Origin of the sequence: Flavonifractor sp. An112 (assembly GCF_002161085.1) — a bacterium.
GTDB lineage: Bacteria > Bacillota > Clostridia > Oscillospirales > Oscillospiraceae > Flavonifractor > Flavonifractor avicola.
Genome location: NZ_NFLU01000010.1, coordinates 57,672 through 111,438, shown reverse-complemented (window position 1 = coordinate 111,438; position 53,767 = coordinate 57,672). Strand labels below are relative to the sequence as shown.

General features: G+C 57.5%; 69 protein-coding genes and 1 pseudogene (1 of these 70 running past the window's edge). 63 read left to right on the top strand and 7 right to left on the bottom strand.

Annotated elements, in window-relative coordinates:
- The 6 genes from B5E56_RS14745 to B5E56_RS10375 form a co-directional block, all read left to right on the top strand.
- Positions 1-45, top strand: the final stretch of a protein-coding gene (locus B5E56_RS14745; protein ID WP_087389753.1) for a hypothetical protein. The gene continues 1,455 nt to the left of window position 1, outside the view; only the last 45 of its 1,500 coding nucleotides appear in the window; its start codon lies off the left edge, out of view; its stop codon occupies positions 43-45.
- Positions 45-794 carry a class B sortase gene (srtB, locus tag B5E56_RS10390; protein WP_087389749.1) on the top strand — a complete coding sequence of 250 codons (750 nt, stop codon included), beginning with the start codon at positions 45-47 and terminating at the stop codon, positions 792-794. Before B5E56_RS14745 ends, srtB begins: the two co-directional genes overlap by 1 nt.
- Before the next feature lie 87 nt (positions 795-881).
- Entirely contained in the window at positions 882-2,213 is a 1,332-nt protein-coding gene (locus tag B5E56_RS10385; RefSeq protein ID WP_087389746.1) for a MucBP domain-containing protein, read from the top strand.
- Between the two features lie 130 nt (positions 2,214-2,343).
- Positions 2,344-2,886, top strand: coding sequence for a hypothetical protein (locus B5E56_RS14740; protein WP_206404974.1), 543 nt, complete (start codon positions 2,344-2,346; stop codon positions 2,884-2,886).
- Positions 2,787-3,668, top strand: coding sequence for a Mu transposase domain-containing protein (locus B5E56_RS10380; protein ID WP_206404973.1), 882 nt, complete (start codon positions 2,787-2,789; stop codon positions 3,666-3,668). Before B5E56_RS14740 ends, B5E56_RS10380 begins: the two co-directional genes overlap by 100 nt.
- Positions 3,661-4,470, top strand: coding sequence for an ATP-binding protein (locus tag B5E56_RS10375; RefSeq protein ID WP_204220834.1), 810 nt, complete (start codon positions 3,661-3,663; stop codon positions 4,468-4,470). The genes B5E56_RS10380 and B5E56_RS10375 overlap by 8 nt, the downstream gene beginning before the upstream one ends.
- A 335-nt stretch (positions 4,471-4,805) precedes the next feature.
- Here the strand turns inward: B5E56_RS10375 and B5E56_RS14910 are convergent.
- Positions 4,806-5,002, bottom strand: a pseudogene (locus B5E56_RS14910) (transposase); the annotation flags it as partial.
- Between the two features lie 253 nt (positions 5,003-5,255).
- Between B5E56_RS14910 and B5E56_RS10365 the strand changes: the two are divergent.
- The 9 genes from B5E56_RS10365 to B5E56_RS10325 all read left to right on the top strand — a co-directional run bounded on the left by B5E56_RS10365 (position 5,256) and on the right by B5E56_RS10325 (position 15,177).
- Positions 5,256-7,997: a DEAD/DEAH box helicase family protein gene (locus tag B5E56_RS10365; protein WP_087389741.1), complete on the top strand. Its 2,742-nt coding sequence runs from the start codon at positions 5,256-5,258 to the stop codon at positions 7,995-7,997.
- Positions 7,998-8,008: 11 nt separating this feature from the next.
- The gene (locus B5E56_RS10360) at positions 8,009-8,788 is read left to right on the top strand and encodes a hypothetical protein (RefSeq protein WP_087389738.1); all 780 of its coding nucleotides are present in this window, start codon (positions 8,009-8,011) and stop codon (positions 8,786-8,788) included.
- Between the two features lie 54 nt (positions 8,789-8,842).
- Positions 8,843-10,072, top strand: coding sequence for a restriction endonuclease subunit S (locus B5E56_RS10355; RefSeq protein WP_206404972.1), 1,230 nt, complete (start codon positions 8,843-8,845; stop codon positions 10,070-10,072).
- Positions 10,073-10,894: a hypothetical protein gene (locus tag B5E56_RS10350; RefSeq protein ID WP_143383158.1), complete on the top strand. Its 822-nt coding sequence runs from the start codon at positions 10,073-10,075 to the stop codon at positions 10,892-10,894. It begins immediately after the preceding gene.
- Positions 10,895-12,382: an HsdM family class I SAM-dependent methyltransferase gene (locus B5E56_RS10345; protein ID WP_087389728.1), complete on the top strand. Its 1,488-nt coding sequence runs from the start codon at positions 10,895-10,897 to the stop codon at positions 12,380-12,382. It begins immediately after the preceding gene.
- Positions 12,383-12,488: 106 nt separating this feature from the next.
- Positions 12,489-12,821: a DUF3846 domain-containing protein gene (locus B5E56_RS10340; RefSeq protein ID WP_206404971.1), complete on the top strand. Its 333-nt coding sequence runs from the start codon at positions 12,489-12,491 to the stop codon at positions 12,819-12,821.
- The gene (locus tag B5E56_RS10335) at positions 12,818-13,075 is read left to right on the top strand and encodes a hypothetical protein (protein ID WP_087189371.1); all 258 of its coding nucleotides are present in this window, start codon (positions 12,818-12,820) and stop codon (positions 13,073-13,075) included. Before B5E56_RS10340 ends, B5E56_RS10335 begins: the two co-directional genes overlap by 4 nt.
- A gap of 72 nt (positions 13,076-13,147) precedes the next feature.
- Entirely contained in the window at positions 13,148-14,260 is a 1,113-nt protein-coding gene (locus tag B5E56_RS10330) for an amidoligase family protein (RefSeq protein ID WP_143383157.1), read from the top strand.
- Positions 14,260-15,177, top strand: coding sequence for a class II glutamine amidotransferase (locus B5E56_RS10325; protein WP_087389725.1), 918 nt, complete (start codon positions 14,260-14,262; stop codon positions 15,175-15,177). The genes B5E56_RS10330 and B5E56_RS10325 overlap by 1 nt, the downstream gene beginning before the upstream one ends.
- 102 nt (positions 15,178-15,279) lie before the next feature.
- Here B5E56_RS10325 and B5E56_RS10320 read toward each other — a convergent pair whose 3' ends face one another.
- Positions 15,280-15,936: an HI0074 family nucleotidyltransferase substrate-binding subunit gene (locus tag B5E56_RS10320; protein WP_158098705.1), complete on the bottom strand. Its 657-nt coding sequence runs from the start codon at positions 15,934-15,936 to the stop codon at positions 15,280-15,282.
- Between the two features lie 121 nt (positions 15,937-16,057).
- Between B5E56_RS10320 and B5E56_RS10315 the strand changes: the two genes are divergently transcribed.
- The 3 genes from B5E56_RS10315 to B5E56_RS10305 all read left to right on the top strand — a co-directional run bounded on the left by B5E56_RS10315 (position 16,058) and on the right by B5E56_RS10305 (position 18,602).
- A complete protein-coding gene (locus B5E56_RS10315) occupies positions 16,058-16,618 on the top strand; it encodes a recombinase family protein (protein ID WP_087389719.1) in 561 nt (186 codons plus the stop codon).
- A gap of 92 nt (positions 16,619-16,710) precedes the next feature.
- A complete protein-coding gene (locus B5E56_RS10310; protein WP_206404970.1) occupies positions 16,711-17,553 on the top strand; it encodes a macro domain-containing protein in 843 nt (280 codons plus the stop codon).
- Positions 17,554-17,564: 11 nt separating this feature from the next.
- The gene (locus tag B5E56_RS10305) at positions 17,565-18,602 is read left to right on the top strand and encodes a DarT ssDNA thymidine ADP-ribosyltransferase family protein (protein WP_087389713.1); all 1,038 of its coding nucleotides are present in this window, start codon (positions 17,565-17,567) and stop codon (positions 18,600-18,602) included.
- A gap of 12 nt (positions 18,603-18,614) precedes the next feature.
- On the opposite strand, the gene B5E56_RS10300 is transcribed toward B5E56_RS10305, so the two are convergent.
- A complete protein-coding gene (locus B5E56_RS10300) occupies positions 18,615-19,052 on the bottom strand; it encodes a dipicolinate synthase subunit A N-terminal domain-containing protein (RefSeq protein WP_087389710.1) in 438 nt (145 codons plus the stop codon).
- A gap of 137 nt (positions 19,053-19,189) precedes the next feature.
- Here B5E56_RS10300 and B5E56_RS10295 point away from each other — a divergent pair, with 137 nt between their 5' ends.
- The 9 genes from B5E56_RS10295 to aroE all read left to right on the top strand — a co-directional run bounded on the left by B5E56_RS10295 (position 19,190) and on the right by aroE (position 28,831).
- Positions 19,190-20,554: an MATE family efflux transporter gene (locus tag B5E56_RS10295; RefSeq protein WP_087187770.1), complete on the top strand. Its 1,365-nt coding sequence runs from the start codon at positions 19,190-19,192 to the stop codon at positions 20,552-20,554.
- Between the two features lie 337 nt (positions 20,555-20,891).
- Entirely contained in the window at positions 20,892-21,911 is a 1,020-nt protein-coding gene (aroF, locus tag B5E56_RS10290) for a 3-deoxy-7-phosphoheptulonate synthase (RefSeq protein WP_087389707.1), read from the top strand.
- A 66-nt stretch (positions 21,912-21,977) separates the two neighbouring features.
- A complete protein-coding gene (gene aroB, locus B5E56_RS10285) occupies positions 21,978-23,042 on the top strand; it encodes a 3-dehydroquinate synthase (protein WP_087389703.1) in 1,065 nt (354 codons plus the stop codon).
- On the top strand, positions 23,039-24,268 hold the full coding sequence (locus B5E56_RS10280; RefSeq protein WP_087389698.1) for a 3-phosphoshikimate 1-carboxyvinyltransferase: 1,230 nt from the start codon (positions 23,039-23,041) through the stop codon (positions 24,266-24,268). Before aroB ends, B5E56_RS10280 begins: the two co-directional genes overlap by 4 nt.
- On the top strand, positions 24,265-25,299 hold the full coding sequence (aroC, locus tag B5E56_RS10275) for a chorismate synthase (protein WP_343214246.1): 1,035 nt from the start codon (positions 24,265-24,267) through the stop codon (positions 25,297-25,299). Before B5E56_RS10280 ends, aroC begins: the two co-directional genes overlap by 4 nt.
- A gap of 15 nt (positions 25,300-25,314) precedes the next feature.
- The gene (locus B5E56_RS10270) at positions 25,315-26,478 is read left to right on the top strand and encodes a bifunctional chorismate mutase/prephenate dehydratase (protein ID WP_087389693.1); all 1,164 of its coding nucleotides are present in this window, start codon (positions 25,315-25,317) and stop codon (positions 26,476-26,478) included.
- Positions 26,475-26,969 carry a shikimate kinase gene (locus B5E56_RS10265; RefSeq protein ID WP_087389690.1) on the top strand — a complete coding sequence of 165 codons (495 nt, stop codon included), beginning with the start codon at positions 26,475-26,477 and terminating at the stop codon, positions 26,967-26,969. Before B5E56_RS10270 ends, B5E56_RS10265 begins: the two co-directional genes overlap by 4 nt.
- A complete protein-coding gene (gene aroQ / locus B5E56_RS10260) occupies positions 26,966-27,397 on the top strand; it encodes a type II 3-dehydroquinate dehydratase (protein ID WP_087389687.1) in 432 nt (143 codons plus the stop codon). The genes B5E56_RS10265 and aroQ overlap by 4 nt, the downstream gene beginning before the upstream one ends.
- 36 nt (positions 27,398-27,433) lie before the next feature.
- A complete protein-coding gene (gene aroE, locus B5E56_RS10255) occupies positions 27,434-28,831 on the top strand; it encodes a shikimate dehydrogenase (RefSeq protein ID WP_087389684.1) in 1,398 nt (465 codons plus the stop codon).
- Between the two features lie 52 nt (positions 28,832-28,883).
- On the opposite strand, the gene B5E56_RS10250 is transcribed toward aroE, so the two are convergent.
- On the bottom strand, positions 28,884-29,132 hold the full coding sequence (locus B5E56_RS10250) for a helix-turn-helix domain-containing protein (RefSeq protein ID WP_087389680.1): 249 nt from the start codon (positions 29,130-29,132) through the stop codon (positions 28,884-28,886).
- Between the two features lie 121 nt (positions 29,133-29,253).
- Between B5E56_RS10250 and B5E56_RS10245 the strand changes: the two genes are divergently transcribed.
- From B5E56_RS10245 to B5E56_RS10075, 35 genes are all read left to right on the top strand, one after another.
- Entirely contained in the window at positions 29,254-30,696 is a 1,443-nt protein-coding gene (locus B5E56_RS10245; RefSeq protein WP_087389676.1) for a hypothetical protein, read from the top strand.
- Positions 30,697-31,023: 327 nt separating this feature from the next.
- Complete coding sequence (gene rpsJ, locus B5E56_RS10240) at positions 31,024-31,338, top strand: 30S ribosomal protein S10 (protein ID WP_006573401.1); 315 nt, start codon at positions 31,024-31,026, stop codon at positions 31,336-31,338.
- A gap of 131 nt (positions 31,339-31,469) precedes the next feature.
- Positions 31,470-32,195 carry a 50S ribosomal protein L3 gene (gene rplC, locus B5E56_RS10235; RefSeq protein ID WP_087187781.1) on the top strand — a complete coding sequence of 242 codons (726 nt, stop codon included), beginning with the start codon at positions 31,470-31,472 and terminating at the stop codon, positions 32,193-32,195.
- 17 nt (positions 32,196-32,212) lie between these two features.
- Positions 32,213-32,833 (top strand): 50S ribosomal protein L4, encoded by a 621-nt coding sequence (gene rplD, locus B5E56_RS10230; protein WP_087389673.1) that lies wholly within the window; start codon positions 32,213-32,215, stop codon positions 32,831-32,833.
- A complete protein-coding gene (rplW, locus tag B5E56_RS10225; RefSeq protein ID WP_087187783.1) occupies positions 32,833-33,132 on the top strand; it encodes a 50S ribosomal protein L23 in 300 nt (99 codons plus the stop codon). Before rplD ends, rplW begins: the two co-directional genes overlap by 1 nt.
- Before the next feature lie 15 nt (positions 33,133-33,147).
- A complete protein-coding gene (rplB, locus tag B5E56_RS10220; RefSeq protein ID WP_087187784.1) occupies positions 33,148-33,981 on the top strand; it encodes a 50S ribosomal protein L2 in 834 nt (277 codons plus the stop codon).
- A gap of 15 nt (positions 33,982-33,996) precedes the next feature.
- Positions 33,997-34,269, top strand: coding sequence for a 30S ribosomal protein S19 (rpsS, locus tag B5E56_RS10215; RefSeq protein ID WP_087187785.1), 273 nt, complete (start codon positions 33,997-33,999; stop codon positions 34,267-34,269).
- A 14-nt stretch (positions 34,270-34,283) separates the two neighbouring features.
- A complete protein-coding gene (gene rplV / locus B5E56_RS10210) occupies positions 34,284-34,616 on the top strand; it encodes a 50S ribosomal protein L22 (RefSeq protein ID WP_087269173.1) in 333 nt (110 codons plus the stop codon).
- Between the two features lie 15 nt (positions 34,617-34,631).
- Positions 34,632-35,495: a 30S ribosomal protein S3 gene (gene rpsC, locus B5E56_RS10205; RefSeq protein WP_087187787.1), complete on the top strand. Its 864-nt coding sequence runs from the start codon at positions 34,632-34,634 to the stop codon at positions 35,493-35,495.
- Positions 35,495-35,929, top strand: a complete 435-nt coding sequence (gene rplP, locus B5E56_RS10200; protein ID WP_087187788.1) for a 50S ribosomal protein L16 — start codon at positions 35,495-35,497, stop codon at positions 35,927-35,929. The genes rpsC and rplP overlap by 1 nt, the downstream gene beginning before the upstream one ends.
- A gap of 2 nt (positions 35,930-35,931) precedes the next feature.
- The gene (gene rpmC, locus B5E56_RS10195; protein WP_204220740.1) at positions 35,932-36,129 is read left to right on the top strand and encodes a 50S ribosomal protein L29; all 198 of its coding nucleotides are present in this window, start codon (positions 35,932-35,934) and stop codon (positions 36,127-36,129) included.
- Between the two features lie 17 nt (positions 36,130-36,146).
- Positions 36,147-36,407: a 30S ribosomal protein S17 gene (gene rpsQ, locus B5E56_RS10190; RefSeq protein WP_050617190.1), complete on the top strand. Its 261-nt coding sequence runs from the start codon at positions 36,147-36,149 to the stop codon at positions 36,405-36,407.
- A gap of 12 nt (positions 36,408-36,419) precedes the next feature.
- The gene (gene rplN, locus B5E56_RS10185; RefSeq protein WP_087187790.1) at positions 36,420-36,788 is read left to right on the top strand and encodes a 50S ribosomal protein L14; all 369 of its coding nucleotides are present in this window, start codon (positions 36,420-36,422) and stop codon (positions 36,786-36,788) included.
- Positions 36,789-36,804: 16 nt separating this feature from the next.
- Positions 36,805-37,122 (top strand): 50S ribosomal protein L24, encoded by a 318-nt coding sequence (rplX, locus tag B5E56_RS10180; RefSeq protein WP_087187791.1) that lies wholly within the window; start codon positions 36,805-36,807, stop codon positions 37,120-37,122.
- A gap of 19 nt (positions 37,123-37,141) precedes the next feature.
- Positions 37,142-37,696: a 50S ribosomal protein L5 gene (rplE, locus tag B5E56_RS10175; RefSeq protein WP_087187792.1), complete on the top strand. Its 555-nt coding sequence runs from the start codon at positions 37,142-37,144 to the stop codon at positions 37,694-37,696.
- Positions 37,697-37,710: 14 nt separating this feature from the next.
- Positions 37,711-37,896 (top strand): type Z 30S ribosomal protein S14, encoded by a 186-nt coding sequence (locus B5E56_RS10170; protein WP_006573415.1) that lies wholly within the window; start codon positions 37,711-37,713, stop codon positions 37,894-37,896.
- A 371-nt stretch (positions 37,897-38,267) separates the two neighbouring features.
- On the top strand, positions 38,268-38,666 hold the full coding sequence (gene rpsH / locus B5E56_RS10165; protein ID WP_007494638.1) for a 30S ribosomal protein S8: 399 nt from the start codon (positions 38,268-38,270) through the stop codon (positions 38,664-38,666).
- Positions 38,667-38,682: 16 nt separating this feature from the next.
- Positions 38,683-39,231 carry a 50S ribosomal protein L6 gene (gene rplF, locus B5E56_RS10160; protein ID WP_087389670.1) on the top strand — a complete coding sequence of 183 codons (549 nt, stop codon included), beginning with the start codon at positions 38,683-38,685 and terminating at the stop codon, positions 39,229-39,231.
- 14 nt (positions 39,232-39,245) lie between these two features.
- On the top strand, positions 39,246-39,605 hold the full coding sequence (rplR, locus tag B5E56_RS10155) for a 50S ribosomal protein L18 (protein WP_087187794.1): 360 nt from the start codon (positions 39,246-39,248) through the stop codon (positions 39,603-39,605).
- Positions 39,606-39,622: 17 nt separating this feature from the next.
- Positions 39,623-40,123: a 30S ribosomal protein S5 gene (rpsE, locus tag B5E56_RS10150; RefSeq protein WP_087187795.1), complete on the top strand. Its 501-nt coding sequence runs from the start codon at positions 39,623-39,625 to the stop codon at positions 40,121-40,123.
- A gap of 14 nt (positions 40,124-40,137) precedes the next feature.
- Entirely contained in the window at positions 40,138-40,320 is a 183-nt protein-coding gene (gene rpmD / locus B5E56_RS10145; protein ID WP_087187796.1) for a 50S ribosomal protein L30, read from the top strand.
- Between the two features lie 13 nt (positions 40,321-40,333).
- The gene (rplO, locus tag B5E56_RS10140; RefSeq protein ID WP_087187797.1) at positions 40,334-40,774 is read left to right on the top strand and encodes a 50S ribosomal protein L15; all 441 of its coding nucleotides are present in this window, start codon (positions 40,334-40,336) and stop codon (positions 40,772-40,774) included.
- Positions 40,775-42,106, top strand: a complete 1,332-nt coding sequence (gene secY / locus B5E56_RS10135; protein ID WP_087389667.1) for a preprotein translocase subunit SecY — start codon at positions 40,775-40,777, stop codon at positions 42,104-42,106.
- 12 nt (positions 42,107-42,118) lie between these two features.
- A complete protein-coding gene (locus tag B5E56_RS10130; RefSeq protein WP_087269159.1) occupies positions 42,119-42,751 on the top strand; it encodes an adenylate kinase in 633 nt (210 codons plus the stop codon).
- 12 nt (positions 42,752-42,763) lie between these two features.
- The gene (gene map, locus B5E56_RS10125) at positions 42,764-43,516 is read left to right on the top strand and encodes a type I methionyl aminopeptidase (protein ID WP_087389810.1); all 753 of its coding nucleotides are present in this window, start codon (positions 42,764-42,766) and stop codon (positions 43,514-43,516) included.
- 2 nt (positions 43,517-43,518) lie between these two features.
- Positions 43,519-43,797, top strand: a complete 279-nt coding sequence (locus B5E56_RS10120; RefSeq protein WP_087187800.1) for a KOW domain-containing RNA-binding protein — start codon at positions 43,519-43,521, stop codon at positions 43,795-43,797.
- A gap of 4 nt (positions 43,798-43,801) precedes the next feature.
- A complete protein-coding gene (gene infA / locus B5E56_RS10115; RefSeq protein WP_009258089.1) occupies positions 43,802-44,020 on the top strand; it encodes a translation initiation factor IF-1 in 219 nt (72 codons plus the stop codon).
- A gap of 114 nt (positions 44,021-44,134) precedes the next feature.
- The gene (gene rpmJ, locus B5E56_RS10110) at positions 44,135-44,248 is read left to right on the top strand and encodes a 50S ribosomal protein L36 (protein ID WP_006573428.1); all 114 of its coding nucleotides are present in this window, start codon (positions 44,135-44,137) and stop codon (positions 44,246-44,248) included.
- Positions 44,249-44,267: 19 nt separating this feature from the next.
- Positions 44,268-44,636 (top strand): 30S ribosomal protein S13, encoded by a 369-nt coding sequence (gene rpsM / locus B5E56_RS10105; protein WP_087187801.1) that lies wholly within the window; start codon positions 44,268-44,270, stop codon positions 44,634-44,636.
- 15 nt (positions 44,637-44,651) lie between these two features.
- The gene (gene rpsK / locus B5E56_RS10100) at positions 44,652-45,053 is read left to right on the top strand and encodes a 30S ribosomal protein S11 (protein ID WP_007494608.1); all 402 of its coding nucleotides are present in this window, start codon (positions 44,652-44,654) and stop codon (positions 45,051-45,053) included.
- A 20-nt stretch (positions 45,054-45,073) separates the two neighbouring features.
- Positions 45,074-45,703: a 30S ribosomal protein S4 gene (rpsD, locus tag B5E56_RS10095; RefSeq protein WP_087187802.1), complete on the top strand. Its 630-nt coding sequence runs from the start codon at positions 45,074-45,076 to the stop codon at positions 45,701-45,703.
- Between the two features lie 79 nt (positions 45,704-45,782).
- Positions 45,783-46,730, top strand: a complete 948-nt coding sequence (locus tag B5E56_RS10090) for a DNA-directed RNA polymerase subunit alpha (protein ID WP_087187803.1) — start codon at positions 45,783-45,785, stop codon at positions 46,728-46,730.
- A 148-nt stretch (positions 46,731-46,878) separates the two neighbouring features.
- A complete protein-coding gene (rplQ, locus tag B5E56_RS10085) occupies positions 46,879-47,220 on the top strand; it encodes a 50S ribosomal protein L17 (protein WP_087389665.1) in 342 nt (113 codons plus the stop codon).
- Between the two features lie 280 nt (positions 47,221-47,500).
- Positions 47,501-48,757, top strand: a complete 1,257-nt coding sequence (locus B5E56_RS10080) for an HlyC/CorC family transporter (protein WP_242958903.1) — start codon at positions 47,501-47,503, stop codon at positions 48,755-48,757.
- On the top strand, positions 48,754-49,860 hold the full coding sequence (locus tag B5E56_RS10075) for a M20 metallopeptidase family protein (protein ID WP_087389657.1): 1,107 nt from the start codon (positions 48,754-48,756) through the stop codon (positions 49,858-49,860). The genes B5E56_RS10080 and B5E56_RS10075 overlap by 4 nt, the downstream gene beginning before the upstream one ends.
- A 33-nt stretch (positions 49,861-49,893) precedes the next feature.
- Here the strand turns inward: B5E56_RS10075 and B5E56_RS10070 are convergent, their stop codons facing one another.
- Together B5E56_RS10070 and B5E56_RS10065 are read right to left on the bottom strand one after the other, a co-directional pair.
- On the bottom strand, positions 49,894-50,376 hold the full coding sequence (locus B5E56_RS10070) for a hypothetical protein (protein ID WP_087389655.1): 483 nt from the start codon (positions 50,374-50,376) through the stop codon (positions 49,894-49,896).
- A 12-nt stretch (positions 50,377-50,388) separates the two neighbouring features.
- Positions 50,389-51,363 carry a lysine exporter LysO family protein gene (locus tag B5E56_RS10065; RefSeq protein ID WP_087187808.1) on the bottom strand — a complete coding sequence of 325 codons (975 nt, stop codon included), beginning with the start codon at positions 51,361-51,363 and terminating at the stop codon, positions 50,389-50,391.
- Between the two features lie 340 nt (positions 51,364-51,703).
- Between B5E56_RS10065 and B5E56_RS10060 the strand changes: the two genes are divergently transcribed.
- Positions 51,704-53,032, top strand: a complete 1,329-nt coding sequence (locus B5E56_RS10060) for a uracil-xanthine permease family protein (RefSeq protein WP_087389652.1) — start codon at positions 51,704-51,706, stop codon at positions 53,030-53,032.
- A gap of 53 nt (positions 53,033-53,085) precedes the next feature.
- On the opposite strand, the gene B5E56_RS10055 is transcribed toward B5E56_RS10060, so the two are convergent.
- Positions 53,086-53,724, bottom strand: a complete 639-nt coding sequence (locus tag B5E56_RS10055) for a helix-turn-helix transcriptional regulator (RefSeq protein ID WP_087187810.1) — start codon at positions 53,722-53,724, stop codon at positions 53,086-53,088.
- Positions 53,725-53,767 lie beyond the last annotated feature (43 nt).

The following is a 53,767-nucleotide window of genomic DNA, read 5'->3' as shown; positions in this document are numbered from 1 at the left end:
TTGGTCCTGATCCTCTATAAGTTCCGGCGCGATAAGGAATCATAATGGAAGCTAAGAAGAGAATTTATGGACTCCTCTGCGTGCTGCTGCTGGTGGTCATCTGTGTGGCCGCCTGGCAGGTGGTGCAGATCCTGCTGGAGTATCGGGCCGGTGAGCAGACCTATGCGCAGCTGGCAGAGCTCTCCGTGCCCCGACAGGAGCCGGAGGAGACCGCAGCCGGTCAGCGGACCTCCACACGGGATTTCACCGCGCTGCAGGCGGTGAATCCCGATGTGCTGGCCTGGATCACGGTGCCCAATACCGGCATTGACTACCCTGTGGTACAGGGGGAGGACAACCAGCACTATCTCAATCATCTGGTCACTGGCGAATGGAACAAGTCGGGCAGCATTTTTCTGGACTGCCAGGCCGCGCCTGATTTTTCTGATCCATACAGCATCATTTATGGACACAATATGCTCAACGGGACTATGTTTTCCAGCTTGATGGACTATAAAAGCCAGGACTTTTATGACAAGCATCCTGTAGGCGTGCTGGAAACACCCCATGCACAATATGAAATCGTGTTCTTTGCGGGATTTGTGGCTCATGTAGAGCACGCGGTGTGGAACACCGGCCTGTCCGCGGAAGAGCTGCCCATATGGGCAGCAGAAATACAGCGGCAGTCCTGGTTTCAGAGTAGTGTGGTTCCATCCTCAGAGGACACAATAATTGCCCTGGCAACCTGTAGCTATGAGTTCAACAACGCCCGGTTTGTACTGCTGGGAATCCTGAATGAGACAAGTGATGTATAACATGAATCCCCGGACATTAAAAATTTGAAAAGTATTGGCCTTTCTCTGGGTGATATTGTTTCTCAATATGCATAAGGAGGAAAGCCGATGAAACGAAGAGGCGTATCGATTTTACTGGCGACGGTCATGCTGCTGTCTGTATGCACAACTAACCTGACCGTGCTGGCCGCCGGCTCCGAGCCGGTGAAGCTGGCCACTTTGACCATTCATTATTACCTGCAAAATGGTAACGGCAACATGATCCACGAGCCCTACATTGCCCAGCAGGTGGTGGGAAGCACATACGAGGTGAAATCACCGGAAATTGAAAATTTTAAGTTGGTAAATGACGGTCAGGAGACCATTTCCGGAACCTTGACAAAAGATACCGTAATATCGGTCGACTACACATACGCGGAAGAAACCTTTCTGTATACGGTTATCTACGAAGGCCACCTCCCGGATACGGACGAACCTGTGACCCTGGATACGGTAACGGGTTATGCGCCGGAAGGCACACAAGTGCCGGTGGAATACAAAGAGTTTTTTGGATATGACAAGGACAGCACGGATGAAATGTGGCTGACGGTCACCGCTGACGGCAAGGCCACCAAGACGCTGACCTATACGCTGAAGGATGCGCCTTATGTTATTTTTCGCACCCAAGGCAGCTACGTGGAGCCTATAAGCAAAGATCCCGGCACGGATATCACCGAGCAGATCAAAAATATTGAGGATCCGACCCGCCAGGGATATCAATTTAAGGGCTGGGAATATAATGGCAAGACTTATGACAACGCAGCAGCGTTGTCTGCGGATTTGAACAAGATGCCCGCCACACTGACCTATGTAACGGCCGTATGGGAACCGGCTGAGGTAAATTATACAGTTCTTGTCTGGTTTGAAAATGCAGAAGCAGATGATGACGGCCATTATGGCTATACGCTGCACAGTAATGGGGAGATCCGGCAAGCCGTCACAGGAGCTACAGTTACGGCCAACGAGCAGGACAAGCTAAACGGAAATGGCAGCAATGAGGAGGAAGATGACGAATTTTACGGGTTTGACTATTCGCATTGTGAAAAGGTAACCGTATCCGGCGATGGAAAATCCGTACTGAATTTGTATTATGACCGTGAGATGTGGACAATCACATTATATGAGTCCAATTATCAAACTGTTTACAAGACTTATACAGGAAAATATGGTTCCAGAACGCCTACTGATCTCCTATACATCGTATATCAAGCATATTATGATCGCCATAAACCATCCGGTGCTTCTACCGAAACCAAATTCGCTTATCTGAAGGATGGGACGAGTAACAATACGGGCGAATATGCAGTAATCGTGCCGACCAGCTTTAATATACGGAAGGATTTGGAATTATATCCTCACTATACGACACAAAAACTCAATGTCTATCATCTCTATTGTTAGCGTCAGGCGATAATCGCCATTCCGGGTCAGGCGAAAAACGCCAATTTTGGTCAACTGAAAACAGCCATTTACAATTTGAATAGTTCCTTTACACTGGAGGCGTAGCCAGCCCCCGGTGAAAGGAGACAAGATGAAACAACCCAATTTCGCAGCCATGTCCCCGGTTGTGGCAAAGGCCATTGAGCAGATGATGGCCGAGCAGGGAGACAAGTTCTCGCTGGAGAAAATCAACCTTGCAGAGCTGGAGCGCCGTACCGGGATTTCCCGTGCCAGACTGCGCCGGATGAAGGAACACGGCTTTGAGGACACTGAGCACGCCGCAAAGGGCCGGAAGGCGAGCACCACGCTCCTGAGCAGCTATACAGGCATCCTGGACGGTCTGCTGAAGAACGGCGTGACAAACTCCGCTGTGTGCCTCAGCAGGCTCCGTGCAAACGGATATATTGGCAGCCAGACCACGATTAAAAACTACATCCTGGCGCACAACATCTCATTCCGCCTGCTCGCTATGCGGTTGCTCCGCAAGGGAACCGTGGGCGGCGTTACACTACCGGCCCCGGAGAGGCGTTCCAGATGGACTGGGGATTTACCAAAGTCCACTCTTTTGCCGGAGAGGAATACTCTGTTGCCTGCTTTGCTATGGTCTGCCACCACTGCGGTGAGCGGTATGTAGAGTTCTTCCCCAACGCCAAGCAGGAAAACCTGTTCATTGGTATGCTCCACGGATTCCAGTACATGGGCGTCCCTCAGTATATCCTCACGGACAACATGAAGAGCGTGGTTATCCGGCGGAACCAGGACGGACATCCTCTCTGGCAGAAAGACTATGAGCAGTTCATGCGGACTGTGGGTTTCCAGACCAAACTCTGCAAGCCTCGCCACCCCTTTACGAAGGGCAAAGTGGAGCGCCTGGTCCGTTTCGTGAAGGACAACTTCCTGGCTGGAAGGACCTTCTGGAATGTGACTGACCTGAACCTCTCCGCGCTGGACTGGTGTGACGAGCAGAACACCACCTTCCACCGGGGATTGGGTATTCCGCAGGACATCCACAGGGAGCGGTGTGGCTCTGTGGTTACGAAACTGAACGACAGCCCTGAATTGTTGCTCTACCTTTGCCCCGAGCGGAGGATTTCCTTTGACGGGTTTGTGAACTACGAGGGGCGGCGCTTTGGAGTCCCCTACGCCTATGGCGGCAAGACGGTCCGTGTTATGCGAAACGGCTCCTGCCTTTATATCTACTCCGCAGATATGGCCCGCCTGCTCGCTACCCATGAAGTGACCTGGGCTTACCAGGACAGCTTCTGTGCTAACCAGTATGCGTTCCCAGAGCAGCCGGAGGAGTTTCCCTCCATGCCGGTGAAAACGGTGATTAGGCAACTCCCGCAGACCTCCACCGACCTCTCCTTTGAGAAGTTTAACTTCACCAAGGAGGAGGAGGACGACGAGGATGACTGACTCTCTGTTTGAAGCGGTGGCCCATGCCACCCGTGAGCTGACGAAGTATGGTTTCTCCACCCAGGAATTTGCAATGCTGGTACAGCAGCACAACATGACCGATACTGAAGCCCTTGCCGTGGCGAAGGTATTTGACTATCTCCTGGAAAAGCGGGAGCGTTCCACAGTGGATTTCCTGCTCCGCACCAGCCGCCTCCCACTGAAGGTTCCCAAGACCTTTGACAACTTTGATTTCAGCCGAGTCACCGGAAAGAATGTTGACAAGCTCCGCAGCCTCCCCACGCTGTCTGCCCTCTATGCTCACAAAAACATTGCCTTTATTGGACGGCCTGGTACGGGCAAGACCCATCTGGCCCAGGCTTTTGGGCGTACCTGCTGTGAGCATGGATTTAGGAGTTACTTCATTAAGATGACAGAGCTGCGGGACCGCATGACTTCCGCACGCCGATCCGGCCGGGAGAGCAACCTTCTGTCCTACCTTGTCCGCCCTTCCTGCCTGATTATTGATGAGGTGGGACACTGTGAGTTTGACAAGGAGAATACCCGGCTGTTCTTTGACATGGTGGACCGCCGCTACCAGAAGGAGGGCTACTCCAACATGGTCTTTACCAGCAACCGTGACCCTGCTCAGTGGAAGGAGAACTTCTGTGAGAACGATGCTCTTCTGTGCGCCCTGGACCGCATCTTTGACGATGCTGTGGTCTTTACCATTAAGGGAGAGAGCTTCCGGGGCAGGAAGTTGGAGACGGTTGCCCTGCGTACTTCTACTGGCTCACCGGCTGACCCGCAGCAGGCCGGGTAAACAATATTGTCTGGGGGCTGGCTACCCTTGATTGGCGATTTTCGTCCGGCCGAGATTGGCGATTTTCTCCCGGCCCAAAATGGTTAATTTCTCCCGACCCTAACAATCAAAAGATATGACTACAAGAGCCGATCAAAAACAGATGTGTCGTAACCGTAAAATCTTTCGGCGTATAAAAAGGCCGCCATCTCAGCGCACAGGCAAAGAGATGGCGGTCTGCATTTTCATTATGGTTTTGGAATTTTACATTTCTGGGGCGCATTCACCGGGAGGAAAGATTCCGCCCAGGCTTCATCCTTCCGGCTCAGGCCCGGCGCATTGTGCAGAAGACAAAGCAGGTAGCAGTAGGGATCCAGGTCATTTTCTTTTGCAGTTTTAATCAAACTGCAGATCACAGCGCCGGACTCAGCGCCGGCAGAAGTATCGGAGAAAAGAGCTAGTTCTTCCGGCCCATCACAAAGGGTTTTATGCTGTGCTCGGCACGGTTGTTGGATAGTTCCAGTCTGCCATCCTTCAGATAGCGTACCAGATAGGTCCACTGCTCCCGCAGATGATTAAGCATCTCAACCAATTCTTTCATCTGCTCCTTCCCGCTCGACGTATAGATATCAATTCTCACATTACCCATATGCAGCGTAGCGGAACGTTCCGCTACCTTCCAGCACTATTATCTCATACAAACCTATCTGCCTGCACCTTTGACAGTTACATGGAAAATTGTGGCCTGCATCTAAAAATCATGGTATAATGACTAAAATTGCTGTGATTTGTCGGAGGTGGACTCCATGACGCCAGAACAAAAAGCCCGGGAGGCAATCGACCAGAGGCTAACCCAGGCCGGGTGGATTTTGCAGGATATGCGCCAGCTCAATCCACTGGCAGGCCCAGGTGTGGCGGTGCGGGAATTTCCCACCAGCACTGGGCCGGTGGACTATGCCCTTTTTGTAGATGGCGTCCCGGTTGGTGTCGTGGAGGCCAAGGCGGACGAAAAGGGTGAGAACATCACCACTGTGGAAGGGCAGTCCAGCCGATATGCCGGAAGCACTTTTAAATGGGTCAAAGCGGGATACCGTATTCGGTTTACCTATGAGGCCACTGGAAAGCTGACTCGTTTCACCGATTATAACGACCAGAAATATCGCTCCCGCCGTATCTTCAGCTTTCACCGTCCTGAAAGCCTCCGTGCTCTGCTGAAATTTGAGGATACTATCCGCAACAACATGAAGCATTTCCCACCCTTTGACACTGCGGGCTTCCGCAGCTGTCAGATCACGGCTATCGAAAGTCTGGAGCAGTCCTTTGCACAAAATCGTCCCAGAGCGCTGATCCAGATGGCCACCGGTGCTGGCAAGACCTTCACAGCCATTACGGCGGTATATCGTCTGCTGAAATATGCCAAAATCAACCGAGTCCTCTTCCTGGTGGACACCAAGGGCCTGGGCGAACAGGCGGAACGGGAATTCCTGGCCTATCGCCCCAACGATGACAACCGCTCTTTTCCTGAAATCTATGGGGTGCGGAGGCTGAAAAGTTCTTACATCCCCCAGGATGTGCAGGTGTGCATCAGCACCATCCAGCGGATGTACTCTATTCTGAAGGGGGAGGAACTGGATGAGTCGGCGGAGGAGACTTCCTTCAATGAGCTGACCTCGGCAGACCGCCAGGCGGCCAAAGAGGTGGTCTACAACGAGAAGTACCCGCCGGAGTTTTTTGACTGCATCATCATCGACGAGTGTCACCGCTCCATCTACAATGTCTGGCAGCAGGTGCTGGACTATTTCGATGCCTTCCTCATCGGCCTCACTGCCACGCCGGACAAGCGTACCTTTGCCTTTTTCAATGAGAATGTGGTCAGCGAATATTCCCGGGAGCAGGCTATCATCGATGGCGTCAATGTGGGAGAGGATATCTTCCTCATTGAGACCCAGGTGACCAAAAGCGGCGCCCACATCATGAAGCAGATAATCGAATGCCGAAACCGGCTTTCGCGGGAAAAACGCTGGAAGCAGCTGGACGAGGATGTGGATTACCAGCCCACCCAGTTGGACCGGGACATCGTCAATCCCAGCCAGATCCGTATGGTAATCCGTACCTTCCGGGAAAGCCTGTTTACCACGCTGTTCCCACGGCGTAAGGAAGTCCCCAAAACTCTGATTTTCGCCAAAACCGACAGCCACGCCGACGACATCATCCAGATTGTCCGGGAGGAGTTCGGCGAGGGGAACGAGTTCTGCAGAAAGATCACCTACTCCGCCGAAAATCCGGAGGGTGTGCTCAGTGAGTTCCGCAATGGCTACAATCCCCGCATTGCGGTGACAGTTGATATGATTGCCACCGGCACCGATGTCAAACCCATCGAGTGCCTGATTTTTATGCGGGATGTGCGCAGCAAAAACTATTTTGAACAGATGAAGGGCCGGGGTACCCGTACTCTCAGCAAGGACGACCTGCAAAAGGTGACCCCCTCGGCCACCGAGAACAAGGACCACTTTATCATCGTGGATGCGGTGGGCGTTACCAATTCCAAGAAGTCCGAGACCCGTACCTTGGAGCGCAAGCCTTCGGTCTCTCTGAAAGAGCTGATGATGACGGTGGCTTTGGGTGCTCGGGATGAGGACACCCTGACCTCCCTTGCCAACCGGGTGATCCGCCTCAACAGCCAGATGAGTTCCAGCGAGCGGAAGGAATTTACCCAGGTGGTGGGCGTTCCGGCCAGTCAGCTGGCGGAAGATTTGCTGGATGCCTTTGACGAGGATATTCTCACCGCCCGGGCCCGGAAGCAATTCCAGACCCAGGAACCCACGGAGGATCAGATGCAGACGGTACAGCGGGAGGCAGCAGCCCAAGCGGCCGCGCCCTTCTGCCGCCCGGAGGTTCGGGACTTCATTGAAAATGTCCGCCGCAGCCATGAGCAGATCATCGACAACACCAACCCGGACACCCTGCTCTTTGCCGGGTTTGACGCCCAGAAGGAGGAAAACGCCGACCGGGTGATTCGGACCTTCCATGAGTTTATTGAGGAAAACAAGGATGAGATCATTGCCCTGCGCATCCTGTACAGCCAGACCTATCAGGACCGGCCCATGGCCATTGAGAAGCTGAAAGCTCTCTATGAGAAGCTGCGGAGCAAGGGCGTAACCATCGAGCGGCTGTGGGATTGCTATGCCATCAAGAAGCCGGAGAAAGTAAAGGGAACGGGCACGCTGCGCCAGCTGGCCGACTTGGTGTCCATCATCCGGTTTGAGATGGGCGAAGCAGAGGGTTTACAACCCTTTGCCGATAAGGTAAACTACAACTTCCAGCAGTGGACCTTCCGCCGCAACGCCGGTGCGGTACATTTCACCCCGGAGCAGATGGAGTGGCTCCAGCTGGTGAAGGATCATATCGCCACCTCTTTGAGTATCCAGCCAGAGGACCTGGACCTGAGCCCCTTTGACCGCAAGGGCGGCCTTGGGCGGTTCTATGAGGTGTTCGGGGAGCAGTATGAGGCGATTTTGATGGAAATGAATATGGAATTGGTAGCGTAAGGAGAATATAGATGAAAATTGATTTTTCTACACCCATGACATTTTATGAATTAGTAGCAATCATATTAGCTGCTGTGGCTATCATTATCCCTATTGCTCAAGCAGTTTGGAAAAAATGGTTTATTACTGCCAAACTTAGTTTTTTGCCTACTGGTAGAGCTCTGCTCTTTTTCAATCAGAGTGGTTCATACATTCGTATTGATGGTGTGTATGAGTCTGAACGAAAACCGATATCTATTAAAAAAATTAAAATTAAAGTAACACGGCAAAGAGATGAGAGAAAATTAAATCTAGCTTGGTCCAGTTTTATTTCTCCAGTAAACCAAAGTATGGTTGGAAATTATCTGCAAACAACAGAATCTGCTCATCCTCTTAGAATTGAAGCAGACAGTATTATCTGCGCGTTTACAGAATTTGGAGATGCCTTTGATTCTTTTGGTAAGACCTTTAAGGCCAGTACAGAGAATTTGTTTAAGCGGATTGCAGATATTAGAAATTCCTACCAAAACTATGCTGAAGCTGCTGCTTTTTATAGAACTACTTCCGAATATGCACAAGCAAAAGAGGTGCTTAACAAGGAGTTTTTCTGGGAGATTGGAAAATATGATATTGATATTGAGGTAAATTACAACAAAGAGATTAAACATTTTTGTTACACAATTTCCGTTGGAGAATATGAACATGGTTTGCTAATAAATAACATAGATGAATCACTGCTCTCTCCGCTAAAATCAAATTATGGTGTGAACTGGGAATATCGCACTGCTTTTGTGGAATTGGAAGATATATAAGCCGTTTGCTATCGCTACAAATATTGAATATTAAGACGCACAGGAATGATGGTAATGTTGAAAAAGTGGAGTGATGTTCTTACTATTGTGAGTGGGAAAAACCAGAAACTGGTTACTGATCCCAATGGCCGATACCCAATATATGGGAGCGGCGGAGTGATGGGGTATGCCCGTTCATATCTATGCGAAGCCGGAACCACGATTGTAGGCCGGAAAGGAACAATTAACAATCCTATTTTTGTGAATGAACCATTTTGGAATGTAGATACTGCTTTCGGAATATCGCCAGGAGACGAATTGCATCCCAAATATTTATATTATTTCTGTTGCTCCTTTAATTTTAAAGAATTGGATAAATCAACTACAATTCCAAGTCTTGCAAAAAGAGATCTTCTTCAAATCCAGATGCCTGTTCCACATCTAAACGAGCAGGAGCGCATTGTCTCCAAAATTGAGGAGCTGTTTTCCAAACTGGACGCCAGCGTGGCGGAACTGCAAACCGCAAAGGAGAAGCTGAAGGTTTACCGCCAGGCGGTGCTGAAAGAGGCGTTTGAGGGCAAGCTCTCTGAGCAATGGAGAGGGGGACACAATATATCCCCACAAGATGATTTTTTGAGTATCTGTAAGCAAAATCAATCTTTTAAAGATACATCTGGCGATGAAAACGAAATAGCACTCGACTTGCCGGACACATGGCTAAAAGTGCGTATTGGTGATGTTTTTGATGTAGAGGTTGGAGCAACTCCTAAACGTTCAATCCCTGAATATTGGAACGGTGACATCAATTGGGTAAGTAGTGGCGAGGTACATTTCAATACAATTACCAAGACGAAAGAAAGAATCACTGAATCCGGGTTGGCTAACTCATCTACAAATTTGCACCCTGTTGGAACCGTTATGCTGGCTATGATAGGAGAAGGAAAAACGAGGGGCCAGGCAGCTATTTTGAATATCGTTGCAGCACATAACCAAAATACAGCAGCCATATTGGTATCCAAAACCCCTTGTGAACCTAAATATATCTATTATTTTCTTCTCTTGAACTACGAAAATACCAGACGAGTTGGCTCTGGAAATAATCAAAAGGCATTGAATAAAGAGCGAGTTCGTGCATTGCGTTTTCCATTTACATCGTTCGAGGAGCAGAGAGTAATTGTTGAGCGCATAGAATCTCGGTTATCTATATGTGACAGTGTAGAGCAAACCATTGACACCTCCTTACAGCAGGCAGAGGCCCTGCGGCAGAGTGTTTTGAACCAGGCGTTTGAAGGGAGACTGGTATAGGTGGGAAAACGGATAGAAGGCAAATGCAAGCTCTGTGGGCAAGTAAAACCTTTGACTTTTGAACACGTACCGCCGGAAAGTGCCTTTAATTCCTTACCAGTGAGAGAAATCCCATTTGAAGAAAGCATCAAACTCATGACCGGAGAAGATGGTCGTCTCCCGTGGGATATGGAAGGCTTAAAAGGCAAGCTGAATCAGCGAGGTGGAGGAGGCTATTTTCTTTGCTCAGACTGTAACAGTAATACTGGATCTTGGTATATTAGCGAATATGTTCGTTTGGTGAGAACATTACACGAAGTGATATCTAATCTGAACCCCAATACCAATGATAGATGCTATTTTGAGGTTGAGAAACTCCATCCGCTCCAAATTTTTAAAGCAATCATGACAATGTTTTGCGATATCAATAATGGGTGCTTTGGTGATGAATCTTTAAGGGAATTTTTATTGAACAAAGAATCGAATGTGTTCAATAAGGAAAAATACTCTGTTTATCTCTACCTCACAAAAGGCCCGATGGTAAGAATTAATAGTCTGGCAGCAATTTGCCGCTCAGATGTGGGGATTGTCATACAATCTGAAATATCCCGCTATCCAGTAGGAGCAGTGCTGTACATCGATAAACCAAAAGCATTGACACCACTGGGATTAGACATTACTCAATTTGCTGACTGTAAATATTCCGATGAATGTAATGTGTCTTTTTATGGCATTCCACTTTTAGAAATCAATACACAATTCCCTGATGACTATCGGAGTAAAGATGAAATTGTCAAAGGAATTGAGCTATCACAGAAAGAGAAGACTCTGGAGGAGAACTGAATGTCTGAACAAACCACAACCATCATCTCCAAGGTCTGGGGAATGTGCGGGCCGCTGCGGGACGATGGCGTGTCCTACGGTGACTACCTGGAGCAGCTCACCTACCTGATCTTTTTAAAGATGTCCGACGAGTATGCAAAGCCCCCGTATAAGCGCCAAACCGGCATCCCGGCTGGCTGCGGCTGGGCGGACATGAGCGATCTCAAGGGCGCGGAGCTGGAAGAGAAGTATAAAGCCATCCTGGAGACTCTGGGCGAGCAGGGCGGTACCTTGGGCAAGATATTCAAGGGCGCTACCAACAAGATCAACAACGCCGCAATCCTGTACCGCATCGTCCAGATGATCGACAAGGAAAAATGGGTGTCCATGTCCACTGACGTCAAGGGTGAGATCTACGAGGGCCTGCTGCAAAAGAATGCCGAGGACGTGAAAAGCGGAGCGGGCCAGTATTTTACCCCCCGCCCGCTGATCCAGGCCATGGTGGAGTGTATCCGCCCGGAGCCCAAGAAGACCATTGCCGATCCCTGCTGCGGCAGCGGCGGCTTTCTGCTGGCGGCCCAGAGCTATCTGGCCGACCCGAAGCGCTACAACCTAGACCGGGAGGAAAAGGAGTTCTTGAAAAAAGAGGCCTTCCGTGGCTGGGAGATCGTGCCCACCACCTTCAAGATGAGCCTGATGAATCTCTACCTCCACAACATCGGCGACCTCTACGGTCAGGTGCCCATCACCCTGGGGGATGCCCTGCTCACTGACCCTGGTGAGCGGTTTGACTATGTACTCACCAACCCGCCCTTCGGCAAAAAATCCGCCCTCACCTTCACTAACGAGGAGGGAGAGCAGGAGGAAGAAGATCTGGTCTACAACCGGCAGGACTTCTGGACCACCAGCTCCAACAAGCAGCTCAACTTCCTCCAGCACATCAACACCCTGCTGAAAGCCACCGGTAAGGCGGCGGTGGTGGTGCCAGACAATGTACTCTTTGAGGGTGGAGCCGGTGAAACCATCCGAAAGAAGCTGCTGGAGACCTGCGACCTCCATACCATTCTTCGTCTGCCTACCGGTATCTTCTACAAGCCCGGCGTTAAGGCCAACGTGATCTTTTTTGACAAGCGCCCTGCCAGCCCGGAGAAGCAGACCAAAGAGGTCTGGGTCTACGACCTGCGGACCAATATGCACTTCACCCTCAAGCAGCATCCCATGACTTTTGGGGATTTGGAGGACTTCATTCAGTGCTACAACCCGGAAAACCGACATGAGCGCCACGAGACCTGGAGTGAGGAAAACCCCGAGGGCCGCTGGCGCCGCTTTACGGCAGAGGAGATCCTTGCCCGGGACAAGACCAGCCTGGATATCTTCTGGATCAAGGATAAGTCCCTGGCCGACCTGGACAACCTGCCCGCCCCGGAGGAGCTGGCTCAGGATATCATGGAGAACTTGCAATCGGCTATGGATGGGTTCAGTGAGCTACTGGCAGCACTGGAAAAATAGGTATCACTCTTTCTCCGAACTGTGTCCATAATCATCTGTATACTATACCCATGAAGCCCAGGGAGCATATGCTTCCTGGGCTATCCTTTTATCTGGAGGTATGGTTATGAACGTATTGCTGGTCCCACCCCTGGAGCCGCCCCGGGCGGCAGAACTGGACAACACCCCGGAGGCTATGCAGCGAGCGGTAGGAGGGCCCATCCAGGCGATCTACCCCTTCGAAGAGCCGGTGGCCCTCATCTGTCACGAGGAGGGCAAACTGGTGGGATTGCCCCTCAACCGCTGCCTGCGGCTGGACAACGGGGAGATCTACGACATTGTCGCAGGAACCTTCTTTCTGTGCGCCGCCCCGCCGGACAGCGAGGACTTTGAGAGCCTGACGCCGGAGCAGCTGGAACGCTATCGCTGCCGCTTTGCGCGGCCGGAGATTTACCTATGATGGAGCGGCTTATGGAGGACGGCTTCCGCTACGGGGAACCGGTGTACACCCAATGCTCAGAGGAGATGATAGCCTTGTCAGAGGAACTGCGTAAACAGCTGGACCGGGAGGCGGCCGATCTGCTGGACAGGTTGGAGGATGTCTTTGTGAAGCGGGAGACGGCTTCCGTGGAGGGGGCCTTTCGGGAGGGAGTCCGGGTGGCCATTCTGCTGGCTCTGGACCTCTTTCCCCCTTCCGGACCGCCCGAACCTTGAACTGTATACTATAAGCTACGATGGCCTCGGGGAAAGCCCCGGGGCTTTTTTGCGTTTTAAGGAGGAATTACCATGAAAGAACTGCATACCTGCGAACTCTGCGGCGCTTCTCTGCCAACCGGGCAGCTGTACCATTTCGATGGCCAGGAGCTGTGCGCCCAATGCCTGGACAACCACACCCTGTTCTGCAGCTATTGCGGCGAGCGGATCTGGGAGAGTGACAACGCAGGCACCACTGACACCCCACTGTGCCAGGACTGCTTTGACGACCACTATGTCCGCTGCTGCCGCTGCGGTGCTCTTGTGAGAGAGACCGGGGCCTATTACGAAGAGTCGGACGAATTTGACGAGCGGCCCTACTGCCTGGACTGCTTCCATACCCTGTCCCGGGACAAGCCCATCCACGATTATTATTACAAACCGGAGCCCATCTTCCAGGGAGAGGGGCCCCGGTTTTTCGGTGTGGAACTGGAGCTGGATCAGGGCGGCGAGGATCCGGACAGCGCCCGGGCGCTACTGGATATCGCTAACGCCGGGTATCCTCTGATGTACATCAAACACGACGGTTCCCTGGACGACGGCCTGGAGCTGGTGACCCATCCTCTGTCCCTGGACTGGCAGCTCCACGCTATGCCCTGGGAGGATGTTTGCCGGAAGGCCCTCTCCCTGGGCTACCGCAGCCACCGGGCCAGCACCTGCGGGCTCCACATCCATGTGAGCCGGGCGGCCTTCGGGCCTACCCAGCAGGAGCAGGACCAGGCCATTGCCCGGGTGCTCTACTTCTTTGAGAAACACTGGGAGGAGCTGCTGAAGTTCAGCCGCCGCACCCAGCGGCAGCTGGAGCGGTGGGCCGCCCGGTACGGCTACAAGGAGCACCCCATGGATATTCTGGACTTTGCAAAGAAGGGCTACCACGGGGGACGGTATACCTGCGTCAATCTGCAAAACCTGGACACGGTGGAGTTCCGGATGTTCCGGGGCACCCTGAAAACCAACACCATTTTGGCTACCTTGGAATTGATTGACCACATCTGTGATGCAGCAGTGCATCTGTCTGATGACGAGCTGAAAGGCATGGCCTGGACTACCTTTGTATCCGGCTGTCAGCAGCCGGAGCTGGTGCAGTACCTGAAAGAACGGCGGCTCTATGTGAACGAGCCGGTAGAAAGCGAGGAGGAAGCCTGATGTGCTGTTTGTTTGGAATCATGGACAACAACGGAAGTCTCACCGGTAAGCAAAAGACCAAGCTTATCCGGGCACTAGCGGCTGAGAGCGAGGTCCGGGGGACGGACGCCGCCGGCATCGCGTACAACAGCGGCGGCAGGCTCCAGATCTGCAAAGGTCCCGGTCCCGCCCGCAAGCACCGTTTCTTTGTACCGGGAGACGCCAGAGTGGTGATGGGCCATACCCGCATGACGACCCAGGGAGACGCGAAATATCCCCAGAACAATCATCCCTTTGCCGGCAAAGTGGGCAGGCTGCACTTTGCCTTAGCCCACAATGGGGTGCTGTACAACGACAAGAGCCTGCGCAAGAGCAAGAAGCTGCCTCAGACAAATATTCAAACGGACAGTTATGTAGCGGTGCAGCTGCTGGAACAACAGGGAGCCCTCACACCGGACAGCCTGAGCAAGATGGCTGAGACGGTGGAGGGCTCCTTTGTGTTTACGGTGCTTGACCATAAAGACCGGCTGTATCTGGTGAAGGGGGATAACCCACTGACCATCTGGCATTACCCGCGGCTGGGGCTGTACATCTACGCCTCAACCCTGGCCATTCTGCATCAGGCAGTAAACCGCACCTGGCTGGCCGGGGAGCCCTTCCGGGAGGTGCCGGTCTCGGACGGGGAGATTCTAAGATGGGACAAGCACGGCCTGACCACGGCGGGACAGTTCATGATGACCTACCCTATCTATCGTCCATGGCATCCCTGCGCCCGCTCGTATCAGCCGGACCGGAGCTATCTGCGCACCCTCAAGAACATCGCCTCCGCACTGGGCTATACGCCGGAGGATATCGACGAGCTGCTGGAGGCCGGGTATTCCACTGATGAGATCGAGGAGGAACTGTACGGCATCCCGGGCTGGCAGGAGTATCGTTAGGGTATACCCCAGTGAGACGGTAAAAAAGAGTCCCAAGAGGGTCGGTTTCGGACATTTGAGACGTCTCATTTGTCCGGCACACCCTATTGGGACTCCGCTCATTCAAATCAGCTTTTCCAGCAGCCCTTCAAAGAGGGACAGGTAGCAGGTCTGGATCCGCCGGAAAATCTGGTCGGCGGTGTTCTCATCGTAAATATGGGAGGTCATATTGCGGTCGTTGAGCAGGCCGATCCATCCGTCGCTGTCGGAGATCAGGCCGTCCGCAAAGGCCTGCCGCATCACCGCCTTGGGGCTGTTCAGATCCACATGGCCCTGGTCCAGCAGCCACTCCCTGGTGGTCTTCCACGCCAGCTCACAGGTGAACTCAAATCGCTGGATGATGCCATCCCGGGCCAGCTGCGGATCGGAGGCACCTTCGTATCCTGCAAGGCCCTCCTTCAGACGAAGCAGGGCACTCTCAAAATTTTCCCGTTTGATCGTAAACTTGTCCATCAGGATCACTCCGTCCTTTCTCACGTTATCTAACAGTGCCTGGGATGTGCGGTCATCAACAAAGACCACATCGACCTTATGGAGGCTGGGAAGGTCATCCACAGCATTCAGCAGTTGAGGCTGACAGGCAGCCGGGACTCCCCAGAGGGCAAAGTCGTAGTCGCTGTCCGGGCGAAAATCACCTCTGGCCCGGGAGCCAAACAGGCACAGCCGCTGGGCATGATAGCGCTCCGCTACCGCTTTCATCTCTTCGATCAGGCGATCCATCCAGCTCCCTCCTCTGCGTTTGTGCTCCTCTATCTTAGCACAGACAAGCGCACACAACAATACAAGAAAAGTATACCACAGAATAAAACAGAGATCATGTTGAAGGGAGAACGATCCCATTATGAAAATCGGATATATCAGAGTAAGTACCCAGGAACAAAACACCCTGCGCCAGGAGGTGCTGATGGAGGCGCTGGGAGTGGACCAGATCTATATCGATAAGATGAGCGGCAAAAACGTTGAGCGGCCTCAGCTGAAAGAGATGATGTCCTTCGTTCGCCGGGGAGATACCGTCATCGTGGAGTCCATCAGCCGCTTCGCCCGCAACACGAAAGATCTGCTGGAACTGGTGGAGCAGTTGGCCGCCAAGGAAGTGGTATTCATCTCCCAGAAGGAGGCCATCGACACCGCCACCCCCACTGGGAAATTCATGCTCACCGTGTTTGGCGCGGTGGCCGAGCTGGAGCGGGCGTACCTCCTCCAGCGTCAGCGGGAGGGAATCGATATCGCCAAGACCCAGGGGAAATACAGGGGGCGGAAGCCGATCCAGCCGGATGACCTTGATGTTGTAGTTGATCAATGGCGCGCAGGTCACCTTACAGCTGTGCAGGCTATGAAGAAACTTGGCATGAGCAAAGCAACTTTTTACCGATATGTAAAATCCAAAAAGCTCATTAATTGACGTAATTTAACTGCAATAGAAAATCTGTTTTATATCAGAATCATATATGATATAATCCCTATTAGAAGTATGTTACTATGTGGGGTGATAGCGTGATTACCTATCTTAAAGGCGATATATTTAGTTCTCCCGCTCAGACATTGATCAATACTGTTAATACAGTCGGTGTTATGGGAAAAGGAGTTGCACTAGAATTTAAAAAGCGCTATCCAGAGATGTTTTCTGCTTATGAACGAGTTTGCAAATCAAGGCAGTTAGAAGTTGGGAAGCTTTTTCTCTGGAAGGGACCAGATAAGTGGGTTCTCATGTTTCCAACAAAGATTCATTGGCGAAATCCATCAAAAATTGAATATATTGAAGCCGGATTACAAAAATTTGCGGCTTCCTATGCAGATAAAGGGATTACCTCGGCTGCGTTTCCGCGCCTTGGCTGCGGGAATGGAGGCCTGGATTGGAAACTTGTACAACCTCTGATGGAGAAATATCTAAGATCGCTTCCAATTCCTGTCTATATCTATGTTGGTAGCTATCGAGATCAGACTCCGGAGCATGTAGAGCCAGAGCCGATGGAGAGATGGCTTCACACCCATCCGGAAAATATAGGATTTGCTGTGTTGGAGGAAGATTTGCGGAAGTATTTCTCACAGGAAGTGTGTCTTCCTCTTAAAGATGGGGAATATGGCCGCGCGCGGTGGTCTGAAGATGGAATTATCCTAAAAAATGGACAGGAGGTAACACTGAAGTCAACGGAGTTGTGCAAATTTTGGGTCTATATCCGGGATAGTGGTGTAGTTAGCATGGACAGGCTTCCGGAAAAGTTTTCAGCGCATGCCGAGCTTTTGTTAAAAGTCCTGGAAAAAATGGATTATCTACAGCCGGTTTTGACCTCCCTAAATGGCATTGACTTCAGTGATGGGTATCAGTATATCGAATGAGGTGAGCTCCTGTGCCGACTTATTTGGAAACCATACGACAACAGAGAAAACGGCTTCCACGGGAAATCAATTGGTGGCCTAGCTATTTATATCACTATACGGACGTAAATAATGCAGTCGGAATCATTGAGCAGGAATGGCTTTATGACAGGAAAACAGTAGAAACGCGTCAGCTTGTAAAAATTGATGCTGCAAGCCATAATGTATTGGAAGTAACACGAGATGATATTAAGCATTGCGCACGTTTGTATATGCGTCCATTGACTCCAACTCAATTTTATAATGAAGGCTATAAGCCTAAAACAGTGCGACATAAAGAATATAAGGAGGCAGACTGCCCTGTGGCGGTCTTCTTTCTATTTGATGCGGTCAAGACCCTTGAATATCCGGGCGTTTGCTTTGTGGAGCGAGGGGGAGCTGGCCATCAAATTGAACAGAGGCGTTTTGGACCGGGAAAATTTGCTGAGTTAAATTTTCAAAAGATATTTCACAATGGCCCGACTTCTCATGACTCATCTATTCTCCGTTACCGACGTACAGAAGTGCTACGTGATGACGGACTTCCATTGAATGGTCTGCTCAGACGCATTGTTTGTCGGAGCGTTGCGGAGAAAGAAACGTTGTTTGCGTTACTACAGGAGCGCTGCCCAGCAAGGTATGCACAGTATAAAGATTTGATTACGGCTGCACCTGCAGATCTGGGGACATATCTATTTTTCAGACATGGAATCTTTGTGAGAAATGTAAAATCCTATCCGGATGGGATTTCGATTGAGCTTAACGAAGCAAAACTGCGCTATGATCAAAATAAGGCGCGGAGTGGAACAGTACCTGTTCAATTTACAGGAACCCTTTATTGGAAAGGCAGTAATGGTAATACTCTTGCCTGTGATACCTATAGTGGTTCTCTTGATTACAAGCAGTCCGCGGGAGTTAAAATGAAATACCAGAGGTATTTAAGTGATTACATCCAACTGAAAATAGAATTGGATGGGCACTTGATGTATCAAAATATCTTTGATATCGGCATGAGTGATATTCTATTTTAACGTTTTTGAGGGTTATTTTGATGGAACGCGCCTGTGTCCTTTCGGTAATGCGGTGGGCACTGCGTTGGCCACCGCCAGTTCCTCCCGGGCGAAGTAATCCTGGAGGACCAGTTCTTTTTGGGCGGCCAGGGCGGTGAGATTGGGGCCCACCATCCCGGCGCACACCAGTTGGCCGGGCCGCAGAGGGGAGAGCAGCTCCTCCAGCTTCCGGGGCTGGTCGGACAGAGGGGCGTGGAGCAGGCCGCCCTCCTCCTCCGCCGGCAGAGGCAGGATCAGGCAGTCGGCCAGTTCCACCCCCGCCGGGTCGGTCTCCATCTGTACCCCCGTCAGAGGGCCGTGGCCCTCCAGGGCCCAGGTATGTACCGTGTGGCCGTCGGCAGCCAGCAGCTCCGCCAGTTTGGCCTGCCGCAGGTCACCCCCCGCCACCCACAGGTTCAGTTCATATCTCATGGTAAGCCCTCCGTTCCCAGTGACTGCTCCATCCTATTCCGCCGCCGGAAAAGGGTGACTGGGTGGCACAGCTTGACTTTTTGCTTTAACAGGCTAATAATAAAAAGACAGATCAAGAGAGAGCGGAGATGGACCCGATGGACCGAAACGAACAAAATCGCCTGACCGAAGGCAGCGTCCCCAAAAAGATGCTGGCCTTCGCCCTGCCCATCTTTTTCAGTAACCTGTTTCAGCAATTATATAATGCGGTGGATTCCCTCATTGTGGGCAACTTCATCGGTCGGTCCGCTCTGGCGGCGGTCAGCTCCTCCAGCAGCATGATTTTGCTCATGGTGGGCTTTATCAACGGTGTATCCCTGGGTGCGGGCGTGCTCATCGCACGGTACTACGGGGCGGAGGACGACGACCATATGGAGCGGGCGGTCCACACCACCGTGGCCCTGGGCCTGACAGCAGGTGTGATCCTGACAGTAGTGGGGGCCATTTTAACCCCACAGATCCTCCAGTGGATCGGCACCCCTGCCGACGTCATTGACAACTCCATTCTTTACTTCCGTATTTACTTCTTCGGCTCCTCCGCTGTGGTGCTCTACAACATGGGGGCCAGTATCCTCCAGTCGGTGGGTGACAGCCGCAGCCCCATGAAGTACCTCATTGCCGCCTCCCTTACCAATGTGGTGCTGGATCTGCTCTTTGTGGCGGTACTGAAACTGGGGGTGGGCAGCGCCGCCCTGGCCACCATCCTCAGCCAGTGCCTGTCCGCCTTCCTGGCCTTCCGCAAGCTGACCCTCACCAAGGCGGGCTACCGGGTGAACTGGCGGCGGGTGCGCTTCGAGGGACCTACCTTCAAGCAGATCATCACCCTGGGTATCCCCTCCGGAGTACAGAGCTCGGTGGTCTCCCTGGCCAACGTCATCGTCCAGGCCAACATCAACGCCTTTGACTCCGCCGCCATGGCGGGCTGCGGCGCCTACAGCCGTATCGAAGGCTTTGCCTTCCTGCCGGTAACCTGTTTTGCGCTGGCCCTGTCCACCTTCGTCAGTCAGAACCTGGGGGCCCACCGCTTCGACCGGGTGCGGGCGGGTATGAAGTTCGGCCTGGTGTGCAGCCCCATTTTGGCAGAGGCCATCGGCGGGATCATCTTCCTGGCCTCCCCGCTGCTGGTGGCCGCCTTCAACAGCGAGCCGGAGGTGGTGGCCTTTGGTGTGGCCTACGCCCGCACGGTATCTCTGTTCTACTGCCTGCTGTCCTTCTCCCACTGCTGCGCCGGCATCCTGCGGGGCATGGGGCGGCCCATCGTACCCATGGCCATTATGCTGACGGTGTGGTGCGCCCTGCGTATCACCTACATCACCCTTACCGTGCGGGTCATCCCCGACATCCGGGTGGTCTATTGGGCCTATCCCCTCACCTGGTCCATCAGCTCGGTGCTCTTCGCCCTCTGCCTGCGGCAGCTGCTGCGGCATATGCCCCCCGGCGAGCTGCAAAGCGCGCCCATGTGACCGGACAGGGGGAAAACACAGTGAGAGTGGAGAAAACACCGGCGGTATTTGTACACAATTCCCGTTGCAATCACGGGAAAAAGAGGGTATAATGACTCCAACCTAGAAAAGTGAGGCGTACAGGCATGACCAGACGTTCCCTCACAACTGCATCCTTCCTGTTTTCCTTTGGCTGGGCTCGATTTATGGGCACCGGCTTTTTTGGCATGGGAAAATAGCAGGATGGAGTAAATGGGTGGGCCCTATGGGGCCTGATATTACCTTGTAACACAGACAGGGCGCTCATTGATTTCATCAATGAGCGCCTATTTTTGTCACTGGAAAGGAAGCGTGTCATATGGTAGTCGTCATGAAGCCCGGTACCCGGCAGGAGGATATTCAACATCTGGCAGATAAACTGAAGCAGCTGGGCCTGGAAGTGGGCATTACCAACGGCGTGGGCTGCACCATCCTGGGCCTGGTGGGCGATACCACCGCCGTGGATATGGACAAGATCTCCATCAACCCCAACGTGGAGCGGGTCATGCGGGTGCAGGAGCCCTACAAGAAGGCCAACCGCAAGTTCCACCCCGAGGACACGGTGGTCACCGTGGGCAATGCCAAGATCGGCGGCGGCAACTTCTCCGTCATTGCCGGCCCCTGCTCGGTGGAGAGTGAGGAGCAGATCTGCGCCGTGGCCGAGGACGTGAAGCGCTCCGGCGCGGCCATGCTGCGGGGCGGCGCCTTCAAGCCCCGCACCTCCCCCTACTCCTTCCAGGGCATGGGCACTCCCGGCCTGGATCTGCTGGTGGAGGCCCGGGCCAAGACCGGTCTGCCCATCGTCACCGAGATCATGGACCCCCGGATGGCCGACCTCTTTGAGCGGGAGGTGGACGTGGTCCAGGTGGGCGCCCGCAATATGCAGAACTTTGAGCTGCTTAAGGAAGTGGGCAAGATGAGCAAGCCCATCCTGCTCAAACGGGGCCTGTCCAACACCTACGAGGAATGGATCATGTCCGCCGAGTATATTATGGCCGAGGGCAATGAGAACGTGATCCTGTGCGAGCGGGGCGTGCGTACCTTTGAGACCTACACCCGCAACACCCTGGACGTGTCCGCCATCCCCGCCGTCAAGCAGATGAGCCATCTGCCCGTCATCGTGGACCCCTCCCACGCTGCCGGTATGTACTGGATGGTGGAGCCTCTGGCCCTGGCCGCCGTGGCGGCGGGCGCCGACGGTCTCATCATCGAGGTCCACAACGATCCCGCCCACGCCAAGTGCGACGGCCAGCAGTCCCTTACCCCCCAGAAGTTCGACGCCCTCATGCACAAGGTGGGTATGCTGGTTGACCTGGTGGAGAAAAAGTTGGTAAAATAAAAAGAAATGACGCAGGGGTGGCCAGAAAGATTGCTCCTACGGTATTATGGAAAGGACGAAGTGCCCATGAAGACCCTCACCGTTGCCCTGCCGGGGCGGGAATATGATATTCTGATCCAGCGGGGCCTGCTGGACCAGGCGGGAGCATACTGCCGGAAGGCCCTGCCCCGGGCGGGCAGGCTCTTTGTGGTCACCGACTCCAACGTGGCCCCCCTCTATGCCCCCCGGCTGGAAGCAAGTCTCACCGCCGCCGGGTTTTCTGTGACGATCCATGTTGTGCCCGCCGGAGAGGCCTCCAAGTGTGCCGGTCAGCTGGCCGGCCTGTGGGAGGCCATGATGGCCGCCGGGCTCACCCGTACCGATGCCGTGGTGGCTCTGGGCGGCGGCGTGGTGGGGGACCTGGCGGGCTTTGCCGCAGCTACTATCCTGCGTGGGGTGGACTTCGTCCAGATCCCCACCACCCTCCTCTCCCAGGTGGACTCCTCTGTGGGAGGCAAGGTGGCCATCGACCTGGAGGCGGGCAAGAATCTGGCCGGTGCCTTCTGGCAGCCCAAGCTGGTGCTGATGGACCCGGATACCCTGGATACCCTGCCCGACGCTACCTTTGCCGACGGTATGGCAGAGGTCATCAAGTACGGCTGTATCCTGGACGGGACCTTCTTTGATTTCCTGGCCCACCGGCCCAGCCGGAAGGGAATTATGGCGGAAATCGAACACGTTCTGTATATTTGCTGCAATTTAAAACGGAATATTGTGGAAGGGGACGAGCGGGACACGGGAAAACGGATGCTGCTCAACTTCGGCCACACCCTGGGCCACGCCTACGAGAAGGCGGGCCACTATGAGAAGTGGACCCACGGTCAGGCGGTGGCCGCCGGTATGGTGAGGGCCGCCGGACTGGGGGAGCGGCTGGGGATTACTCCGGCGGGGACGGCGGACAGGATTGCCGCCGTTCTCACCGCTCTGGATCTGCCGGTGGAGATCTCTTGTACGGCGGAGGAGTATGCCGCCGCCATTGGTCTGGACAAGAAGGGGGCGGGGGCGGACATCAGCGTGATCCTGCTGGAAGAGATGGGCCGGGCTATCCCCCATAAAATGCCCAAAGCCGCACTGCTGGAGGAACTGAAATGAATGTGACCATTACGCCAACCTCGCTGGCGGGGGCGGTAACTCCGCCCCCCTCCAAGAGCCAGGCCCACCGGCTCATCATCGCCGCCGCTCTGTCCGACGGCTTCTGCAAGCTGTCCAACGTGGATTTGTCGGAGGACATCCAGGCCACCCTGCGGTGTATGCGCACCCTGGACGCCGACGCTTCTGCTGATGGTACCATCATCCGGGGCGCCGACCTGGTGGATGGCCATGAGGAGCCCGCCCCCGAGGTGATGGACTGCGGGGAGAGCGGCTCCACCCTCCGCTTTCTCATTCCGGTGGCTCTGGCCCTCAAGGGGGGCGGGAAATTCACCGGCCACGGGCGGCTGATGGAGCGGCCCCAGGGGCCCTATTTTGCCCTCTTCCGGGAGAAGGGCATCTTCTACGAACAGAAGGACGGGGTGCTGACGGTACGGGGCAAGCTGACCCCCGGCATTTACACTCTGCCGGGCAACGTGTCCTCCCAGTTCATCACCGGCCTGCTGTATGCCCTGCCCCTGCTGGAGGGGGACAGCCAGATCGTACTCACCACCGGCCTGGAGAGCCGGGGCTATGTGGACATGACCCTGGACGCCCTGGAACGGTTTGGAGTAAAGGCGGAATACGACGGCAAGCGCACCTTCCGTGTGCCGGGAAATCAGTATTACCAGCATCAGAATCTGGCCATTGAGGCCGACTGGTCCAACGCCGCCTTCTGGTACGGAGCCAAATGCCTGGGCTGCCCGGTGGAGATCGGTGGGCTGGATCAGGCCTCCGTTCAGGGGGACCGGGCCATTGCCGGATTTTATGACCAGCTGCAGGGGATCGGCAGCCTGGACCTGGATGTAAGCCAGTGCCCCGATCTGGTGCCCCCTCTGGCCGCCATGGCCGCCCTGCGATCGGGGGAGACCACCCGCATTGTCAACGCCGGGCGGCTGCGGATCAAGGAGAGCGACCGGCTGGCTACCGTGACCGAAGTGCTCAACGCCCTGGGGGCCCAGGTAGAGGAATATGAGGACTACCTGGTGATCCATGGGAAGGAGAAGCTGGCGGGGGGTGTTACCGTCTCCGGCCACAATGACCACCGCATTGCCATGATGGCGGCCATTGCCGCCATCCGGTGTGAAGCGCCGGTGACCATCACTGGTGCGGAGTGCGTCAAGAAGTCCTATCCACGGTTCTGGGAGGATTACCGCAGATTGGGAGGAGAACTGATATGCGACATATGATCTTCGGGGAGTCCCACGGCCCTGCCATCGGCGTGGTGCTGGAGGGGGTACCCGCCGGGCTGGAGCTGGATCTGGGACGAGTACAGAAGGAGCTGGACCGGCGCAAGCCGGGCCAGGACCCCACCGCAACTGCCCGGAAGGAGAGCGACCTGGTGGAGGTGCTCTCCGGGGTGTTTGAGGGCAAGACCACCGGGGCCCCTCTGGCTATGGTGATCCGCAACTCCGACCAGCACTCCAAGGACTATGAATCCATCCGGTACACCCCCCGGCCCAGCCACGGGGATTACGCCGGATTCATCAAGAGCAGAGGCTGTCTGGACTATCGGGGCGGCGGCCACTTCTCCGGCCGTCTCACCGCTCCACTGGTAGCCGCCGGCGCAGTGGCCAAGCAGGTGCTGGCGGGCCGGGGCGTTCAGGTGGGGGCCCACATCAGCTCCATCTACGGCATCTGCGACGCCGCCCTGGAGGACCCGGAGGAACTGAAAGCTGTGGCGGCCAAATCCTTCCCGGTACTGAATGACAGCAAGGGAGAGGAGATGCGCCAGGCCATTCTGGAGGCCAAGGAGGAGCAGGACAGCGTGGGCGGCGCCATCGAGTGCGCCGTCACCGGCCTGCCCGCCGGACTGGGCGCCCCCGACTTCGGCTGCAATGTGGAGGGCGTCTTCTCCCAGTATCTCTTTGCCGTACCCGCGGTGAAGGGCATCGAGTTCGGGGCCGGTGTGGCCTTCTCCCTCATGCGGGGCAGCGAGGCCAACGACCCCTTCGCCGTGGAGGACGGCAAAGTGGTCACCAAGACCAACCACGCCGGGGGAATCAACGGCGGCATCACCAACGGGATGCCGGTGACCTTTGAGGTCACCATCCGGCCCACTCCCTCCATCTCTCTGCCTCAGGAGAGCGTGGACCTGCGGACTGGGGAGGAGACGGAAATTGAGATCCACGGCCGCCATGATCCCTGCATCGTCCCCCGGGCGGTGCCGGTGATCGAGGCGGCGGCTGCCCTGGCGGCCTGCGCTGTATTGGGCATCTGATAAGGAGCGATGGATATGACGGAACTGGAGCAATATCGGCAGGAGATCGACCGCATCGACGGGGAACTGGTCAAACTCTTTCTGGAGCGGATGGCCGTCACCGGCAAGGTGGGGGAATATAAGCAGCGCCAGGGCATCCCGGTGCTGGACGCCAACCGGGAGAAGCAGGTCATTGCCGCCAAGACGGCCCTGACCGACGATCCCGCCCGGAAGGCGGATCTGGCGGCGCTCTATGAGAGCATCATGGCCATCTCCCGCCGCCAGCAGCGCCATCTGGTGAAGGAGGGGGCGGAGGACCCGGGCTATGCCGCCTATCTGGCCGACCTGGCCAGAGTGCGTCAGCCGGTGGCCAATCCCCGGGTGACCTACCAGGGAGAGCCGGGCTGCTACAGCGAGGAGGCCACCGTGGGCTTCTTCGGCGGAGACGTGAACAGCGTGGGCAAGTCCTGGTTCAACGATGTATTCGCTGCCCTGGAGAGCGGCGAGGTGGACTACGCCATGCTGCCGGTGGAGAACTCCTCCACCGGGTCTATCCGGCAGGTATACGACCTGATGGCCCAGTACCGCTATTACATTGTGGGGGAGTGGCAGGTGCCGGTGGAGCACTGCCTGGCAGCACTGCCGGGCGTGGAACTGTCCCAGATTACCACCGTCTATTCCCATGAGCAGGGGCTGATGCAGAGCGAGAAGTATCTGGACGCCCACCGGGACTGGAAGCGGGTGCCCACCCTGGACACCGCCGGTTCTGCCAAGCTGGTGGCGGAGAAGGGGGATCTGACCGCAGCCGCTATCTGCTCCAAGCGGGCTGCCCAGTTGTACGGCCTCAACATCCTGGCTGAACGGGTCAACCACAATACCATGAACCATACCCGGTTTGCCGTGGTGTCTCCGGTCCCCGAACTGCGGCCCGACCGCAACAAGATCAGTGCCGTGTTCCGCCTGCCCCACCAGAGCGGCTCCCTCCATGAGATCCTCACCATCTTTGCCGTCCAGGGGCTCAACCTGCTGAAGATCGAGTCCCGGCCCATCCCTGGACGGGGTTTTGAGTACCTCTTCTTCCTGGATTTCACCGGCGACCTCACCGCCCCCGGCATGGACGGGGTGCTCCACGAGCTGAGCCAATTGGCCACCGAGGTGCGCATTCTGGGCAACTACAAAGCCTGGGAGGAGCAGGCATGAGGGATAACGTGGTGCTCATCGGTATGATGGGCTGCGGCAAGTCCACGGTAGGGAAGCTGCTGGCCAAAGAGCTGGGCTTCACCTTCGTGGATACCGACCAATATATAGAGGAGGCCTTGGGCCGGTCCATCCCCGACATCTTTGCCAGGGAGGGAGAGGCCTTCTTCCGGGACTGGGAGTTGGGCGCGGCAGAGGAACTGGCCCGGCGTAAGGGACAGGTCATTGCCTGCGGCGGCGGCCTGCCCACCCGGGCGGATTCCATCGCTTCTCTAAAATATAGTGGTACTGTGGTTTTCCTCCGGCGGGACCCGGGAGAGATCTACGACAATGTGTCTATGGGTAGCCGCCCCCTGGGCCAGCAGGGGAGAGAGGCCTTTCTGGAGCGATATGCCGGACGGGAGCCCATCTACCTGGAGTGGGCGGACCATGTGGTGGATGTCCAGGCCACCCCGGCGGAGACCGTCCAGCGGATTTTGGAGGTGCTGAAATGAAATTTCTCGTCATCAACGGACCCAACCTGAACCTGCTGGGCAAGCGGGAGCCGGGTATTTATGGGGAGAACACCTATGACAGCCTGTGCAAGCGGTTGGAGGACTTTGCCGCCGCCCACGGCTCTGAGGCCCACTGCTTCCAGTCCAACCACGAGGGGGCCATTATTGACGCCATCCACGCCGCCGACGGGGTGTATGACGCCATCGTCATGAACCCAGGGGCCTTTACCCACTACTCCTACGCCATTCTGGACGCCCTGAAGGCGGTGGATGTGCCCTGTATTGAGGTCCACATCTCCAACGTCCACCAGCGGGAGGAGTTCCGGCACAAGAGCGTCACCGCCCCCGCCTGTGTGGGTCAGATCTGCGGCCTGGGCCTGTATGGCTACGAGGCGGCAATGGGTTACTTTCTCGCCAGAGAGTTGTAACCGAAGAGAGCTTCCATAAATGAGCAAGGAGAGATTATGAAATATCCTTCTGTTCCCTTGCCCCGCATTGGAATGCGGGTCATCAAGACAGCCGTGGCGGTGATGGTGTCCTATGCGCTGTTCCTTCCCTTTGGCCTCACCTATCGGGAGGAGCTGGGAGGTATTTTGGGGCAGATGGGGCCTCTGTATGCCTGTATTGCCTGCATCATCTGCACCCAGAGCACCCTGGGTCAGACCTTCCGCCAGGGTATTTCCCGCCTGATCGGCGTCATTGTGGGCGGCGCCCTGGGTACCGCTACCCTGCTGCTGGGACCGGCCCTGGAGCATTTCTGGCTCAAGACCATCATTCTTGGTGTGGTATGTGTGGCAGGGGTTTGGTTGTGTCTGCTCATCAAGCGGCCCACCGCCTGCGGCATGGCCTGCATTCTGCCCTGTGTCATTCTCATCACCGGCGTCACCGGTGTGACCCGGTATTACTACGCCGCTGCCCGCATGATTGAGACCATTGTGGGATTGCTGGTGGCCCTGGCAATCAACGCCGCCCTCCCCGACCACCGGCCGGAGGGCGAACGGGGAGAGATGGATATGAATGTGGAACTGAAAAACACTACCCGCAAGCTGTGCGTTATTGGGGACCCGGTGGCCCACTCAAAGTCCCCTCTGATCCAGAATACCATGCTCAAGGCTCTGGGTCTGGACTATGTGTATCTGTGTCAGCCGGTGCCTCGGGGACAGTGCAGGGAATGGCTGGAGTGTGCCAAATTTGCCGGGTACGCCGGATTCAACGCCACCATGCCCCACAAGGAGGAACTGGTGCCCCTGCTGGATGTGCTGGACGAGGACGCCAGGCTTATCGGAGCGGTGAACACCGTATGCATCCGGGAGGGCAAAACCTACGGCTACAACACCGATGGCGAGGGCTTCCTTCGGGCACTGGCCGACGAGGGCATCGATCCGGCGGGTAAAAAGGTGACGGTGCTGGGAGCGGGAGGCGCCGCCAAGGCGGTATGTCTCAAGCTGGCCCAGGCCGGAGCGGGGGTCATCGTGTGCAACCGTACCCTCGACAAGGCTCAGGCCATCTGTGACCACGACCCGGAGCACCTTCATCCGGCGGGCTTTTCCCAGGATGAACTGGCCCGGGCGGCGGAGGAGTGCGACCTGCTGGTGAATTGCACCTCCCTGGGAATGGCGGACACCGCCGGACAGTTTGCCGACTTCTCCTTCCTGGATCATCTGAAGCCCGGCGTGCCGGTGGTGGACCTGATTTACGCGCCCGCCGAAACCGAGCTGCTCCGCCAGGCCAAGAAACGGGGCCACAAGACCGCCAATGGGCTGGGACTGCTGGTCAACCAGGCGGTGCTGGCTCTGGAGCACTTCACCCAGACTAAAATCGACGCCGCCGAGATGAAAAAGCGGATTGCTGAAGTTTTATAATGTGATATTTGATAGGAGGCCCCGCCGTCCGTTGGGACGGCGGGGCCTCTTTTTACGGCTCGTCGGGACCAAACAACTGGGAGATGGGCACCCCCAGCACCTGAGACAGGCCGTACAGCTCGATGTCGGTGACCGTACGCTGCCGGTCCTCAATCCGGGAGACCGAGCCCCGGCAGACATAGATCGCCATGGTTTCCAGCTTATCGGACAGGGCCTGCTGGCTCATGCCCCGCTTGATGCGCAGGGCCCGCACCTGCTCGCCCACCAGGTTTTTGGCAGTCCCGTCAATGATCCTGGCCATGAGAATACACCTCCTTTTGTCTTGACATAGGACAACCCCAACGTTATACTGAAAATCGTCCTGAGTTGTCCTATCATAGGACAAAACTAAAAAATGTAAGGTCAGGAGGGGGGAGAAGACGATGGAACGGCGTTTGACGGCGGGGGCCGGTCTTTTGACCCGGATTATGCTGGGGCTGGCGCTGGCCCTGCTGGCCGGCGGGCTGGTGCTGGGGGTGGGGCAGAATGGGGAGACCTGGAAGGCCCTGGCGCTGGCAGTTCCCGTCCTGACAGCGGGCTGGAAAGGGTTGCCGCCGCTGTGCCGTTGGTTGGAGAGAATGGGGGCGGTCAGGATCTGGCTGGGGCTTACCCTACTCTGTCTGGCGGTCAAGGGAGCCTGGGTGTTCCTGGTACGGGTAACTCCCTCCGGGGATTACGCCACCTTCTGGGGCTATGCCAATGCCCTGGCCCGGCAGCCGGTACTGGAGGGCGGGCGCTATATGGCCCTCTTCCCTCATATCTTCGGCTACTCCTCCTTTCTCAGTTGGTTTATCCGCCTGCTGGGGCCGGGGGAACTGCTGGCCCAGATGCTTAATGTGGTCCTCACCGCTGTCTCCGGCAGTTTTCTTTTCCTGTTGGGGCGGCGGTGGTGGGGACTGCTGGCCGGGATCTCCGCCTATCTGCTGTGGATCGCCTGCCCCTCCCAGACCATTTATAATAGTCTGGTTCTGTCCGAGCCCCTCTATACCACTCTGATGCTGGGAGCCCTGGTGCTGCTGACGGCAGGGGAAGGGAGACGGCCCATCCTGCGGGGGGTGGCAGCAGGGCTGGTGCTGCGGTGGTTCAACGGGGTGCGTCCCATTGCGGCGGTGGTGATCATTGCTCTGCTGATCTGGCGCCTGGTGCTGAAGCCGGAGGAATGGCTGCTGGGAGAATCCCGGCGGTACTGGTTGGGGCTGCTGGCCGCCCTGCTGGCGGTCTATGCCGTCACCGGCCCGCTGTGGCAGGCCCATTTGACCCGCCGCATTGGGGAGGAGCCCTCCACCACGCTGGGCTACAGTGTTCTGGTGGGATTTAACCAAGACTCCGGCGGGGCATGGAACCAGGAGGACAGCGATCTGCTCTTTTCCCTCAGCGATGCGCCGGGGGCCACCGCCCAGCAGGCTCAGGAGGGAGCTTTGGAGGCTGCCAAAGACCGCATCACCTCCGGGAAGGTGGCCTTGCTGCCTCTGCTGCGGGATAAACTGAGGGCTTTTCTGGACTCTGACCACGCCTGCGTGGGCTATGTGGGCAGCGTGGTGCGTCATACCAAGCTGTTTGCCCTGGCCTGCAACGGATTCTATTATGCAGCCATGGTACTGGCGGGAGGTGCCCTGGTCCGGCTGTGGCGAAACCGGGAGCGCTCCGCTGTGGTTTTGCTGCCCCTGTATGTGCTGGGGCTGACCTGCGCCCAGATGCTGGTGGAGGTGGCCGGGCGGTACCACTATTCCCTGATTCCTGTGCTTTTGCTGCTGGGACAGGCGGCCCTTTTCCCGCCTGCTCCGGCAGAGACAAAAATTTTTCAAAAAAACCGGGAAAGCTCTTGACAGGGAATGGGTTTTAGAGTATCATAATCAAGCGCCTGTTTGGGGCGCAGTCTGCGATGATGCGGGAGATTGCTCAGCAATGAGGTAACTTCCGCGGAGTATGTCCGAGCTAGAATCGGGCGGCTGAGGGATCTGTACACGGCGTATATCGCCATGTATGGGTAAAACCGGCCTGCTTGTGCCGGTTTTCTTCATGTCACGGAGTGATACGCACGGAAACGTGTACTGAAATCTCTCACCGTACGAAGCGAGGAAAGACACCGCGCTTTGGCCCCGTGGACCCGGCAAAAGCGCACCACTTCGTATGTTTAAGGAGGAACAAACACCATGGCAGCTCAGAAAGAAATGATCCGCATCCGTCTGAAGGCCTACGATCATCAGCTCATCGACCAGAGCGCTGAGAAGATCGTTGAGACCGCCAAGCGCACCGGCGCTTCCGTGTCCGGCCCCATCCCCCTGCCCACCAAGAAGGAAGTCGTCACCATCCTGCGCGCCGTCCATAAGTACAAGGACTCCCGCGAGCAGTTCGAGCGCCGCACTCACAAGCGCCTGATCGACATCCTCAAGCCCTCTCCCAAGACCGTCGAGGCCCTGATGAGCCTGGAGCTCCCCGCCGGTGTGGAGATCGAGATCAAGCTGTAAGAGGCAGCGATCCATTCCTTTGTTTGTACCGCAGTCCGCCGCGTTTTGAGGCGGACGGGTCAAGTTGGCCGAGCAATACCAGTCCAATGGGTAACTCGCCCAACCAATAACCTTATTAAGGAGGAAAACACATGGAAAAGGCCATTATCGGCAAGAAGGTCGGCATGACGCAGATCTTCGACGAAGCCGGCAAGGTCATCCCGGTCACCGTCATCGAGGCGGGCCCCTGCACCGTGGTGCAGAAGAAGACCGAGGAGAAGGACGGCTACAACGCCGTTCAGCTGGGCTACGGCGACGTAGCTGAGAAGAAGCTCACCAAGCCTGAGCTGGGTCACCTGAAGAAGGCTGGCGACGCTCGCAAGAGCACCCTGAAGGAGTTCAAGCTGGACAACTGCGACGCCCTCAACGTGGGCGACGAGGTCAAGGTTGACGTGTTCGCCGAGGGCGACCGCGTGGACGTGACCGGCATCAGCAAGGGCCACGGCTATCAGGGCGTTATCAAGCGTCACGGCGCTCACCGCCTGAAGGAATCCCACGGTACCGGCCCTGTGCACCGTCACGCCGGCTCCATGGGCTCCAGCACCGATCCCTCCCGTATCTTCAAGGGTAAGATCGGCGCCGGCCAGATGGGTAACGAGCAGGTCACTGTTCTGAACCTGGACGTCATCAAGGTTGACTCCGAGCTGGGCATCATCGCTGTCCGCGGCGCCATCCCCGGCCCCAAGGGCGGCATCGTGTACCTGCGCAACTCCGTGATCAACGTCAAGGAGAAGGGCGCCGCTGCCAACGCCAGCGTCAACCCGCAGAAGGCTTCCGCCCGCGTCAATCCCCAGAAGGCTTCCGCCCGTAACAAGTAAGAAAGGAGAGAACTCAAATGCCTAAGGCAATTCTTGTGAACATGGCCGGCAACCAGGTCGGCGAAGTGGAGCTCTCCGAAGCTGTGTTCGGGATCGAGCCCAATCAGACCGTTGTCCACGAGGTGGTTAAGAACCACCTGGCCAACTGCCGTCAGGGCACCCAGTCCGCTCTGACCCGCGCCGAGGTTTCCGGCGGCGGCATCAAGCCCTGGCGCCAGAAGGGCACCGGCCGTGCCCGTCAGGGTTCCACCCGCGCTCCCCAGTGGACTCACGGTGGTATCGTCTTTGCTCCCAAGCCCCGCGACTACAGCTACGTGCTGAACAAGAAGGTCAAGCGTCTGGCTCTGAAGTCCGCTCTGTCCGCCAAGGCCGCCTCCGGCGACATCGTGGTTGTGGACAGCCTGACCATGGACTCCATCAAGACCAAGGCCATGCAGGGCTTCCTGAGCACTGTGGGCGCCAAGAAGGCCGTCATCGTGACCCCCGAGGTCAACGAGACCGTCATCAAGTCCGCCCGCAACATCCCCGGCGTGGTGATCACCACTGCCAAGATCCTCAGCGTGTACGACATCGTGAACGCTGGCAAGTTTATCGTAGATAAGGCCGCTCTGGCCGTCATCGAGGAGGTGTTTGCGTAATGGCTACCACCGCTTATGATATCATCAAGCGCCCCATCATCACCGAGCAGTCCATGGCCGAGACCGAGGCCAAGAAGTACACCTTCGAGGTGGCCAAGAGCGCGAACAAGATCGAGATCGCCAAGGCCGTCGAGGAGATCTTCGGCGTGAAGGTCGCCAAGGTCAACACCCTGAATATGCAGGGCAAGGCCAAGCGCACCGGCCGCTTCCCCGCCGGCCGCCGCGCCAACTGGAAGAAGGCTATGGTTACCCTGACCGAGGACTCCAAGACCATCGAGTTCTTCGAGGGCATGGTGTAAGGAGGATAAGGAACAATGGCTATCAAAACTTATAAGCCCACTACGCCCTCCCGCCGCCACATGACCGTGAGCGCCTTCGAGGGCATCGATAAGAAGGCCAAGCCCGAGCGCAGCCTGCTGGAGAACCTGAAGAAGAATGCCGGCCGCAACAGCTACGGCCGCATCACCGTCCGCCATCGCGGCGGCGGTAACAAGAAGAAGTACCGCATCATCGACTTCAAGCGCGACAAGGAAGGCACCGCTACTGTGATCAACCTGCAGTACGATCCCAACCGTTCCGCCAACATCGCCCTCATCCAGTATGAGGACGGCGAGAAGCGCTATATCCTGGCTCCTGTGGGCCTGAAGTCCGGCCACATCATCATGACCGGTCCTGACGCCGACATCCTGCCCGGCAACTGCCTGCCCATCGCCAACATCCCCGTGGGCGAAATGATCCACTGCATCGAGCTCTACCCCGGCAAGGGCGCCCAGCTGGTCCGCGCTGCCGGTGAGGCCGCTCAGCTGATGGCCAAGGAGAACGGCATGGCTCAGGTCCGTCTGCCCTCCGGCGAGGTGCGTTATATCCGCGAGAACTGCAAGGCCACCATCGGCCAGGTCGGCAACACCGACTGGGCCAACATCCAGATCGGTAAGGCCGGCCGTAAGCGTCACATGGGTTGGCGTCCCACCGTGCGTGGTTCCGTCATGAACCCCAATGACCACCCCCACGGCGGCGGCGAGGGCAAGAGCCCTGTCGGTCGTCCCGGCCCTGTTACCCCCTGGGGCAAGCCTGCTATGGGTTACAAGACCCGCAAGCTGAAGAACCGCACCGAGAAGTTCATCGTCAAGCACCGCAACGCGAAGTAAGGGAGGCAGTAAAAGATGAGCAGAAGTATCAAGAAGGGCCCCTTTTGCGCTCCCGAGCTGCTGAAGCGGGTCGACGAAATGAATCAGACCGGCGAGAAGAAGGTTCTGAAGACCTGGAGCCGCGCCTCCACCATCTTCCCCTCCTTCGTCGGACACACCTTTGCCGTGCACGACGGCCGCAAGCACGTTCCCGTCTATGTGACCGAGGATATGGTTGGCCACAAGCTGGGCGAGTTCGCCCCCACCCGTACCTTCCGCGGCCACGCCGGCGCCAAGTCTGGTAAGTAAGGAGGAGAGAGAATATGGAAGCTAAAGCACATCTGAGATATACCCGTATCTCTCCCCGTAAGGTCCAGATCGTCTGTGACCTGATCCGCGGCAAGAGCGTAGCCCAGGCCACCGCCATCCTGATGGCCACCCCCAAGGCTGCCTCCGAGCTGCTGCTCAAGCTCCTCAAGAGCGCCGCTGCCAACGCGGAGAACAACCATCAGATGGACCCCGAGAAGCTGTATGTTTCCCAGGTGTTCGCCTGCCCCGGCCCCATCATCAAGCGGATGCGTCCCCGGGCTCAGGGCCGCGCCTATCGGATCAACAAGCGCACTTCTCACATCACCATCTGCGTGGCTGAGCGCTAAGGGAGGAGGAAGAATATGGGACAGAAAGTGAATCCCCACGGCCTGCGCGTGGGTGTCATTAAGGATTGGGACTCCCGCTGGTATGCCCGCAACGAGAAGGTGGGCGACCTGCTGGTGGAGGACAAGAAGATCCGGGACTACCTGAAGAAGACCCTGTATTCCGCCGGTATCCCCAAGATCGAGATCGAGCGCGACAACGCCAAGGTGCGCATCTACCTGCACTGCGCCCGTCCCGGTGTGGTCATCGGTAAGGGCGGCGAGGCCATCGAGGCCCTGCGCCTGAAGGTGGAGAAGATGATCGGCAAGCCCGTGGCCCTCAACATTGTTGAGGTCAAGAGCCCCGACATGGACGCTCAGCTGGTGGCCGAGAACATCGCTCAGCAGCTGGAGAAGCGCATCGGCTTCCGCCGCGCTATGAAGAACGCCATGGGCCGCGCTATGCGCATCGGCGCCCGCGGCATCAAGACTCAGGTGTCCGGCCGTCTGGGCGGCGCTGAGATCGCCCGCACCGAGCACTATCACGACGGCACCATCCCCCTGCAGACTCTGCGCGCCGACATCGACTACGGCTTCGCTGAGGCTGCCACCACCTACGGCCGCATCGGCGTGAAGGTGTGGATCTACAAGGGCGAGGTGCTGACTCAGACCCTGCGCACCACCCCCCGCACCCTGGACACCAAGAACTTCAAGGAGCGTTCCGACCGTCCCCGCCGCGACCGCCGCGACGGCGACCGTAAGGGCGGCTTCAACCGCAACGGTGGCTTCAACCGCAACGGCGGCAACCGCCAGGGTGGTTTCAATAACAACCGTCCCCAGGGCGGTGCCCGTCCCCAGGGCGGCGCTCGTCCTGCCGCTGCCAAGGAAGGAGGCGCTCAGTAATGCTGCTGCCTAAGCGCGTTAAGTATCGCCGCGTGCACCGCGGCCGCCTGAAGGGCAAGGCCCTGAAGGGCAACACCGTGACCTATGGTGAGTTCGGTCTGCAGGCCACTGAGCCCAGCTGGATCACCAGCAACCAGATCGAGGCCGCCCGTATCGCCATGACCCGTTACACCAAGCGTGGCGGTAAGGTTTGGATCAAGATCTTCCCCGATAAGCCCATCACTGAGAAGCCCGCCGAGACCCGCATGGGTTCCGGTAAGGGTTCCCCCGAGTACTGGGTGGCCGTGGTTAAGCCCGGCCGTGTTATGTTCGAGATCGCCGGCGTCTCCGAGGAGATCGCCCGCGAGGCCCTGCGTCTCGCTTCCCACAAGCTGCCTGTCAAGTGCAAGATCGTGGCGAAAGAGACCGCCGAGACCGAGAATGGTGGTGAATGAAGATGAAGGCTACTGAAATCCGTAAGATGAGCGCCGAGGAGCTGACCAGCAAGCTGGGCGACCTGAAGAAGGATCTCTTCCAGCTCCGTCTTCAGCACGCCACCAATCAGCTGGACAACCCGGTGAAGATCGCTGAGGTCAAGCGGGATATCGCCCGCGTCAAGACCATCATCCGTGAGCTCGAGCTCGCAGGCCGATAAGAAGGAGGAACTAGATCATGGAAAACAGAACTTCTTCCCGCAAGACCAGAGTCGGCCTGGTAGTTTCCGATAAGATGGACAAGACCGTGGTGGTGGCCATCGCCGACCGTGTGGCCCACCCCCTGTACAAGAAGATCGTCAAGAGCACTTACAAGCTGAAGGCCCACGACGAGAACAACGAGTGTGGCATCGGCGACCGCGTGCGGGTCATGGAGACCCGGCCCCTGTCCAAGGACAAGCGCTGGCGCGTCGTCGAGATCATCGAGAAGGCGAAGTAAGGAGGTGCCGGTATGATTCAGCAGGAAACTTATCTGAAGGTGGCCGACAACACCGGCGCCAAGGAAATTAAGACCATCCGCGTGCTGGGCGGCTCCAGCCGCAAGTTTGGCAACATCGGCGACGTGATCGTGGCTTCTGTCCGCAAGGCTCAGCCCGGCGGCACCGTGAAGAAGGGCGAGGTCGTGAAGGCCGTTATCGTCCGTTCCGCTAAGGGCGTCCGCCGCGCCGACGGCAGCTACGTCCGCTTTGACGAGAACGCCGCCGTCCTCATCAAGGACGACAAGAATCCCCGCGGTACCCGTATCTTTGGGCCCGTGGCCCGCGAGCTGCGCGACAAGGATTATATGAAGATCCTGTCCCTGGCTCCCGAAGTGCTGTAAGGGGGTAGGAGAAGACATGAATAAGATGAGCATTCGTAAGGACGATACCGTCATCGTCCTGTCCGGTAAGGACAAGGGCAAGCAGGGCAAGGTCCTGGAGGTCATGCCCAAGGAGGGCAAGGTCGTCGTCGAGAAGATCAACGTGGTCTCCCGTCACACCAAGCCCCGCAAGCAGGGCGAGCAGGGCGGCATCATCAAGAAGGAAGCCCCCATCTACGCCTGCAAGGTGCAGCGCGTCTGCCCCAAGTGCAACAAGCCCACCCGGCCCGCTCACAAGCTGCTGGCCGACGGCAAGAAGGTCCGCATCTGCAAGAAGTGCGGCGCCGAGATCTGAGAGAGGAGGAGTATAGACAATGGCTGATAAGAAAGTGCCCAACCTGAAGGCGAAGTACCAGGCCGAGGTCGCTCCTGCTCTGATGCAGAAGTTCGGCTACAAGTCCACCATGCAGATCCCCAAGATCGACAAGATCGTGGTCAACTGCGGCTGCGGCGAGGCCCGCGACAATGCCAAGGTTCTGGAGGCTGTTGTGGGCGATCTGACCAAGATCACCGGCCAGAAGGCCATCATCACCAAGGCTAAGAAGTCCGTGGCTAACTTCAAGCTGCGTGAGGGTATGCCCATCGGCGCCAAGGTCACCCTGCGTGCCGACCGTATGTGGGAGTTCCTGGACCGCCTGTTCAACGTGGCCCTGCCCCGCGTGCGTGACTTCCGGGGCATCAACGGCAACTCTTTCGATGGCCGCGGCAACTACGCCCTGGGCATCAAGGAGCAGCTGATCTTCCCCGAGATCGAGTACGATAAGATCGACAAGATCCGCGGCCTGGACGTGGTCATCTGCACCACCGCCAAGACCGACGAAGAGGCCAAAGAGCTGCTGACCCTGATCGGCGCTCCCTTTGCCCGCTAAAGGAGGAGAACGTAATGGCTAAGAAGTCTATGATCCTGAAGCAGCAGGCGGAGCCCAAGTTCTCCACCCGCCGCTACAATCGCTGCAAGATCTGCGGCCGTCCCCACGCCTACCTGCGGGACTACGGCATCTGCCGTATCTGTTTCCGCGAGCTGGCTTACAAGGGCCAGATCCCCGGTGTGAAGAAGGCCTCCTGGTAATCAGGACAGCCTGAATGACGCAAACGCCCGCGCCCGGCGTGCGAAAGCACGTCAGGCGCTTGCGTTGCGTGATGAGGTTTTTGGATTTGCCTTGCAGTCCAAAAAATAAAATTCTCCGTTTAGGAGAAAAACCCTGAGATTGTGTCAATCCGACTGTGAAAAATGAATAAGTGACGCCCTCTCCACGGGGTAGGGCAGGGCATTCCTACAAAAGTTTGGCGGAAAGTCACTTTTTCCTTTTCACACAAGGGTTTTCACGATATAATAATTCCTTGGCAGACGGTTAAAAGGTCGGAGCCCCGCGAACTCCGATACCTTACCGCCTTAACGGGTCTTCTCACGGCCCGTCATTCAAAAAGGAGGGTAAACTCATGCACATCACAGACCCCATTGCGGATATGCTGACCCGCATCCGCAACGCGAACAACGCCAAGCATGACACCGTGGACGTCCCCGCGTCCAACATGAAGAAGTCCATCGCGCAGATCCTGCTGGATGAGGGCTATATCAAGAACTTCCAGCTGATCGACGACGGCACTCAGGGCGTCATCCGCGTTACTCTGAAGTACAACCCCGGCAAGGAGAAGGTCATCACTGGTCTTCGCCGCGTTTCCAAGCCCGGCCTGCGTGTCTATGCCGGTGCTGACGAGCTGCCCCGGGTCCTCCACGGCCTGGGTATTGCCATCGTGTCCACGTCCAAGGGCGTCATGACTGACAAGGCTGCCCGCGCAGCCCATGTCGGCGGCGAGGTCCTGGCGTTTGTCTGGTAAGGAGGGAGAGTAGAAAATGTCTCGTATCGGAAGAATGCCGATCTCCATCCCCGCCGGTGTGGACGTGAAGATCGAAGCCGGTAACCTGGTTACCGTGAAGGGTCCCAAGGGCACCCTGACCCAGCAGCTGCACCCCAACATGAACATTGCCCAGGAGGGCGATGTGATCCATGTCACCCGCCCCAATGACGAGAAGGAGAACCGCAGCCTCCACGGCCTGACCCGCACCCTGCTGCACAACATGGTGGTGGGCGTGACCGAGGGCTACAAGAAGGAGCTGGACGTCAACGGCGTCGGCTACCGTGTGACCAAGGAAGGCAACAAGCTGGTTATGAACCTGGGCTTCTCTCATCAGGTGGTCGTCGAGGAGATCGACGGCATCTCCATCGAAGTGCCCAGCGCCAACAAGATCGTCATCAGCGGCGTCGACAAGCAGAAGGTCGGCCAGTTCGCCGCCGAAGTGCGCGAGAAGCGTCCCCCCGAGCCTTATAAGGGCAAGGGCATCAAATACACCGACGAGGTCATCCGCCGCAAGGAAGGCAAGACCGGCGTCAAGAAGAAATAAGGAGGTGTGCCACTATGATCAACAGACCCGATACCAACGCTCAGCGGCTTAAGCGCCACAAGAGAGTGCGCGGCAAGATTTCCGGCACGCCCGAGCGTCCCCGTCTCAACGTGTTCCGCAGCAACACCAACATCTATGCCCAGATCATCGACGATGTGAACGGCAAGACTCTGGTGTCCGCTTCCTCCATGGAAAAGGGCTTTGAGGGCAAGGGCTCCGACTGCGAGGCCGCCAAGAAGGTTGGCCTGGCTGTCGCCGAGCGCGCCAAGGCCGCCGGCATCGAGAACGTCGTGTTCGACCGCGGCGGTTACGTCTACCACGGCCGCGTGCAGGCCCTGGCCGAAGGCGCCCGTGAGGGCGGCCTGCAGTTCTAAGGGAGGAGGAAGATTAAATGGCTCGTTTTGAAAGAGAACCCAGCGAGTTCACCGAGAAGCTGGTTGCCCTGAACCGCGTGTCCAAGACCGTCAAGGGCGGTCGTATCTTCAAGTTTGCCGCCCTGATGGTGGTAGGCGACGAGAAGGGCCGCGTGGGCTTCGGCCTGGGCAAGGCCGCTGAGGTGCCCGAGGCCATCCGCAAGGGCATCGAGGATGCCAAGAAGCATATGTGCAACGTGACTCTGTCCGGCACTACCATTCCCCACGAGGTCATTGGTGAGTTCGGCGCCGGCCGCGTGCTCCTGAAGCCCGCTGCCCCCGGTACCGGCATCATCGCCGGCGGCCCCGTCCGCGCCGTCATGGAGGCCGCCGGCATCCGTGACATCCGCGCCAAGTGCCTGCGCTCCAACAACCCGCAGAACGTGGTCTCCGCCACCTTCGAGGGCCTGAAGGCTCTCCGTGGTCCCGAGGAGGTCGCCCGCATCCGCGGCAAGAGCGTCAGCGAGATCGTAGGTTAAGGAGGGCCGTGAACATGGCTAATCTGAACATCAAGCTGGTCAAGAGCCTGAACGGCCGCATCGCCAAGCATAAGGCCACCGCCGAGGCTCTGGGGCTGCGCCACATCGGCGACACCACCGTACAGCCCGACAACGAGGCTACCCGCGGCAAGATTGCCCACATCGGCTATCTGCTGCAGGTGACCGAGGAAAAGTAAGGAGGTGCGCGAAATGAATCTGCATGATCTTTCCCCCGCTGCCGGTTCCAACCCCAAGGCTTACCGCAAGGGCCGCGGCAACGGTTCCGGCAACGGCAAGACTGCCGGCCGCGGCCAGAAGGGCCAGTGGTCCCGTTCCGGCGGCGGCGTCCGCGTGGGTTTTGAGGGCGGCCAGATGCCTCTGACCCGCCGTATCCCCAAGCGGGGCTTCAATAACATCTTTGCCAAGCCCCTGGAGGCCATCAATGTGTCCGTCCTGAACAAGTTCGAGGATGGCGCTGTGGTCAATGTGTGCGACCTTCTGGAGAAGGGTATCCTCTCCAAGTGTGAGTATGGCTACAAGGTGCTGGGCAACGGCACCCTGACCAAGAAGCTGACCGTCCGTGCCTCCGCTTTCTCCGCCTCCGCCAAGGAGAAGATCGTGGCGGCAGGTGGAAAGTACGAGGTGGTCTAAGTGATCGAGACCATCCGTAACGCGTGGAAGATCCCCGAGCTGCGCAAGAAGATCCTCTTTACCATCTTCGCGCTGCTCATCTTCCGGCTGGGCTCGGTGGTTCCTGTTCCCTTTATCAACAGTGATCTGCTGGGCAGCACGCTCAACAGCATGGGTGGTATCTTCTCCCTGCTGGGTACCATGAACGGCACCGCCTTCTCCATGGCCGCCGTTTTCGCCCTGGGCGTACAGCCGTATATTAACAGCTCCATCATCATCCAGCTGCTCACCGTTGCCATCCCCGCCCTGGAGCGTCTCCAGCGGGACGGCGGCGAGGAGGGCCGGAAGAAGATCGCGGCCATCACCCGTTACGTGACCGTGGCTATCGCTATCCTGCAGGGCCTGGGCTACTACACCCTGGTCGCCAGCACCAGCAACGGCGCTTTGCTGGACACCGCCGGTCTGCCCGGCTGGTGGGTGGCCGTTGTGATCATCCTGTGCTTTACCGCCGGTTCCGCCTTTGTTATGTGGCTGGGTGAGCAGATCACCGAGTTCGGCATCGGCAACGGCATCTCCATCATCCTGTTTGCCGGTATCCTGTCCCGGGTGCCCGGTATGGTGGAGGCTATCTACACCGGTATCCGCAACAACCTCAACGGCGTCACCGGCGATGGTGTCTTCAACCTTCCCTGGTGGGGCGCCATCCTCATCGTAATCGGTATGCTGGCCATCGTGGTGCTCATCGTGTTCATCCAGAACTCCGAGCGCCGCATCCCCGTCCAGTATGCCAAGCGGGTGGTGGGCCGCAAGATGTACGGCGGCCAGTCCAGCCACATCCCCCTGAAGGTGAACATGAGCGGCGTTATGCCCATCATCTTTGCTCAGGCCATTGCCTCCCTGCCCGCTACCGTGGGTATGTTCTTCGGCAAGAGCGTCGAGAGCGAGGGCGGCTGGGGCGTGTTCCTCCGCGTGTTCAACACCACCAGCATTGTTTATATCATTGTTTACTTCCTGCTGATTGTGGGCTTCAGCTACTTCTATTCCACCATGCAGTTCAACCCGGTGGAAGTGGCCAACAATCTCAAGAAGAACGGCGGCTTTATCCCCGGCTTCCGTCCCGGCAAGCCCACCGCCGACTTTATCCACAAGGTTCTGGGTAAGATCACCATGTTTGGTGCTCTCTATCTGGCCGTGATCGCCATCGCTCCCATCGTCACCGGCGCCATCATCGGCGTTAGCAGCCTGGCCATCGGCGGTACTTCCGTCATCATCGTGGTGGGCGTTGCTCTGGAGACCACCAAGGCGATGGAGGCTCAGATGATGATGCGCCACTACAAGGGCTTCCTGGAGTAAGGGGCGAGGAAAATGAAAATCATTCTTCTGGGCGCCCCCGGCGCCGGAAAGGGTACTCAGGCTGAGATCATCAGCAAGAAGCTGGGTATCCCCACCATCTCCACCGGCAACATCCTCCGGGCCGCCGTCAAGGCCGGCACCCCCATTGGGCTGGAGGCTAAGAGCTATATGGACGCCGGCAAGCTGGTCCCTGATGAGGTCATCATCGGCATCATTCAGGAGCGGCTGGCCGAGTCCGATTGTGCCAATGGTTTTATCCTGGACGGCGTGCCCCGCACCATCGCCCAGGCTGAGGCTCTGGATGCCCACGGCATCCACTTTGACGCGGTGCTCTCCCTGGAGATCGCCGACAGCGTCATCGAGGCCCGTATGACGGGCCGCCGGACCTGCCACACCTGCGGCGCCACCTACCACATTGTGGCCGCTCCTCCCAAGCAGGAGGGGATCTGCGACAAGTGCGGCGGCGAGCTGGAGCAGCGCAAGGACGACCAGCCTGAGACCGTTAAGCACCGGCTGGAGGTCTATCACAACGAGACCGAGCCCCTCAAGGACTATTACCAGGCTCACGGCGTGCTGATGAGCGTGCCTGATCTGGGCGGGATCGAAGAGACCAACAACAAGATCATGGAACTGCTGGAGAAGTGATTTGAGATGGAAATGATCTCACTGAAATCTCCCCGTGAAATCGAGCTGATGCGCCGGGCCGGGCGGTTGACCGCCCAGGCCCGGGCGCTGGCCGGTTCCATGGTGCGGCCCGGCGTCACCACCCATGAGATTGACACCGCGGTACGCAAATTTATCGAAAGTCACGGAGCCAAGCCCTCCTTCCTGGGATATGGCGGCTTTTCCGGCTCCGCCTGCATCTCCATCAATGAGCAGGTTATCCACGGCATCCCCGGCCCCCGGAAGCTGCAGGAAGGCGACATCGTCTCTATTGACGTGGGCGCTTACCTCAACGGCTTTCATGGTGACTGTGCTGCCACCTTCCCCTGTGGAGAGGTGAGCGACGAGGCCATGCGGCTCATTCGGGTCACCGAGCAGAGCTTCTGGGAGGGCATCCGTCTGGCCCAGCCGGGCAAGCGGGTGTACGACATCTCCCACGCCGTTCAGCAGTATGTGGAGGCCAACGGCTTCTCCGTGGTGCGGGACTTTGTGGGTCACGGTGTGGGCGCCAAGCTCCACGAGGCTCCGGAGGTACCCAACTACGGGCCTGCCGGACACGGTCCCCGGCTCCAGCCGGGCATGACCATCGCCGTGGAGCCCATGGTGTGTGCCGGTGACTGGCGGGTGAAGGTGCTCAAGGACGGCTGGACCACCGTGTCCGCCGACGGCAGCATGACCGCCCACTATGAAAATACCATCCTCATCACCGACGGCGAGCCCGAAGTGCTTACCGTGGCGGAGGACTGAGTATGGCGGCGGAGCATCCGCGGATCGTCCGCTCACTGGCAGGGCATGACAAGGGGCAGCTGTTCTGCGTATTGGATCAAGACGGCCCCTATCTGCTGCTCTGCGACGGCAGACGGCGAAAGGCAGAGTCCCCCAAGCGGAAGAAAACCGTACACACGGCCGACGCCGGGGACTTCCAACACCCCGTTCTGGAGAAGATCCGGACTGGGGAACCCATCACAAACCGAGAGGTGCGGAGGGCGCTGGCCGCTTTCCGAGCTGAGGAGTCAAGGAGGGTATGACGCTTTGGCAAAAGACGATATGATCGAAGTGGAGGGCGTCGTCACCGAGTCCCTTCCCAATACCACGTTCCATGTGGACATCGGAAACGGCCACATCATTCTGGCCCACATCTCCGGCAAGCTGCGGATGAACTTCATCCGCATTCTGCCCGGCGATAAGGTCACCGTCCAGATGTCCCCCTACGACGTAACCCGGGGCCGGATCACTTGGCGAAGCAAGTAATCCGGCTCATTCCGGCGGGCGCAGGCCTGCCGACCCTATCAATGACCGGTGCGGGTCAGCGGGGCCTTGCCTCCGCCGTACCGGGGCCATCAGGCTCTACAGGAGGTTAATGACATGAAAGTTAGACCGTCCGTGAAGCCCATGTGCGAGAAGTGCAAGATCATCAAGCGCAAGGGCAAGGTCATGGTTATTTGCGAAAACCCCAAGCATAAGCAGAGACAAGGTTAATAGGAGGTGCTGAAACAGTATGGCACGTATTGCTGGCATTGATTTGCCCAAGGATAAGCGGGTCGAGATCGGCCTTACCTATATCTTTGGTATCGGGCGCACCAGCGCCAACAAGATCCTGGCTGAGGCCGGTATCAACCCCGACACCCGCGTGAAGGATCTGACTGAGGCCGATGAGGCTAAGCTGCGCGAGATCATCAGCCACAGCTACACTGTGGAGGGCGACCTCCGTCGTGACGTGGCGATGGACATCAAGCGTCTGACCGAGATCGGCTGCTACCGCGGCCTGCGTCACCGCAAGGGCCTGCCCGTCCGCGGTCAGCGTTCCAAGACCAACGCTCGTACCCGCAAGGGTCCCAAGCGCACCGTCGCTAACAAGAAGAAGTAAGGGAGGGAGAAACACATGGCTACCGCTACCAAGGGTAAGAAAGTTATCCGTAAGCGCCGCGAGCGCAAGAACGTTGAAAAGGGCCAGGTGCATATCCGCTCTTCCTTCAACAACACCATGGTCACCGTGACCGATATGGGGGGCAACGCCCTGTCCTGGGCCTCTTCCGGCGGCCTGGGCTTCCGTGGCTCCCGTAAGTCCACCCCCTTCGCCGCTCAGACCGCTGCCGAGACCGCCGCTAAGGCTGCCATGGAGCACGGCCTGAAGACCGTGGAGGTGTACGTGAAGGGCCCCGGCGCCGGCCGTGAGGCTGCCATCCGCGCCCTGCAGGCCGTGGGCCTGGAGGTCACTCTGATCAAGGACGTGACCCCCATTCCCCACAACGGCTGCCGTCCGCCCAAGCGCCGCCGCGTGTAAGAGAAGGAGGAGTACGAATTATGGCTAGATATACCGGAGCAGTCTGCCGCCAGTGCCGCAGAGAGGGCCAGAAGCTCTTCCTGAAGGGCGACCGCTGCTACACCGACAAGTGCGCCATGGAGCGCCGTCCCTTTGCCCCTGGTATGCACAACCAGGGCCGCACCAAGAAGCTGTCCGAGTACGGTATGCAGCTGCGTGAGAAGCAGAAGGCCCGCCGTTACTACGGCGTGCTGGAGAGCCAGTTCCACAAGTATTACGAGATGGCCGCTGCCCGCAAGGGCGTGACCGGTGACAACCTGCTGAGCATCCTGGAGACCCGCCTGGACAACGTGATCTATCGTCTGGGCTTCGCCATGAGCCGTCCTGAGGCTCGTCAGCTGGTCCGTCACGGCCACTTCACCATCAACGGCCACCGCGTGGACATCCCCTCCTACCTGGTCAAGCCCGGCGAGGTCATCGCCCTGAAGGAGACCAGCCGGAGCAAGGAGAAGTTCAAGGCTTCTCTGGAGGCCAACGGCTCTCGTCCCGCCCCCAAGTGGCTGGACTTTGACCAGAACAACCTGGTGGCCAAGGTGGTTGCGCTCCCCGCCCGCGAGGACGTGGACCTGCCCATCGAGGAGCACCTCATCGTCGAGCTGTACTCCAAGTAATCGTGCTTGTACCCTCGATTATTGGTGAGCTGTATAAGGCGGCGGACAGAGTCCGCCGCCGCGAAAAGGAGGGTAACACATGGTAGAAATCGAGAAGCCCCGCATCGAATGTGTGGAGAACCCCGGCGACGGCTCCTACGGCAAATACGTCGTGGAGCCCCTGGAGCGTGGCTATGGTACCACGCTGGGTAACTCCCTGCGCCGCATCCTGCTCTCGTCCCTGCCCGGCACGGCGGTTACCTCCATTAAGATCGCCGGCGTGCAGCACGAGTTTTCCACCATTCCCGGAGTGAAGGAGGACGTCACCGAGATCGTCCTCAACGTGAAGAGCATCATTGCCAAGCTCCACTCCGAGGGCGTGAAAACGGTCTATATTGAAGCCAGCGGTGAGTGCGAAGTCACCGCCGGCGACATCAAGGCCGACGGCGAGGTGGAGATCCTCAATCCGGACCTCCACATTGCCACCCTGGGACCGGACGCCAGCCTCAACATGGAGCTGACCCTGTCTCATGGCCGGGGCTATGTCCCCGCCGACCGGAACAAGCCGGCCCAGACCATCATCGGTCTGATCCCGGTGGACTCCATTTACACGCCGGTGCGGAAGGTCAATTACACGGTGGAAAACACCCGTGTCCGCGACCTGACCGACTTCGACAAGCTGACCCTGGAGGTGTGGACCAACGGTACCATCACCGCCCGGGACGCCGTCAGCCTGGGCGCCCGCATCCTCTGCGACCACTTCGTCCTCTTCACCGATCTCTCTGAGACCATGGGCTCCAAGTCCACGGTGGTGGAGAAGGCCGAAGCCCAGCGGGACAAGGTGCTGGAGCTGACCATCGAGGAACTGGACCTGTCTGTCCGTTCCTTCAACTGCCTCAAGCGCGCCAACATCAATACGGTGGAGGATCTGATCTCCAAGACCGAGGACGAGATGATGAAGGTGCGCAACCTGGGCCGCAAGTCCCTGGAAGAGGTCATCAACAAGCTGGCCATGATGGGCCTGCACCTGGCCGACGAGGAAAACTGAGGCCAGGGAAGAGGGCGGCCCGGGGGCACGTAACGTCCCCTCCCGGACCCGCAGGCCGCAAGGCGCTCTCTTCAGGGGATTTCATCCCCCCGGACGAATTTAAATTGTGGAGTTCGCCTTGGCGAACATCCGATAGGAGTTGGATTTCATGTCTCACAACCGTAAGCTGGGCAAGCCTACTGATCAGCGCATCGCCATGCTGCGCGCCATGACCACCTACCTGCTGGAGAATGGTCAGATCAAGACCACCTATGCCCGTGCCAAGGAAGTTGCTCCCATGGCCGAAAAGATGATCACCCTGGCCAAGAACCCCAGCCTGGCCAATTACCGCAAGGCTCTGTCCTACCTGACCAAGGAGGACGTGGCCAAGAAGACCTTCGACGAGCTGGGTCCCAAGTATGCCAGCCGTAACGGCGGTTATACCCGCGTGGTCAAGATCGGCCCCCGCCGCGGCGATGCCGCCGAGATGGCCATCGTGCAGCTGGTGTAATTTCATCTTAAAAAGCGCCCTGCCTTCTGGCAGGGCGCTTTTTCTATACGCAACTTCTTGCAATTTGTGGAATGCTATGGTATACTATGCAACAATAAACCATAAAGGAGACGGTGAGCCCTCGTGGACGAACCTCCGCCCAGTAACAACTGCAAAAAAGACTATGTGGGACAGGACAGCCTTACCCTGAGCAGGGGATAGGGTTGTCCTTTTGCGCGTTCCACACATTTTGAACATTGGAGTTGATGATTTTCCTATGCCTGACAGTTCAAGTTTAACCATGATTGTGATTCTGATCCTGCTCGTGATTCTTTCCGCCTATTTTTCCGCAACGGAGACCGCATTCACCTCTCTGAACCGCATTCGCCTGAAAAGCAAGGCGGACGCCGGCAATCGCAGGGCCGCGTTGGCTCTCAAGCTGGTGGATCAGTATGACAACCTGCTGTCTACCATCCTGGTGGGCAACAACATTGTCAACCTGTCCGCCTCCTCTCTGGCCACCGTGTTCTTCACGGAGGGCCTGCGGCTGCAAAATGGTGCGGTGATCTCCACCGCCGTCATCACCATTGTGGTGCTGGTCTTCGGCGAGGTCTCCCCCAAGAGCCTGTCCAAGGAGTACCCGGAGAGCTTTGCCATGTTCTCCGCTCCCATTATGCGCATCCTGATGGTGATCCTCACCCCGGTGAACTTCCTGTTCAGCCTGCTGAAAAAGCTGCTGTCCAAGGTGTTCCATAAACAAGGCGACAGCGGCATCACCGAGGAGGAGCTGGTGACCATGGTGGACCAGGCCGAGAGTGAGGGTGGACTGGACCAGCACGAGAGTAAGCTCATCCGCTCTGCCATTGAGTTCAATGACATGGAGGTGGATGAGATCCTCACCCCCCGTGTGGATATTGTGGCGGTGGAGGACACCGACTCCATGGACGATATTGCTCAGGCCTTTGCTGAGAGCGGCTACTCCCGTCTGCCGGTGTACCATGAGGACATCGACGACATCATCGGTGTGATCCATGAGAAGGACTTCCACGCCGCCCGCTATCGTGGTCAGACCGACGTGAAAGCCATCACCGGCCCCATGCTGTACACAACCGGCAACACCAAGATCTCCGAGCTGCTGCGTATTCTCCAGCGGGAGAAGGCCCACATGGTCATCGTGGTGGATGAGTACGGCGGCACCGAAGGCCTGGTGACCCTGGAGGACATCGTAGAGGAACTGGTGGGCGAAATCTGGGACGAACACGACGAGGTCATCGAGGAGTTCAAAAAGCAGGAGGACGGCAGCTACCTGATCTCCTGCTCCGCCGATCTGACCGATCTGTTTGATCTGTTTTCTATCAAGGGCGAGTGCGACGCCAACACCATCTCCGGCTGGGTGATGGAGCAGATCGGCCGTATTCCCGAGGAGGGAGACCACTTTGTCTCCGACGGGCTGGATGTCACCGTTACCAAGGTGGATCACCGGCGGGTGCTGGAGATTCGGGTGGAAGTGCTCCCCCAGCCGGAAGAGGATAAAAAAGAGAAGGCGAAGGACCAGTGAATCAGGCAGATTTGAATTTGGCGGTTACCCTGCGCCATGAACTCCACGCCCATCCGGAGCTGTCCGGACAGGAGACATGGACCAAGGCACGGCTGATGGATTTTTTACAGGAACATACCAAGTTGGAGCTGCATGACCGGGGAAACTGGTTTTACGCCCTGTATCGAGGCATGGGAGTGGGGAAGATCGCCTTCCGGGCGGACTTTGACGCCCTGCCCATGGAGGAGACCTGTGAGCTGCCCTACCGCTCCCAGTGCCCCGGCGTGGCCCACAAGTGCGGGCACGACGGCCACAGCGCTGCCCTGGCTCTGCTGGGGCTGACCCTGGAGCGCACCGGGGCGGACCGGGACGTGTACCTGATCTTCCAGCCTGCCGAAGAGGTGGGGGCCGGCGGCGAAGCCTGCGCGGCTCTGCTGAAGGAGGAGCACATCGGGGAGGTATACGCCTTCCACAATATGCCCGGCTATCCTCTGCATACACTAGCTCTGCGGAAGGGTACCATGAACTGCGCCTCCAAAGGCGTGACTTATCGCTTTGAAGGGGTGTCTACCCACGCCAGCACCCCGGAGCTGGGCCGTAACCCTGCCCAGGCGGTGGCTCGGATCGTAGGCGCCCTGCCGGGACTGACCCGACAGGAGGACCACCGGGGCCTTGTAATGGCCACTGTGGTCCAGATAGCTGTGGGAGAGCCGGCCTTTGGCATCTCAGCTTACCGGGGGGCGCTTCTGCTCACCCTGCGGGCCCAGTACCAGGAGGAGCTGGACGCCCTGTCCCAACAGGTGACCGATCTGGCCCGCCAGGCGGCGGAGGAGGACGGCCTGACCCTGACCATAGAGGAGCAGGATGTGTTCCCTGAGACTGCTAATCACCCCGCCGGGGTGGAACGGGTGGAAAAGGCCGCCCAGGCCCTGGGCTTGCCGGTGGTGGAGATGGCCGAGCCCATGCGGGGCTCGGAGGATTTCGGATGGTATCTCCGCCAGGCGGAGGGGGCCATGTTCCTGCTGGGGGACGGGGAGGACCATCCGCCGCTCCACAGAACGGATTTCGATTTCCCGGATGCGCTGCTGGGAACGGCTTGCGCTCTGTTCCAAAAACTGATCTGAAAAAAGCCCTGCGACATTGCCGCAGGGCTTTTGTTATTCCGTTCGGGTTCGTGCCCAGTAGGCTGCCATACTCTCACCGGGCTGTCCGGTGACCTCCTGGGAGAGGTAGGCTTTCAAGTCTTCGGGCGGTGTCCAGGCCAGAGCAGAGGCCTCGTCGGGAAACTCCACTTCAGCGTAGAAGAAGCCGGTTTCCAGGTGGGGGTCTACCGAGTTGACCTCCAGCGTAAATCCGCCGGGCAGGGGATAGCGGTGCTGCTCCTTCTGGATCATGGGCTTGCCAAGCATGGCCTTCAGACGCTGATAGCGATCCCGATCTACTGAGATCTCGATCTCCTCCCGCACCAGCCCGGCTCCTCCTTTGAAGCATAGGACATAGGCGGTAGTGCCCCCTTCAAGGGCCTCCTCCCGGATGCGGATCGCGGGACGGGTAGAAAAATAGCCCTGTTCCATATAAAAGGTAGCGGCGGGGGACAGGTTGGGCCAGTCCTGCACCAGCCAGCGGCGTTCAATTTCCATAGCAGCGCCTCCTCAGATGGGCAGAGCAACGATGGCAGGTACCAGAACGGGCACCGCCAGGGAGAGTACCACGCCGGAAGTAAAGGAATAGATGGTGATACGCTCATGGGTGGCTCCCACCACCACCGGCAGCACTGTGTCCATGGCGGCGGCGCCGGGGAGGGCGGCACACTCCACATAGCCCACATACCGGGCCACAAAGGGAATGGCCAGGATGGAGAAGATCTCCCGCATCACATTGGACAGGAAGGCCACTGCCGATACCGACAGGGAATAGGGAGCCAGCAGAGTGGGGGCCAGGGAGTACCAGCCCATGCCGGCGGAGGCGGCCATAGAGTCCTTGATGCCGAGAGGGAGAAAAAGACCAGCCAGAGCGGCAAAGACCAGAGTACCGGCGCACACTGCCACCGGAACCAGCAGCACCTGGAAACCGGCGGTCTTGATGTCGCTGACAAAGGTGCCCTGCTTGCCCATATCCATACCTACCATAAATAGAAGCAGGTAGAGGCCGAAGTTGATGACGGTACCGCAGTGGGCGGTGACGGCGGGGGGAAATACAAAGCGGCCGGCCAGCATACCCAGCACTACCGCAATGACGATCCATTTGGTGAGGGAGTTGTCCGCCTTGCCTGCGGAGTGGGCAGTATCTTCACCGGTCTGGTTGCTGCCCCGGGGCAGACCCACATGGTTCAGCTTGAGGACGAACCGGCGCAGTAGGGTAAGAAAGAGGATGGAGCCAAACATAGCCAACACGGTAATGAGCAGCGCGGCCAGACCGATCTGGCCCAGAGAGGCAATGACCTCATCATTGGCGCCCAGATTGACGCCCAGGGTAACAATCAGAATCATCAGAGCTACAAATTGCAGCTTGCCCACCCATACCAGGGGACGACTGCGTACCCCGGGCCGGGAGCCGATCAGTGCGCCCAGAATTACCAGCGCAATGTAGATCGCCAGATTGCTCAGGGTGCTGAGTGTAGTGCCCATAGAAGTACATCCTTTCTGAACCATAAAATGTGAGAAAAAACGCGGAAACAGGCAGCAGGGCCATTCTAGCATATCTCCTATGGAAAGTCCACCCCTGAACGACAGCGGTCAATAAGTGAAAGTCAACTCGCATTTTTAAAACTATTTAGTTTGTGAAGGATACTAAAGTTATAAGATCTGCCCTAATATTCTGGATATAATTTCATGATTTGCACAAAAAAAGGGAAAGAATTTTGGGGGGCGTGCTCCATTTTTCACTTGCATCTGAAGTTTAAATGGGTTATAGTTTGGTTGAGCAAAAAAACTATTTGGGCAAAAAAATTTTTGTGAGGTGATTGGAATGGGTACACCAAAAACAAAGAACTCTGATACCGTATTTCAATGGAACGGTATCCCCCAGCCGGGTCAGCTGATCCCCCTGGGCCTCCAGCACGTGGTGGCCGCGGTAGTGGGTATCATTACGCCTGCTATTCTGGTTGCCAACACCTGTGGTCTGAGCGAAGCAGAGAAGACCCTGATGATTCAGGTCTCCCTGATCCTGACCGCCCTTGCCACTCTGCTCCAGCTTTTCCCCATCTTCCGGCGCATCGGTGCCGGCCTGCCCGTTATCATGGGCATCAGCTTCGCATACATCCCCACCCTGCAGGCGATTGGAACGGAATTCGATATTGCCACAATTCTTGGCGCCGAGATTATTGGCGGTTGTGTGGCCATTGTTTTTGGCATCTTTGTCAAGTGGATCCGCCCCCTCTTCCCGCCTCTGGTCACCGGTACCGTTATCTTCACCATTGGCCTGTCTCTCTATCCCACTGCGGTGCGCTATATGGCTGGTGGTGCCGGCACCCCTGAGTTCGGAACTCCGAAGAGCTGGCTGGTAGCCCTCATTACCTTGGCGGTGGTGTTTATTCTCACCAACTTCACCAAGGGTATCTTCAAGCTGGGTGCCATTCTCATCGGTATGATTGTGGGTTACTTTGTGGCCATGGCCCTGGGTATGGTGAATTTCTCCGGCGTGGAGACCGCTCAGTGGGCCGCGCTGCCCCAGTTTATGCCCTTTGAGATCAAGTTTGTCCCCGCTGCTGCCGTGTCTTTGGGTATCGTGTATGTGGTTAACGCGGTGCAGACCATCGGCGACCTGTCCTCCACCACCATGGGCGGCATGGACCGGATGCCCTCCGATCGCGAACTGTCCGGCGGTATCATTGGCCAGGGCGTTATGAGCATCCTGGGCGCCTTCTTCGGCGGCCTCCCTGCTGCTACTTACAGCCAGAACGTGGGTATCGTTACCGTCAACAAGGTCATCAACCGGGCGGTCTTTGCTCTGGCTGCCGGTATCCTGTTGGTGGCCGGTCTGATGCCCAAGTTTGCCTCCCTGCTCACCACCATTCCCCAGAGCGTCATCGGCGGCGCCACCATCTCGGTGTTTGCCACCATTACCATGACTGGCATCCGCATGATCACCGAGGGCGGCTTTACCCCCCGCAAGAGCTCCGTGGTAGGCCTGTCTGTGGCTCTGGGCGTTGGTATCACCCAGGTGTCCGGCTGCCTGGCCGGCGAGGGCTTCCCCACTTGGGTCAACACCGTGTTCGGTTCCTCCTCCGTGGTAGTTGCCACCATCATGGCCATCATCCTCAATCTGGTCCTGCCCAAGGACAAGGAGAGTAAATAAACCAAAGACAATAAAAGGCCCGGCTCCCTGGGGAGCCGGGCCCTTTCCTAGGATCATTCCTTAGCTTCATCAATGTAGCTGTACAGCGTATACTTGGAGATTCCGAAGAACTTGCATACTTTGTCGCCGCTTTTGGTGATAAGGAAGGCGCCGGTGTCGTTCAGGAACTGAATGGCCTTCACCTTGTCTTCCTTATTCATCAGCGCCACAGGCTTGCCCACGATCTTCACGCTCTGCTCCATCAGCTCATCCAGCAGATCGGAGACATTGCGGGAGATGGGCTCGGGCTCCTTCTCCTCCCGTTCAGTGGCGGTGAACTGCTTGAGCGCAGTCTCCATGGCCAGCATCAGGGTGATATCGTAGTTGATGCCGAAGATCCCGATGGGGGTGCCGTCGTCATCCCGGATGTAGATGGTGGTGGACTTGAGGATCTTGCCGTCCTTGGTGCGGGTTAGGTAGCACAGGTGATCCTGCAGCTGGTCCTGATTGCCCCGCAGGGCCTCCAGGACCACATGAGACGGTCCATCGCCCACCTTACGTCCCGTAACCTGCCCGTTTTCAATGGCGACGATGGAACTTTCCGGATCGTTGGTGGCCAGGTCATGAACCACCACCTCGCAGTTGGGACCAAACTGGCTGGCGATCCCTTTGGCCAGTTTGAAGAGGAATTGCAGGGTAGATGCTTCTGGCACGTAGATTCCCTCCTTTCAGAGTCTGCGCCAGAGCGGCAGGCAC

What these genes read in the sequence shown, in the direction of transcription:
- srtB (WP_087389749.1), top strand. Translation starts at nt 45, where the DNA reads ATGGAAGCTAAGAAGAGAATTTATGGACTCCTCTGCGTGCTGCTGCTG.
- B5E56_RS10385 (WP_087389746.1), top strand. Translation starts at nt 882, where the DNA reads ATGAAACGAAGAGGCGTATCGATTTTACTGGCGACGGTCATGCTGCTG.
- B5E56_RS14740 (WP_206404974.1), top strand. Translation starts at nt 2,344, where the DNA reads ATGAAACAACCCAATTTCGCAGCCATGTCCCCGGTTGTGGCAAAGGCC.
- B5E56_RS10380 (WP_206404973.1), top strand. Translation starts at nt 2,787, where the DNA reads ATGGACTGGGGATTTACCAAAGTCCACTCTTTTGCCGGAGAGGAATAC.
- B5E56_RS10375 (WP_204220834.1), top strand. Translation starts at nt 3,661, where the DNA reads ATGACTGACTCTCTGTTTGAAGCGGTGGCCCATGCCACCCGTGAGCTG.
- B5E56_RS10365 (WP_087389741.1), top strand. Translation starts at nt 5,256, where the DNA reads ATGACGCCAGAACAAAAAGCCCGGGAGGCAATCGACCAGAGGCTAACC.
- B5E56_RS10360 (WP_087389738.1), top strand. Translation starts at nt 8,009, where the DNA reads ATGAAAATTGATTTTTCTACACCCATGACATTTTATGAATTAGTAGCA.
- B5E56_RS10355 (WP_206404972.1), top strand. Translation starts at nt 8,843, where the DNA reads ATGTTGAAAAAGTGGAGTGATGTTCTTACTATTGTGAGTGGGAAAAAC.
- B5E56_RS10345 (WP_087389728.1), top strand. Translation starts at nt 10,895, where the DNA reads ATGTCTGAACAAACCACAACCATCATCTCCAAGGTCTGGGGAATGTGC.
- B5E56_RS10340 (WP_206404971.1), top strand. Translation starts at nt 12,489, where the DNA reads ATGAACGTATTGCTGGTCCCACCCCTGGAGCCGCCCCGGGCGGCAGAA.
- B5E56_RS10335 (WP_087189371.1), top strand. Translation starts at nt 12,818, where the DNA reads ATGATGGAGCGGCTTATGGAGGACGGCTTCCGCTACGGGGAACCGGTG.
- B5E56_RS10330 (WP_143383157.1), top strand. Translation starts at nt 13,148, where the DNA reads ATGAAAGAACTGCATACCTGCGAACTCTGCGGCGCTTCTCTGCCAACC.
- B5E56_RS10325 (WP_087389725.1), top strand. Translation starts at nt 14,260, where the DNA reads ATGTGCTGTTTGTTTGGAATCATGGACAACAACGGAAGTCTCACCGGT.
- B5E56_RS10320 (WP_158098705.1), bottom strand. Translation starts at nt 15,936, where the DNA reads ATGGATCGCCTGATCGAAGAGATGAAAGCGGTAGCGGAGCGCTATCAT.
- B5E56_RS10315 (WP_087389719.1), top strand. Translation starts at nt 16,058, where the DNA reads ATGAAAATCGGATATATCAGAGTAAGTACCCAGGAACAAAACACCCTG.
- B5E56_RS10300 (WP_087389710.1), bottom strand. Translation starts at nt 19,052, where the DNA reads ATGAGATATGAACTGAACCTGTGGGTGGCGGGGGGTGACCTGCGGCAG.
- B5E56_RS10295 (WP_087187770.1), top strand. Translation starts at nt 19,190, where the DNA reads ATGGACCGAAACGAACAAAATCGCCTGACCGAAGGCAGCGTCCCCAAA.
- aroF (WP_087389707.1), top strand. Translation starts at nt 20,892, where the DNA reads ATGGTAGTCGTCATGAAGCCCGGTACCCGGCAGGAGGATATTCAACAT.
- aroB (WP_087389703.1), top strand. Translation starts at nt 21,978, where the DNA reads ATGAAGACCCTCACCGTTGCCCTGCCGGGGCGGGAATATGATATTCTG.
- B5E56_RS10280 (WP_087389698.1), top strand. Translation starts at nt 23,039, where the DNA reads ATGAATGTGACCATTACGCCAACCTCGCTGGCGGGGGCGGTAACTCCG.
- aroC (WP_343214246.1), top strand. Translation starts at nt 24,265, where the DNA reads ATGATCTTCGGGGAGTCCCACGGCCCTGCCATCGGCGTGGTGCTGGAG.
- B5E56_RS10270 (WP_087389693.1), top strand. Translation starts at nt 25,315, where the DNA reads ATGACGGAACTGGAGCAATATCGGCAGGAGATCGACCGCATCGACGGG.
- B5E56_RS10265 (WP_087389690.1), top strand. Translation starts at nt 26,475, where the DNA reads ATGAGGGATAACGTGGTGCTCATCGGTATGATGGGCTGCGGCAAGTCC.
- aroQ (WP_087389687.1), top strand. Translation starts at nt 26,966, where the DNA reads ATGAAATTTCTCGTCATCAACGGACCCAACCTGAACCTGCTGGGCAAG.
- aroE (WP_087389684.1), top strand. Translation starts at nt 27,434, where the DNA reads ATGAAATATCCTTCTGTTCCCTTGCCCCGCATTGGAATGCGGGTCATC.
- B5E56_RS10250 (WP_087389680.1), bottom strand. Translation starts at nt 29,132, where the DNA reads ATGGCCAGGATCATTGACGGGACTGCCAAAAACCTGGTGGGCGAGCAG.
- B5E56_RS10245 (WP_087389676.1), top strand. Translation starts at nt 29,254, where the DNA reads ATGGAACGGCGTTTGACGGCGGGGGCCGGTCTTTTGACCCGGATTATG.
- rpsJ (WP_006573401.1), top strand. Translation starts at nt 31,024, where the DNA reads ATGGCAGCTCAGAAAGAAATGATCCGCATCCGTCTGAAGGCCTACGAT.
- rplC (WP_087187781.1), top strand. Translation starts at nt 31,470, where the DNA reads ATGGAAAAGGCCATTATCGGCAAGAAGGTCGGCATGACGCAGATCTTC.
- rplD (WP_087389673.1), top strand. Translation starts at nt 32,213, where the DNA reads ATGCCTAAGGCAATTCTTGTGAACATGGCCGGCAACCAGGTCGGCGAA.
- rplW (WP_087187783.1), top strand. Translation starts at nt 32,833, where the DNA reads ATGGCTACCACCGCTTATGATATCATCAAGCGCCCCATCATCACCGAG.
- rplB (WP_087187784.1), top strand. Translation starts at nt 33,148, where the DNA reads ATGGCTATCAAAACTTATAAGCCCACTACGCCCTCCCGCCGCCACATG.
- rpsS (WP_087187785.1), top strand. Translation starts at nt 33,997, where the DNA reads ATGAGCAGAAGTATCAAGAAGGGCCCCTTTTGCGCTCCCGAGCTGCTG.
- rplV (WP_087269173.1), top strand. Translation starts at nt 34,284, where the DNA reads ATGGAAGCTAAAGCACATCTGAGATATACCCGTATCTCTCCCCGTAAG.
- rpsC (WP_087187787.1), top strand. Translation starts at nt 34,632, where the DNA reads ATGGGACAGAAAGTGAATCCCCACGGCCTGCGCGTGGGTGTCATTAAG.
- rplP (WP_087187788.1), top strand. Translation starts at nt 35,495, where the DNA reads ATGCTGCTGCCTAAGCGCGTTAAGTATCGCCGCGTGCACCGCGGCCGC.
- rpmC (WP_204220740.1), top strand. Translation starts at nt 35,932, where the DNA reads ATGAAGGCTACTGAAATCCGTAAGATGAGCGCCGAGGAGCTGACCAGC.
- rpsQ (WP_050617190.1), top strand. Translation starts at nt 36,147, where the DNA reads ATGGAAAACAGAACTTCTTCCCGCAAGACCAGAGTCGGCCTGGTAGTT.
- rplN (WP_087187790.1), top strand. Translation starts at nt 36,420, where the DNA reads ATGATTCAGCAGGAAACTTATCTGAAGGTGGCCGACAACACCGGCGCC.
- rplX (WP_087187791.1), top strand. Translation starts at nt 36,805, where the DNA reads ATGAATAAGATGAGCATTCGTAAGGACGATACCGTCATCGTCCTGTCC.
- rplE (WP_087187792.1), top strand. Translation starts at nt 37,142, where the DNA reads ATGGCTGATAAGAAAGTGCCCAACCTGAAGGCGAAGTACCAGGCCGAG.
- B5E56_RS10170 (WP_006573415.1), top strand. Translation starts at nt 37,711, where the DNA reads ATGGCTAAGAAGTCTATGATCCTGAAGCAGCAGGCGGAGCCCAAGTTC.
- rpsH (WP_007494638.1), top strand. Translation starts at nt 38,268, where the DNA reads ATGCACATCACAGACCCCATTGCGGATATGCTGACCCGCATCCGCAAC.
- rplF (WP_087389670.1), top strand. Translation starts at nt 38,683, where the DNA reads ATGTCTCGTATCGGAAGAATGCCGATCTCCATCCCCGCCGGTGTGGAC.
- rplR (WP_087187794.1), top strand. Translation starts at nt 39,246, where the DNA reads ATGATCAACAGACCCGATACCAACGCTCAGCGGCTTAAGCGCCACAAG.
- rpsE (WP_087187795.1), top strand. Translation starts at nt 39,623, where the DNA reads ATGGCTCGTTTTGAAAGAGAACCCAGCGAGTTCACCGAGAAGCTGGTT.
- rpmD (WP_087187796.1), top strand. Translation starts at nt 40,138, where the DNA reads ATGGCTAATCTGAACATCAAGCTGGTCAAGAGCCTGAACGGCCGCATC.
- rplO (WP_087187797.1), top strand. Translation starts at nt 40,334, where the DNA reads ATGAATCTGCATGATCTTTCCCCCGCTGCCGGTTCCAACCCCAAGGCT.
- B5E56_RS10130 (WP_087269159.1), top strand. Translation starts at nt 42,119, where the DNA reads ATGAAAATCATTCTTCTGGGCGCCCCCGGCGCCGGAAAGGGTACTCAG.
- map (WP_087389810.1), top strand. Translation starts at nt 42,764, where the DNA reads ATGATCTCACTGAAATCTCCCCGTGAAATCGAGCTGATGCGCCGGGCC.
- B5E56_RS10120 (WP_087187800.1), top strand. Translation starts at nt 43,519, where the DNA reads ATGGCGGCGGAGCATCCGCGGATCGTCCGCTCACTGGCAGGGCATGAC.
- rpmJ (WP_006573428.1), top strand. Translation starts at nt 44,135, where the DNA reads ATGAAAGTTAGACCGTCCGTGAAGCCCATGTGCGAGAAGTGCAAGATC.
- rpsM (WP_087187801.1), top strand. Translation starts at nt 44,268, where the DNA reads ATGGCACGTATTGCTGGCATTGATTTGCCCAAGGATAAGCGGGTCGAG.
- rpsK (WP_007494608.1), top strand. Translation starts at nt 44,652, where the DNA reads ATGGCTACCGCTACCAAGGGTAAGAAAGTTATCCGTAAGCGCCGCGAG.
- rpsD (WP_087187802.1), top strand. Translation starts at nt 45,074, where the DNA reads ATGGCTAGATATACCGGAGCAGTCTGCCGCCAGTGCCGCAGAGAGGGC.
- B5E56_RS10090 (WP_087187803.1), top strand. Translation starts at nt 45,783, where the DNA reads ATGGTAGAAATCGAGAAGCCCCGCATCGAATGTGTGGAGAACCCCGGC.
- rplQ (WP_087389665.1), top strand. Translation starts at nt 46,879, where the DNA reads ATGTCTCACAACCGTAAGCTGGGCAAGCCTACTGATCAGCGCATCGCC.
- B5E56_RS10080 (WP_242958903.1), top strand. Translation starts at nt 47,501, where the DNA reads ATGATTGTGATTCTGATCCTGCTCGTGATTCTTTCCGCCTATTTTTCC.
- B5E56_RS10070 (WP_087389655.1), bottom strand. Translation starts at nt 50,376, where the DNA reads ATGGAAATTGAACGCCGCTGGCTGGTGCAGGACTGGCCCAACCTGTCC.
- B5E56_RS10065 (WP_087187808.1), bottom strand. Translation starts at nt 51,363, where the DNA reads ATGGGCACTACACTCAGCACCCTGAGCAATCTGGCGATCTACATTGCG.
- B5E56_RS10060 (WP_087389652.1), top strand. Translation starts at nt 51,704, where the DNA reads ATGGGTACACCAAAAACAAAGAACTCTGATACCGTATTTCAATGGAAC.